Below are 56734 nucleotides of genomic sequence, written 5' to 3' on the forward strand. Positions count from 1 at the left end.
GCAAACACGAAAGTGGACGTATAGGGTGTGACGCCTGCCCGGTGCTGGAAGATTAAATGATGGGGTGCAAGCTCTTGATTGAAGTCCCAGTAAACGGCGGCCGTAACTATAACGGTCCTAAGGTAGCGAAATTCCTTGTCGGGTAAGTTCCGACCTGCACGAATGGCGTAACGATGGCCACACTGTCTCCTCCTGAGACTCAGCGAAGTTGAAATGTTTGTGATGATGCAATCTCCCCGCGGAAAGACGGAAAGACCCCATGAACCTTTACTGTAGCTTTGTATTGGACTTTGAACAGATCTGTGTAGGATAGGTGGGAGGCTTTGAAGTGAGGACGCTAGTTCTCATGGAGCCAACGTTGAAATACCACCCTGGTGTGTTTGAGGTTCTAACCTAGGTCCATTATCTGGATCGGGGACAGTGCATGGTAGGCAGTTTGACTGGGGCGGTCTCCTCCCAAAGCGTAACGGAGGAGTTCGAAGGTACGCTAGGTACGGTCGGACATCGTGCTAATAGTGCAATGGCATAAGCGTGCTTAACTGCGAGACTGACAAGTCGAGCAGATGCGAAAGCAGGACATAGTGATCCGGTGGTTCTGTATGGAAGGGCCATCGCTCAACGGATAAAAGGTACTCTGGGGATAACAGGCTGATACCGCCCAAGAGTTCATATCGACGGCGGTGTTTGGCACCTCGATGTCGGCTCATCTCATCCTGGGGCTGTAGCCGGTCCCAAGGGTATGGCTGTTCGCCATTTAAAGAGGTACGTGAGCTGGGTTTAAAACGTCGTGAGACAGTTTGGTCCCTATCTTCCGTGGGCGCTGCAGATTTGAGGAAGCCTGCTCCTAGTACGAGAGGACCGGAGTGGACACACCTCTGGTGTATCGGTTGTCACGCCAGTGGCATTGCCGAGTAGCTAAGTGTGGAAGAGATAACCGCTGAAAGCATCTAAGCGGGAAACTCGTTTCAAGATGAGATCTGCCGGGGCCTTGAGCCCCCTAAAGAGTCGTTCAAGACCAGGACGTTGATAGGTCAGGTGTGGAAGCGCAGTAATGCGTTAAGCTAACTGATACTAATTGCTCGTGCGGCTTGACCCTATAACTTTGATCACCATTTGATCAAGTTGTTATGCCAAGTGACGCAGTCAAAATACAAGCTGATTCCAAACTCTATGAATTCGCCGCCTTGATCACATCAAGGTAGCTCCAAGTTATGCCTGATGACCATAGCAAGTTGGTACCACTCCTTCCCATCCCGAACAGGACAGTGAAACGACTTTGCGCCGATGATAGTGCGGGTTCCCGTGTGAAAGTAGGTCATCGTCAGGCTCTTACAGCCCAAAGCGCCCCGACATCCAACGATGTCGGGGCGCTTTGCTTTGGAAATTCAGAATATTGATTTAAGCAACACGTTGTAGTGATATGCAGTTACAAGACATTCTTTATTCTCAAGGGTTTGGTACCCGGCGTGTATGCGCAGGACTAATCCAGCGTGGCTTGGTCCAGTTATTTGATTCGGAGACTGGTATTTTTCAAGTCTGCATGAATTCAGTTATGGATTTGAAACCAGAGGGAATAAAGTTTCGGGTGTTAGAGGAAACATGGGTATATCAATCCAGAGCCTATGTGATGCTTCACAAGCCATCCGGCACCGAGTGTTCTCAAAAACCTTCGACCTATCCCAGCGTTTACACGTTGCTCCCCATGCCGCTGCGCCAAAGACCTTGCAAAAGTGCGATACAGGGTGTGCAGGCGGTGGGGCGGTTGGATCAAGATACGACAGGGCTCTTGTTGCTCAGCGATGATGGCCAATTCATCCATCGCATGAGCTCACCCAAGAAGCATGTTCCTAAATTGTATGAAGTGGGAACCAAGCATCCGGTAAGTTCAGTTCAGATCGACCGTTTGCTTGAAGGAGTTGTGCTTGACGATGATCCTATTGCAGTAAAGGCAGCCGCTTGCGTGCAGACTTCCGATCATGGATTGAGCCTTACTTTGACTGAAGGCAAATATCACCAAGTCAAGCGCATGCTCGCTGCGGTGGGTAACCGTGTAGAGACCTTGCACAGGTCTCGTATCGGCAACTTGGCCCTACCAATTGGGTTGGCGCCAGGGCAATGGAAATGGCTGGATGACGACGATCTTGCTGCATTGACCAGCTAGCTGATTAGCTATTGCACGAATGTCTTCGACGCATGCTGTTGCGGATGACGTTGAGTTGTTGCCCGGATAGGCATAGGCCATGCATCTTCACCGGCTACACTGCCGCGTGTTGTGAAAGTACCTACTGTGAAGTTTTCAATTGGCGGATGTTTCCGCGTTGTGTTTTTGGGGTGGGCGTTCTTTGCTACGGCCGCGAGCAGCGCAGCGTTACCCCCCGTTTTTGTGCTGAATTCGCTTGAGGCGGACATCAGCGTGATCGATCCTGCTACTTGGACGGAAACATCTCGGATTCCCACCGGGAAAGAGCCGCACCATATGTATCTGACGCCAGACGAGAAGTCTCTCGTCGTAGCCAATGCGCTGGCCGATACGCTGACCTTCATTGACCCTAAAAGCGCTCAAGTGCAGCGCACGGTTCGGGGCATTGTTGATCCTTACCACTTACGGTTCACGCCTGACATGAAGTGGTTGATCACCGCTGCCAATCGCTTGAACCATGTGGACTTTTATCGCTGGGATGGCAAAGACCTCACTTTGGTACAGCGGGTGGCTACGGCCAAAACCCCCAGTCATCTTTGGGTGGATAGCCAGAGCCGAACGGTCTACTCAACGATGCAGGACAGCGATGAACTGGTCGCGATCGACATTGCAACCCAGAAGATCAAGTGGCGCATCAAGACGGGTGCCATGCCTGCAGACATCTACGGAAGTCCCGACGATAAATTCCTTTTTATTGGTTTGACGGGCAGCGATAGTGTCGAGGTCTTCGACGTGTCTGAAAGTGCTCCCCGCAGTGTCCAGAGAATCAAGACTGGGAGCGGGGCCCATGCTTTCCGGGGCGCAGGTGACAAGCGCCACGTGTTTGTCAGCAATCGGGTGGCCAATACGATCAGCAAGATCGACATGGTCAAACGTCAAGTGGTCGATACCTATCCGGCGCCTGGAGGGCCAGATTGCATGGACGTCTCAGCCGATGGTCGGTGGATCTATGTCAGCGCCCGATGGGCTCGCAAGATGCTGGTCATTGACACGGTAGAACGCAAAGTCGTGCAGAAGATCAATGTGGGCAAATCGCCCCACGGTGTGTGGACGCTTCAGCACGCTCCGCGGTAGGAGTTGATGAAGATGGCATTGCGCACCATGGCGCTCATTGGGCGGCTTGCTATTTTTTTGATAGCTAACGGGGCCTTCAATGCTGCGGTGGCGGCTGAAACAGCCGACTGCCAAAAGCCCGTGTACCTGACCTTCGACACGGGGCACATGGAAATTGCTCCTTTGGTTGCCGAAGTGCTCAAGCGCAAAAAGGTTGTGGTGACCTTTTTCGCAGCAGATGAAAAAACAAAGACTGGCGATGGGAGTTTGGGAGCGCACTGGGCGCCGTGGTGGCATGCGCGGGCATCGGAGGGGCATGCTTTCGCCTCCCATACCATGGACCATACATATTGGCGTGCGGATGCGGGTACGGCGGATACGCCGAAATTCCATGTCCGGTCATCTTCCGGCCCTCAAGCGGGCAAGGATTTGACCCTCAGTGCGGAGCAATACTGCAGTGAGATCCGAAGGGCTTCCGACCGTTTGCGCGAGGTGACGGGCAAGGTGCCTCTTCCCCTTTTTCGTGCGCCTGGCGGAAAGACGTCGCCTCGCCTATTGGCTGCGGCCAAGTCATGCGGCTATGCCCACGTGGGGTGGTCACCGGCGGGCTTCTTGGGCGATGAGTTGCCCAGTGAAAAATTCAGCAACGCCGCATTGTTGAAAAAAGCGCTGGACAATATTCGGAGCGGAGACATTTTGCTGGCCCATCTTGGCATCTGGTCGCGTAAGGATCCCTGGGCTCCTACCGTGTTGGAGCCCTTGATCGACGGGTTGAAGCAGCGCGGATTCTGCTTTAGAACATTGAATGACCATCCGGATTACCGTGATTGGTTGGCTGGTAAGCGTTGAACCGGAACAACCGTCTGTGACAGGAGCATGTGAGCGATGGATTGGCTGACGAACGGGTTCGATAGCGCACAGCAATGGCTGTTTGAGTCACTCATCCAGCCGATCATGTTTGCGACGGGGATGGCTGGCCTGCTGGAGGATGGCTATGCTGCCACAGGCTGGCTGTTGGTCGGCCTGCTGCAATTGGTCGTGATGCTGGTCATCATCGCGCCGCTGCAGCATTGGCGCCCTGTAGAACCAATGCTCGACCGTGCTGCTGTCCGAACGGACATCGTCTACACATTGATTCACCGCCTCGGTCTGTTCCGTTTGGCGCTTTTTTTCAGTGTCGATCCGTTGTGGGACGCTTTTTTCGGGGTGCTGCGCATGGACGGTATCAGCACATTCCATCTGGATGCGCTGTGGCCGGGCGTGACCGATCTGCCGTGGGTCAGCCTGCTGGTCTATTTGGCGGTCTTTGACTTTCTGGATTACTGGATCCACCGCGGGCAGCACCACTTCGAATGGTGGTGGCGGCTGCATTCGTTGCACCATTCGCAGCGGCAGATGACCATGTGGAGCGACAACCGCAACCACCTTCTCGATGATCTTTTGCGCGATGCGATCGTGGTCACCGTGGCGCAGCTGATCGGTGTGGCGCCAGGCCAATTCGTGGCCATCGTGGCTTTGACGCAGTTGAGCGAGAACTTCCATCACGCCAATTTGCGTTTATGGTTTGGCCGCTGGGGCGAGCGTTTGTGGGTCAGCCCCCGGTTTCACCGCCTGCATCATGCCATCGGCATAGGGCATGAATCGGTAACGCTGCGTTCCGTACAGACCCCTTCGAAGTTGCTGTCGGAGAGTTATGTTCAAGCAGAACCCGCTTTGAAGCCAGTCACCGTTCTGGGTGGCTGCAATTTTGGAGTGTTGTTGCCTTGGTGGGACATGCTTTTCAGGACTGCCAATTTCGAACTGCGATACGACCCGACAGGGGTGCGGGACCAGGTTCAGCCGGGGCCTGACGGCCGTGTTCGAAACTATGGACAGGGGTTTTGGGCGCAGCAGTGGCGCGGCGTTTTGCGCCTGTTCGGCAGAGCCTAGATAACGGCTGGACTTCTGCACACGCTATCCTCCCGCCATGGCATTGCTGATCCATTCCTTCTGGCGCGCAGCCGCCCATTGCCTGTATCCCCGCGTCATCGGCCTCTCTCTTTTGCCGTTGCTGCTCATGCTGCTGCTGGCTTGGGCGGGCAGTCATTTTTTCTGGGACGCTGCGGTGCAGGCCGTCCGCACAGCCCTGGAGTCTTCAGACATTCTGGCGATGGTGTGGGGATGGTTTCAGGCTTGGGGCATGGAGCAGGCGCCTGCCACCCTCGCGCCTTTGATCGTGGTGGTTCTCACCACACCGGTGATCATGATCGTTTCGGTGCTGGTGGTCGCTGTGGTCATGACGCCCGCGCTTGTCACGTTCGTGGCCAAGCGCCGTTTCCCGTTGCTGGAGCGCAAGCGTGGCGCATCGTTTGTGGCCAGTCTGGCTTGGTCTCTCGGTGCGACTGTGGCTGCCATGACAGCGTTGCTGGTCTCCATTCCCCTCTGGCTCATTCCTCCGCTGGTATTGGTGCTGCCCCCGCTGATCTGGGGGTGGCTGACCTATCGTGTGATGGTTTTTGATGCCTTGGCGGAGCATGCCAGCCGTCAGGAGCGCGAAGAAATTTTCAAGCGCCACCGCATGCGCCTGCTGGCCATCGGAATCCTGTGCGGTTATCTGGGCGCGGCGCCTGGAATCGTCTGGGCGTCGGGGGTCTTGTTCGCGGCGGCATTCTTCGTGTTGATTCCGTTGGCCGTCTGGATTTACACCCTCGTGTTCGCCTTCTCCTCCTTGTGGTTCACGCATTACGCGCTGGATGCGCTTCAGCGGTTGCGAGCCGAGCAGAGCGGGGCTGCTGGCGACGCCAGCGTACCGCCAAGCCCCATCATTTTGCCCACGGCCCCCGCCGGAAACCCTACACCATGACCCCTTCCTTTGGACTCATCATCATTGGCGACGAAATCCTGTCCGGCAAGCGCGCCGACAAGCACTTGCCCAAGGTGATTGAACTGCTGGGTGCGCGTGGCTTGCAGCTGGCCTATGCCGACTACGTGGGCGACGACCCAGATCGCATCACCGCCACTTTGCAACGTGCCTTTGCGTCCGGAGATGTGGTGTTTTCTTGCGGCGGCATCGGCGCCACCCCCGACGATCACACCCGACAATGCGCCGCGCGCGCATTGGGCGTGCCGCTCCGATTGCACCCCGAGGCCGAGGCGTTGATTCGACAGCGCATGCAGGACGTCGCGATCGAACAGGGCGTGCCCTATGAGCCTGATCGTGCGGACAACGTGCACCGGCTGAACATGGGGGTGTTTCCCGAGGGCGCTCGAATCATTCCCAATCCATACAACAAGATCCCTGGTTTTTCATGCGATGGTGGGGCCGGTGGTGCCGTGCATTTCGTGCCGGGGTTTCCTGTCATGGCTTGGCCGATGGTGGAGTGGGTTCTGGACGACCAATGTGCACAGTGGTTCAACCGCGCGCCCCAGACCGAGCATTCCATCGTTGTCTACGGCGCGATGGAGGCTGCCTTGACCCCGTTGATGGAGCGGATTGAAAGCCAGCATGCACCAGTGCGGGTTTTCAGCCTGCCCAGCGTGGATCATCCAGTGCATGGGCGCCACATCGAACTGGGAGTGAAAGGCCCTGCAGAACGGGTGCCCGCGGCGTGGAATGCTTTGCAGGAAGCGCTGCATGAATTTGGTGCAAACTGCGGCCCTGAAATGGTGCGGAATGTATAAGTTTCACTAGTGTTCATTGTTTTGCACTTGATTGGTGCAAATTTAGCGAGATGGCAGGCGGTGTCGTTCTCATGCTCCGCCTTAGTGCATCACAGCACCTGGCTGGCACGCAACCTGCTTTTATTTCGTGGTGTTTTTTTCAACAAGCGCTTAAATCCTGGAGAACCTGATGGCAAAGACCGTTGCAGACGTGATGAAGATGGTGAAGGAGAATGAGGTCAAGTTTGTTGACTTCCGCTTCACCGATACCCGCGGCAAGGAGCAGCATGTGACTGTGCCTGTGTCCCATTTCGATGAGGACAAGTTCTCTTCGGGTCACGCGTTCGACGGCTCCTCGGTGGCAGGCTGGAAGGGCATCGAAGCCTCGGACATGCAACTCATGCCCGATCCCAACACGGCCAACATCGACCCGTTCTTTGAGGAAACCACGCTGTTCCTGCAATGCGACGTGATCGAGCCGGGCGATGGCAAGGCATACGACCGCGATCCCCGCTCCATCGCCAAGCGCGCTGAAGCCTATCTGAAGGCCTCTGGCCTGGGTGACACCGCCTTCTTCGGCCCTGAACCTGAATTCTTCATCTTCGACGGCGTTCGCTGGTCCAACGAGCCCGGCAAGGTCATGTTCGAGATCGAAGAATACGAAGCGCCCTGGAACTCCGGCGCCAAGCTCGAGGGCGGCAACCGCGGCCACCGTCCCACCGTGAAGGGCGGCTACTTCCCGGTCCCTCCCGTTGACAGCACGCAAGACATGCGCGCCGAGATGTCCCTGATTCTCGAATCCCTGGGCATTCCGGTCGAAGTGTTCCACCACGAAGTGGCAGGCGCTGGCCAGAACGAAATCGGCACCAAGTTCAGCACGCTGGTCGAGCGCGCCGACTGGACGCAGGTCCTGAAGTACGTGGTCTGGAACGTGGCCAATGCCTACGGCAAGACCGCCACCTTCATGCCCAAGCCCTACGCCGGCGACAACGGCTCCGGCATGCACGTGCACCAGTCCATCTGGAAGGACGGCAAGAACCTGTTCGCAGGCGACGGCTATGCCGGCCTGTCCGACTTCGCGCTGTACTACATCGGCGGCATCATCAAGCACGCACGTGCGCTGAATGCCATCACCAACCCTGGCACCAACAGCTACAAGCGCCTGGTGCCCGGCTTCGAAGCCCCCGTGAAGCTGGCCTACTCGGCCCGCAACCGCTCGGCCTCGATCCGCATCCCTTACGTGGCGAACCCCAAGGGCCGCCGCATCGAGGCGCGTTTCCCCGATCCATCGGCCAACCCGTACCTGTGCTTCTCGGCCCTGATGATGGCCGGCCTGGACGGCGTGGAAAACAAGATCCATCCCGGCGAAGCCGCCACGAAGGATCTGTACCATCTGCCACCCGAGGAAGACAAGCTGGTGCCCACCGTGTGCCACAGCCTCGACCAGGCGCTGGAGTATCTGGACAAGGACCGCGGCTTCCTCACCAAGGGCGGCGTGTTCTCCGACTCGATGCTCGATGCTTACATCGACCTGAAGATGGGCGAGGTCACGCGCTTCCGCATGGCACCCCACCCTGTCGAATACGACATGTACTACTCGCTGTAAGCCTTGGGCTTCGGCCAAGGAATACGCACCCAAAAGGCGGCTTCGGCCGCCTTTTTTCATGGCACGATTCGTGGTCCAACGCGGCGCTGTAGCCCAAAGGGTAATAACCGCCCGAGACTGGGGGGCCGATTGGCGGGGCTCTGCGATTGGGAGATACTCCCCTGGCATCTCCCGCATGCCGCCGGCATGCCTTGCGAGGAACCTGAATGAAGAAAACACTCATCGCACTGATGGCCATCGGCGCCGTGGCGCCTGCCGCGTGGTCACAGGATCGCATCTACCGCTGCGGCAATGAATACACCAATAACGCCAGCCAAGCCAAGGAACGCGGCTGCAAGCTGGTCGAAGGCGGCAATGTGACGGTCGTGCAGGGTGCTCGCCCGGGTGGCACGCCAGCGGCCTCCGGTGGCAGCACGCCGAGCGCCAGTACCTCGCCTGCCAATGCCCCACGGGTGGACACCAACGACCAGCGGGCACGGGACTCCGATGCGCGCGCCATCCTGGAAGCCGAGCTGCGCAAGGCCGAGGCGCGGCAGGCCGAGATCGCCAAGGAATACAACAACGGCGAGCCCCAGCGCACCGCCCTCGAATTGCGCAACCCCCAACTGTGGATGGAGCGTACCGCCGAGTTGAAGGCCAGCCTGGCCCGCGCGGACAGCGATGTGGCCGGCATCAAGCGCGAACTCGCCCGTCTGCCCGCGGCCAATCGCTGAGCGTGGTGGCTTCTTCCAAACCCGATACCGCGCGCTACCAGGCGCTGGACCTCGTGTCCACGCTCGTGGCCGTGCTGCAACCTGACGGGGCCGTGCTGTTCGCCAATGCCTCCCTGGAGAACATGCTCGGGCAGTCGCGGCGCACGCTGGAGGGCTCCGATTTCAGCGGCTATTTTTCAGACCCGGCGCTGTTGCAAACGGCCTTGGCCGGAGCGCGTGGGCAAGACTTCGCCGCACTGCGATTCGAGGCCGCACTGCGCCGGGCGCAGCAGCAAGATGCCATGCCCGTGCATGTCCACCTGGCGGTTGCAGAACACTCTGGCGAAATCCTCGTCGAGCTTTGGCCACTGGAGGCTCAGGCTCGGCAGGACCGCGAAGAGCGCCTGCGCGAACAGGCGCTGGCCAACAAGGAGCTGATCCGCAACCTGGCCCACGAGATCAAGAACCCCCTGGGCGGCATCCGCGGCGCGGCGCAGTTGCTGGAGATGGAGCTCGATAACCCCGAGCTCACCGAATACACGCAGGTCATCATCCACGAGGCGGACCGCCTGCAAAGCCTGGTGGACCGCCTGCTGGCGCCGCACCGCCATCCGCATCTCGTGGGGGACGTGAACATCCACGAGGTGTGCGAGCGTGTGCGGTCGCTGGTGCTGGTCGAATACCCGCAGGGGCTGCGGGTTCAGCGCGACTACGACACCTCGATCCCCGAGTTCCGCGGCGACCGCGCGCAGCTCATCCAGGCGCTCCTGAACATCGTGCAGAACGCTGCGCAGGTGTTGACCGAACGCATCGCTGTGGGCGACGCGCTGATCACGTTGAGCACGCGGGTTGCGCGCCAGGTCACGTTCGGCCGGCAGCGTTATCGGCTGGCACTGGAATTGCATGTCATCGACAACGGACCGGGCGTGCCCGAAGCCATCAAGGAGCGGATTTTCTATCCCTTGGTGACAGGGCGTGATGGGGGATCGGGGTTGGGTTTGACGCTGGCACAGACCTTTGTGCAGCGGCACCACGGATTGATCGAATGCGACAGCATGCCGGGTCGCACCGATTTCCGAATCCTCATTCCCTTGCCTTGAGGTCCCGATAAGCAATCCATGGGAACAAGGTAGAACCAACACATGAAGCCGATCTGGATAGTAGATGACGACCCCTCGATCCGCTTCGTCCTAGAGAAGGCGCTGGCACGCGAGAGCTTGCCGACGCGCAGCTTCACTCACCCGCGCGAGGTGCTGGACGCGCTGGCTGAAATCACCCCCGGCGATCCGGAGCGGCAGGGGCCGCAGGTCCTGGTGAGCGACATCCGCATGCCGGGCGGCTCGGGCCTGCAGTTGCTGGAGAAAGTGCGCGAACAGCAGCCGGGTCTGCCCGTCATCATCATGACGGCGTACTCCGACCTGGACAGCGCGGTGTCTGCCTTCCAGCGCGGCGCTTTCGAATACCTGCCCAAGCCCTTCGACCTGCCCAAGGCGGTGGAGTTGATCCGCCGTGCGGTCGAAGAAAGCCAGCGCGAAGAGGTCACCGAAGAGCGGCAGACCGCCACCCCGGAAATGCTGGGCCAGGCCCCGGCCATGCAGGACGTGTTCCGGGCGATCGGGCGGCTGAGCCAGAGCCAGGTCACGGTGCTCATCACCGGCGAATCGGGTTCGGGCAAAGAGCTGGTGGCGCGCGCGCTGCACAAGCATTCGCCCGTGGCGGGCGGGCCCTTCGTGGCCATCAACACCGCCGCCATCCCGAAGGACCTGCTGGAGAGCGAGCTGTTCGGCCACGAGCGTGGCGCCTTCACCGGCGCGCAGACCCAGCGGCGCGGGCGCTTCGAGCAGGCGGAGGGTGGCACGCTGTTCCTCGATGAAATCGGCGACATGCCGTTCGACCTTCAGACGCGTCTGCTGCGCGTGCTGTCCGACGGCCAGTTCTACCGCGTCGGCGGCCATGCCGGCGTCAAGGCCCATGTGCGCGTGATCGCGGCGACCCACCAGGATCTGGAACGCCGGGTGAAGGACGGCGTGTTCCGCGAAGATCTGTTCCACCGCCTCAACGTCATCCGGCTGCGCCTGCCCGCGCTGCGCGAACGCCATGAAGACGTGCCCATGCTCACGCGGCATTTCCTGCAGCAGAGCGCGCGGCAACTGGGTGTGGAGCCCAAGCGCATCTCCGATGTCGCACTCGTGCGGCTGGGCCAATTCGGTTTTCCCGGCAATGTGAGGCAACTGGAGAACATCTGCCACTGGCTGACCGTGATGGCGCCGGCCCAGGTCATTTCGCTCCAGGATCTGCCCCCCGAAGTGCTGGAGGCGCCCGTGCCTGCGGCGGCGCCGGAGGTGTCCGTACAGGAGCCGCGCGGCGAAGCACCGGCGACGCCGCTGGCCGCCTCTGTCCCTTCAAGCGCCGCTCCCACGGCAGTGGCGTTGCCCGGCGAAGAGCGGGTGCTTGCCACCTCGACCCTCGGCGCGGCCTTCCCGGTGCCGGGGGCTTCGCAGGTGATCCTCGCTGATCCTCCCGGCTGGGAGCAGGCGCTGGAAGCCGAGGCACACAAGCTGCTGTCGGGCGGGCAGACCGAGGTCTGGGATGCCCTCTCGCGTCGGTTCGAGTCGCGCCTCATCCGCACGGCGCTGGCCGCTACGCACGGACGGCGAATGGAAGCGGCGCAGCGCCTGGGCATCGGCCGCAACACCATCACCCGCAAGATCCAGGAACTGGGCCTGGACGCGCCGGAAGATGCATGAAGAAAAGGCCTCCACCGCAATAAAGACGGCGGCATGTAGCTATTAAATTAATAGCAATGAAGCGTTGTCGGGCCTGAGTTTTGCCAAGGGCCTGTGCAAGCATGAGTCCTACAGTCGCGCGGTGCACAGGCCGACCTCCGGCGCAATGGATGCCTTGAAGAATGAAGGCACTGTTCAACCAACCGGAGTTACTTTCATGTCCGATTTCAACGATGCAAACCGCGACCCTCTGACCAACGAGCCTGGCGCACACCCCGTGGGCACCGGCGTCGGCGCTGCAGGTGGCGCGATGGCTGGCGCAGCGGCCGGTGCTTTCGGCGGCCCCATCGGTGCCGCTGTCGGCGGTGTGGCGGGTGCGGTGGTCGGTGGCCTGGCTGGCAAGGCCGCCGCAGAGTCGGTCAACCCCACGGTGGAAGACGCCTACTGGCGCGAAAGCTATGAACGCGAGCCCTACCATGTGAAGGGCCGCTCCTATGACGAATACCGTCCTGCCTACGAATTGGGCTGGAACTCTGTGGGCCGCTACGACGGCGACTTCGATGCCGTCGAGCCCAACCTGGCCCGCGACTGGGGCACTGCCCGCTCCACGAGCCGCCTGGAATGGGAAGAAGCTCGCCCGGCGGCCCGCGCTGCATGGGAACGCGCAGGCCGCGGCACCACGGTCTCTTCGAGCCCCACGTATGACAACACCACCGCGCTGGTTGACAACGACGATGTGGTCGATGTGCTGGACGACCTGCTCGAATCGTGCCGCGACGGCGAATACGGCTTCAAGGCCTCGGCCGAGCATGCTGAATCGCCTGAGCTGAAGGGCATTTTCCTGCGCCACGCCAGCGAATGCGCGGCTGCGGCCACCGAACTGGAGCGCGAAATCCGCAACCATGGCGGTGAGCCTTCCAGCGGCGGTTCGATGTCCGGCGCACTGCATCGCGGCTGGGTGTCCGTGAAGGCCGCCATGTCCACGCACGACGACAAGGCCGTGCTGGAAGAGTGCGAGCGTGGTGAAGACGCCGCCGTGGCCCGCTACCGCAAGGCGCTGAAGGCATCGTTGCCAGCCAACGTGCGGGCCATGGTGGAGCGCCAGGCCGAAGGTGCCCAGCGCAACCACGACGAAGTGCGTGCCCTGCGCAACCGCTTCCAGGCTGCGGCATAACGTTTCCGCGGACGGTTCTGCGAAAGCTCAGCCGCCGCGGCTGTAGCCCGAAAGCCCCGGACTCCGGGGCTTTTTTGCGTCTGCCAGCAAACCCGTACAGCCCGTTCGCATCGTGCTGCGGCGCTTCGCTCGAGAGCCCGCAACGGGCCGGGGACGAACCCTAGAGTGAGCGGTTCATCGGTGGCGTGCCCGCCCGGTGGACCATTCCGTTCACAACAAAAGGGGGAGATTTCATGAACGCAATCCAAAGCAGCCCGGCCTCCGCGCGGCGCCCGGTGCCCGAACGAGGGCAGAGCTTTCCCGGTGCCGATCGGCGTGAGGCCAACGCCGATACGGCTGCGCCCCAGCAACGCGCTCGCGCGCACACCACAACGTCTTCCGGCGCGCTGCAGCCGCTTTTCCCGCGCTCTGGCGGACCGCACGGCAGCACCGCCGCGCCGCGGCCGCGGGCCGAACTGCCGCGGCCAGCCGGTGCCGGACATACCGCCTCTTCTGCGCAAATTTCGTCCCTGGAGGCCGCTTCTCTCGTCGAGATCGACCTGTCCGACAGCGTGTCCGACCGGAACTCGGTCTATTTTTCTCCTCGGACGTCTCTGCCTCGGGAAGAGGTGTTGCATGACGCTGCCGAGGCCACCATCGCATCGCTCCTGGGCCCGGGCGCCGCACAGGCACCGGACGTCGTCGCGCGGCTGGAGCGCAACACCGAAGTGCTTTTCGAAAAAGGCATCGACACCCCGAAAAAGCTCCACGATTTCCTGAGCCAGGCTTGGCGCCACGACGCCACTTTGAGTTTCATCGGCATGGGCTTTGCCGACGGGGGCGGGTACATGGCGGGCATGACGGCGGCCAATGAAAAGCTGGTGGCGATGCTGCCTCTGGCGTTGCTCAAGAACCCCTCCCTGCTGGGGCTGGCGGTGGGGGTGGGCGTGGGGGCGGTGGATGTGTTCGCCAGCGTGGTCGGCGGGGCCATCGTCAAGCCCGGCATCTACAACGACTACGGCGGCAACACCCGGCTGCCGGCTTCGCTGCAGCCTGATCCGCATGCGGAAATCCTTAAAAACGCGGGTATTTCAGCAGGTCTCAACGTGGCCAAGAACCTGCCCAGGACGGTGGAGCCCTACATTCAGGCCGCCATCGAAGGCCGGGGAGACCACAGCGTGAACCGTGTCTGGGCCGATCGCATCGACGCCACGTTCATCGACGGATTCGGCGGCATGCTGGCCGCCGGTGCGAAGAACGTGATGAAGCTGTCGCAGACGGTGCCTTACGACGCCAGGATGCTGTTGCGCGAAGACCTGCCCGAGGTCATCGATAAAACACGCAAATCCTGGGGCGATACGATCAAGGCGGTGGGGCCCTCGGCATTGCAGGGCGCCAAAGCGCTGGTGACGTCGCCCGTGCCGGCCGCGGTGGTGGTCACGGTTGGCCTGTTCGCCTCCGAACTCTTCGCTGCGAACTCCAGCATCGACATCACCGGATCGCCCGCGTCGCTGCCCCCCGACCGGGCCGATGCCGGCATGCTGGCGAGCAAGCGCGCGTCGTCGGTGATGCTGTTCGGCCTCATGTCCGGGCTGATCGAAATCGGGGCTCCGTATGTGGCGCAGGGCGGTGGCTACGCGGCCCAGAAAATCAGGGCCGGTTGGCAGCAGGTCCCCAACGTGATGGCCTGGGCGCAGGATCGCCTGGGCCCGGCCGCCCGCAGGCAACCGGATGTGGAAATGGGGCTGGCGGGCGCTGCCCGTCGTTGAGGGGTTTTGATCGGCGTCGATTGCCCGCTGGCGAGCCGCCTCGGCGGCCGCAGGGCCTGTCGGAGCCTTCTGGTCAGTCCAGCGTGGCGACAACCGGCGTGTGGTCGCTGGGCTGCGGATTCTTGCGGGGCGCGCGGTCGATGGTGCAGGCCGTCACGCGTCCCCGCAGCGCCTCGCTCACCAGGATATGGTCGATGCGCAGGCCGCGGTTTTTCTGGAACCCCAGCATGCGGTAGTCCCACCACGAATAGCTTTTTTCGGGCTGCTCGAACAGGCGGTAGGCGTCGGTCAGGCCCAACTGCAGCAGTTGCTGGAAATGTCCCCGCTCCTCCACGGTGTGGTGGATGGTGTCCTTCAGGCCCACCGGATCGAAAGAGTCGCGGTCTTCGGGCGCGACGTTGAAGTCGCCCAGCAGGGCCAGTCGCGGGTGGGCCAGCAGTTCCTCGCGCAGCCAGCGGTGCAGCGCTTCGAGCCACAGCATCTTGTAGGCGAACTTTTCCGAGCCCGGCGCCTGGCCGTTGACGAAATAGCCGTTCACCAGCCGCAGCGGGCCGTCCGGGGTGTCCAGGGTCGCGGCGATCACGCGGGCCTGCGCATCTTCATGGCCGGGGATGTTCCGGACCACGTCGCGCAGCGGGCTGCGGCTCAGGATGGCGACGCCGTTGTAGGTTTTCTGGCCGAAGGCGACCGCGTGGTAGCCGATCTCCTTCAAGGCGTCGTGGGGGAATTTTTCGTCCACCAGCTTCAGTTCTTGCAGGCACAGCGCATCGACGGGGTTGTCGGCCAGCCAGGCGATCACCTGGGGCAGGCGCACGGAAAGGGAGTTGATGTTCCAGGTGGCAAGTTTCATTTTCGACCCATCTTGGTGGCAAGCACGCCATTCGTCTTGAAAGCTCACCCGCCTCGGCCGTGCGGCTTTGCGCGGGATGATCGCGTGATTTTCCCCCTTGCGGGCGCGGCCTGGCGCGAAAGGCGCCGAGGGCTGCGCCTGAGGGGGCAAAAGAGGGGGGACATGCGTCTGGCCGATTGGCCAAGCCGTGCCGAAGCAGATGCGGCCCGTGCTGCGGATAGGCCGGCAGAGATGGCCGCTATCCCTGCGAGTCGCCAACAAGGAATATCGGTCACGGTTCAGCGAGTGCTGAACCGCCGCTCAGCGCAGGGGCGACAAAATCCCGGTGAGGCGCCGCCAATCGACGGGCTTGAGAAAGTGGTGGTCCACCACCGCCAGCAGTTCGGTGACGCGGTCGTTGGTGTCCGTCCATCCGGTCAGGGCGATCAGGACGATGTCGTCCCGGTGCGCTTCGCGCACGCGCCGTGCCAGTTCCAGGCCGTCCATGCCCGGCATGTCGAAATCGAGCAGCACGCAGGCGGGCTGGTGCTGTTCGATGTAGTGCAGCGCATCCGCGCCGCTGTTGGCAATCGCCGCGGTAAAACCATCCAGTTGCAGCGCCATGGCTGCCAGCTCCGCTGTTTCGGGATGATCGTCCACCACCAGTATTTCTGCCGCCCTTTGGGTCATTCAGCTCGTCTTTCTAGTAACTGCGTTTTATACCTTCAAGCGCTGGAAAGGGCTATGTCAAAAGACATGGCGTGTCCCCTCGCTGCCATCGGCAAGCGGCGTTCCTGCCACCGTGCCTGCGAGTGCCATCAGGCCTGCGGGTGCGGCGATGCGTCGGCGCGCACGGCCTCCTGCGGGCCACGCACCTGGGGCAGGCAGTCGGGGTATTCGCGCTGGATGAAGGTGACCAGTGCCTCGCGCACGCGGCAGCGCAGGTCGAACGCCAGGCCGGACGACCGGGCAGAGACCAGCACGCGGATCTGGATGGTGCGCTCGGTCACGTCGGTCAACTGCAGCACGCTCACGCGCCGGTCCCATTCCGGCGCCGTCTCCAGCACGCGGGCCAGCTCGGCGCGCAGCGGGTCCAGCGGCAAACGGTAGTCCGCGAACAGGAACACGGTGCCCAGGATCTGCGAGCTGGTGCGGGTCCAGTTTTGGAAGGGGTTCTCGATGAACCATTGCAGCGGAATGATCAGCCGCCGCTCGTCCCAGATGGCCAGCACCACGTAGGTTCCCGTGATCTCTTCCACGCGGCCCCATTCGCCCTGCACGATCAGCACGTCGTCGATGCGGATGGGCTGCGCCAGCGCGATCTGCAGGCCCGCGATGATGTTGCTGAACACCGGCCGTGCCGCGATACCGGCCACGATGCCGACCACGCCGGCCGAGGCCAGCAGGCTGGCGCCCACTTGCCGCGCGCCGGGAAAGGTCATGAGCATGAGCGACACCGCTGCCATGACCACGCCGGTCATGGCGGTGCGCGACAGCACCCGCGCCTGCGTGGCGACCCGGCGGGCGGTGAGGTTGTCTTCCACATTCGCCGGATAGCGGGCGATGAGCCCGTCCGCCACGCCGCCGATGGCCGCGATCAGCGCCCAGGCCGTCACCGCGATGAGGGCCAGCCCGGTCAAATGGCGCACGGTGGCCAGGTGCGGCAGGCTGTCGGCGGCGGCGACCCAGACCAGTTGCGTGGCGAACAGCGGCAGCAGCACCCGCATGGCCGGCACACAGGCCTGTACGACGGTCTGCAGCACCGGCAGCCCCCGCGTGGCACGCAGCGCAAGCATCGCGGCGATGCGGTGGGCCATGGCGCCGGCGAAGGCAGCGAGGCTGGCGCCGAGCAGGGTGGCAAGCCAGGGGGAGAGAGACAAAAAATCCAGCATCGTCGAGGGGGCTCCTTGGGGTGGGCGGTGGGAAGAAAAAGAACGGCGGCGGGACGGGGGCCGGCAAGGGCCTGCCGCTCACCGGGCGGATGGCGTGGGAAGGATCTCAGCCCCCTTTGGGGCACCGGAATGGCCCTGCCGCGGCAGCGCTAGGCCCGGGTACATCCCGATTGTCCAGATGCCGCTTGGAAGTAAAAGATTCCAAGAACTGTTACGTTTTGACATACTGCGGGGCGAGTGCCTTCGGGCATGTCCTGACCAGTGTGTGTGTCCTGCCGTTGTGGAAGGTTCAAAGCGACTGTGATGGTGTTTCCAGGAATGTATTGCGTGCGCCCTCGGATCGCGGCCGTTTGCGGCCCCTGCGGGCATCCCGCGGCATGGGGCGCCAAGCCATGGCGGTGAGCCCTCGCTCCGGCGGTATCGGCGGCCTGCACGACCACGCCATGGGCGACGCGCGATGGCGGCGCGGTGCGGTGCTGGTCATCGCCATGGCGCTGCTCGGCGCGTGGCTGGTCGTCGAAACGGTGGCGCACCTGCGCGCCGCGGGCCGGGCGGAGGAGCGCAGCCGCCAACTGGCGCACACGGCCGACTCGCTGCTCAATCAAAGCATGGGCAGCCCCATCCTCGGTGCGGTGACCCTGCTGGGGCTCAGCGAGCCGGCGCTGAAACAGGTGGCCAACGGCGAGCTGCCGCCCGATGCGCCCGAGGCGCTGGCCCGGCTGGCCGTGGTGCGCGGCCGGTTCCTGATGAGCGGCGTGTACGTGATGTCGCGCGATGGCACCGTGGTCGCCCACGAGACGCCGGGCACGCCTTCCACCGGCATCAACCTGTCGTACCGGCCCTACTTCCAGCAGGCGATCCGGGGCGGAGTGAACGTGTACCCGGCGCTGGGCGGCAACACGCAGGAGCGCGGCCTGTACTACGCCGCGCCGCTGTACGAGGGCGATTCGCCGGCCAGCGCCATCATCGGCGTGGTGATGGTCAAGGTGGCGTTCGATGCGTTCGACGCGCAGATGGCCCGCTCCGGCTATCCCATGCTGCTGATGTCGCCCAAGGGCGTGGCCTTCTCGTCCACCCGGCCCGAATGGCGCTACGCGATGGCGCCGCCGCTCACCCAGGACCGCATCGATGCCGTTCGCGACCAGCGGCAGTTCGGCAAGCTCTTCGACAACGGCGTGGCGTCGGCGCTGCCGTTCCGGCTCGATGCGCGCGAGGTCGTCGTGGATGGCACGACCTACGCGCTCGACAAGCACCCGCTCGACTGGAAGGACCCCGACGGCACCTGGCAGCTCGTCGCGCTGGACGACGTGAGCGCGCTGCTGCCGCCCTCCCGGCGCTGGCTGATCGGCGGTGGCACGTTCGCCCTGCTGCTGCTCATGGGCGGGATGATGCTGGAGATGCTGCGCCACCGCGCGCGCATGGCCACCGCGATGGAGCGGTTCCAGGTGCTGGGCGCCGCGCTGCAAAGCAGCCCCGTGGCCGTGGTCATCACCGATGCGCAGGGCCGCATCGACTGGGTCAACGCCGAATACGAACGCAACAGCGGCCTCACGCTGCAAGAGGTGCGCGGCCAGAAACCCTCGGTCATCGCCAGCGGACAGACCCCGCCCGAGACCTACCAGCAGCTGTGGGCACGGCTGCTGTCCGGCCAGTCGTGGCGGGGCGAATTCATCAACCGCCGGGCGGACGGCACCCTGTTCCACGAAGAGGCGACGCTCTCGCCCGTGTTCGACCAGCGGGGCCGGCGCATCGCCATCGTCGGGCTGCACGAGGACGTCACGGACCGCATCACCGCCCACCACGAATTGCAGCGGCGCGAGCGCCTGCTCAACGATCTGCTGGCCCAGCAGACCGCCATCTTCGACAACGCGCCGCCCATCCTGCTGGTGTGCGACGGCGTGTTCCGCCAGTTCAACCCGGCGTTCGCCGAGCTGATGAAAGGCACCGTCGCCGAACTGCTGGGCTACCCCGTGTCGCGCATGTTCGGCGGCGCGCAGGGGCACGGCGTGTTCCTGGAGCGCACCGGCGCCCGGCTGGAGGCGGGCGGGGCGGTGCGGGAGGCCTGCACGCTGCATCGCCTGGACGGCACGGTGTTCGAGGCCCGCGTGTCCGGCCGGGGCCTGGAGATGGACGGTTTCAGCGACTCGTGCCTGTGGGTGATCGAAGACGTGAGCGAGGCGCGCGCGGCCGAAGAAGCCATGCGCGAGATCAACGACCGCCTGGCGCTGGCGCAGGAGGCCGGCAAGGTCGGCGTGTTCGACCTGGACCTGGCCTCGGACAAGCTGGTGTGGAGCGACAAGCTCGAATCGCTATACGGCGTGCCGCCGCAGCCCGAAGGGCGCAGCCTGCAGGACTGGCTCGACCGCCTGCACCCCGAGGACCGGGTCCGCGCCCAGGCGCGCATCGACAGCGCCCTGGCCGGCAGCGACAACCAGCTACAGGACTCCTGGCGCGTGGTGCGCTACGACGGCGAGGTGCGCTGGTTCCTGTGTGCGGCACGCATCATCCGCGACGACGAAGGCCGCGCGCGGCGCCTGATCGGCGTGCAGGTGGACGTGAACGACCAGAAGCTGCTGGAAGCGCAGGTGGCCGAGCAGCTGGTGTTCCAGCAGGCGCTCATCGACGCGATTCCCGTGCCGCTGTTCTACAAGGATGCGGATGGGCGCTATGTGGGCTTCAACCGCGCCTACGAGCGCGCCTTCGGCGTGCGGCGCGACGACCTCATTGGCCGCACCGTGCTGGACCTGCATTACCTGTCCGAGGCCGAGCGCGCTGCGTTCGATTCCGATGCGCAGTTCGCGCTGAGCGGCGCGCAGTCGGTGCACAAGGAAGTGGACCTGCCGTATGCGGACGGCGAGATCCACCACACCTTGTTCTGGCTGCACGGGTTCCAGCGGCCCGACGGCACGCCGGGCGGCGTCATCGGCACCTTCGTGGACATCACCGACCGCCAGCGCGCAGAGCGCGAGCTGCGCCGCGCCAAGGAGATGGCGGAGGAGACCACTGCGCTCAAGTCCAACTTCCTGGCCAACATGAGCCATGAGATCCGCACGCCGATGAACGCCATCATCGGCATGTCGCACCTGGCGCTCAAATCGGGGCTCACCCCGCGCCAGAGCGACTACGTCTCCAAGATTCAGCAGGCCGGCCAGCACCTGCTGGGCGTGATCAACGACATCCTGGATTTCTCCAAGATCGAGGCGGGCAAGCTCATCGTCGAAAAGCAGCCCTTCGTGCTCGACCGCATGCTGGAGGGCGTGGCCGACGTGGTGGGCTACAAGGCCGGCGTGAAGGGGCTGGAGCTGGTGCTCGATGCCGCCGCCGACGTGCCGGCGCACCTGGTGGGCGACGCGTTGCGGCTGGGGCAGATCCTTATCAACTTCGCCAACAACGCCATCAAGTTCACCGACCGCGGCGAGATCCACATCCTGGTGCGCGTGCTGGAGCGCGCGGGCCAGCGCGTGCTGCTGCGCTTCGAGGTGCGCGACACCGGCATCGGCATGACGCCCGAGCAGATGGGGCGGCTGTTCCAGAGCTTCCAGCAGGCCGATGCGTCCACCACGCGGCGCTATGGCGGCACCGGCCTGGGCCTGGCCATCTGCAAGAACCTGGCCGAACTCATGGGCGGCGAGGTGGGCGCCGAGAGCGAGCCCGGCAAGAGATCGGCCTTCTGGGTGACGCTGCCGCTGGACTGCGGCATGCCCGTTCCCGCGCTGCTGCCGCCGCCCGGCGTGCGCGGTCGCCGCGTGCTGGTGGTGGACGACAACCAGACCGCCGCCACCGTGCTGTCCGACATGCTGCAGGCCATGGGCTTCGAGACCACCGAGGTGGAGTCCGGCCTTCAGGCGCTGGCTGCGCTGCGCCAAGGCATCGACGAGCAGCGCCCCTATGGCCTGCTGCTGATCGACTGGCACATGCCGGGCATGGACGGCATCGAGCTGGCCCGGCGCATCCGCGAGATCGGCCTGGACCGCGTACCGCAGATGCTCATGGTCACCGCCTACGGGCGCGAGGAGGTCATGCTCGCGGCCCGCGAGCAAGGCATCGAGACGGTGCTGGTCAAGCCGGTGAGCGCCTCGGTGCTGTACGACACGCTCATGCAGCCGCTGGAGCATGGCTGGATGCCCACGCAGGCCCACCTGGCCCAGCCGGGCAGCGACCAGCCGCCCCTGGCCGTGCGCGGCGCCACCGTGCTGCTGGTGGAGGACAACGAGCTGAACCAGCTCGTGGCGCTGGAGCTGCTGCGCGATGCCGGCTTCGTGGTGGATGTGGCCGCGCACGGGCAGGCGGCGCTGGAATGCATCGAGCGCCAGGACTACGACGCGGTGCTGATGGACATGCAGATGCCCGTGATGGACGGCGAGACCGCCACGCGCGCGCTGCGGGCCGACCCGCGCCACTCGAACCTGCCGATCATCGCCATGACCGCCAACGCCATGGAGTCCGACCGCCAGCGCTGCTTTGCCGCCGGCATGAACGACCACGTTCCCAAGCCCATCGAGCCCGCCGTGCTGTGGCGCGCCCTGGCGCGTTGGATTCGGCCGCGTCCGGGGCTGGGCGTGCGCATGGACGAGGCGGGCGGAGCGGCTGGCGCACCGGCCACCCCCAGCGCCTCCCCTCCGCCAGCGCCCAGCGCGGGGCTGGCGCCGCTGCCCTACGGCGTGCCGGGGCTCGACACGGCGCTGGGGCTGCAGCGCGCGCTGGGCCGGCCCGCGCTGTATGCCGACATGCTGCGCCGGTTCGCCGAAGGCCAGCGCCATGTGGCGCGCGGCCTGTCCGGCGCGGTGCAGGCACAGGACTGGGAGCAGGCCGAGCGCCTGGCGCACACGCTGCGTTCGGTGGCCGCCAACATCGGCGCGCAGCCGCTGTCCAACGAGGCCGAGGCCCTGGAGCAGGCGCTTCGCACCGGCCAGCGCAGCGCGTCGCTGCAGCGCCTGTGCGACGGCGTGGACCGGCGCATGGCCGAGTTGCTGTCGGGGCTGGACGCATGGGCCGCCGCAAGCCCGTCCGCCGAGGCCGCCGCATCGGCAGGGACGGCGGATGCCGCCGCATCGCCGGGCCAGCCCGCCGCCATGGCGCTGCGCCCGGCCCTGCAGCGCCTGCAAGTGCTGCTGCAGGCCGATGACCCGGCCGCGGTAGAGCATCTGCAGCAAAATAGGCCGCTGTTGGAAAGTGCGTTGGGCGCGGCCTTCGTCGCGCTGGAAGCGGATACCCGGAGTTTCGAGTTTGAGCGGGCCTTGGACACGCTGCATGCTGCGGCGCAATCGGACCTCGACGGGTCCGAGCCTTCAGGCGGGACCGCATGACAGGACCACCCCATGGACATTCCCCATTTCTATGCCGACGAGTCCCTTTTTGTCGAAAAGCCCATTGCCACCGTGCTGGTGGTGGACGACACGCCCGACAACCTCACGCTCATGGGCACGCTGCTGCGCGACCACTACCACGTCAAGGTCGCCAACCAGGGCGAGAAGGCGCTGCGGATCGCGCAGTCGTCCCCGCCGCCCGACCTGATCCTGCTGGACATCATGATGCCGGGCATCGACGGCTACGAGGTCTGCCGCCAGCTCAAGGCACACCCGCAGTCGCGAGACATTCCCATCATCTTCCTCACCGCGCGCTCCACGTCCGACGATGAGCGCATGGGCCTGGCGGCCGGTGCGGTGGACTACATCACCAAGCCCATCAGCCCGCCCATCCTGCTGGCGCGCGTGCACACCCATCTGGCCCTGAAGGCCACCGCCGACTTCCTGCGCGACAAGAGCGCCTACCTGGAGCGCGAGGTGGCCATGCGCACGCTGGAAGTGCAGGCCATCCAGGACGTGACCATCATGGCCATGACCTCCCTGGCCGAAACGCGCGACAACGAGACGGGCAACCACATCCGCCGCACGCAGCTCTATGTGAAGGCGCTGGCCGAGCAACTGCGCCTGCATCCGCGCTTCGAGCAGACGCTGACCGAACGCATGATCGAGCTGCTGTACAAGTCGGCGCCGTTGCACGACATCGGCAAGATCGGCATTCCCGACCGCATCCTGCTCAAGCCCGGCAAGCTCACGGTGGAAGAGTTCGAGGTCATGAAGACGCACACCACGCTGGGCCGCAACGCCATCGAGGACGCCGAGCGACGCCTGGGCATGCGCGTGGCCTTCCTCAGCGTGTCCAAGGAGATCGCCTACAGCCACCAGGAAAAGTGGGACGGCAGCGGCTACCCGGAGGGCCTGGCGGGCGATGCCATTCCCGTCTCGGCCCGGCTCATGGCCGTGGCCGACGTGTACGACGCGCTCATCAGCAAGCGCGTGTACAAGCCCGCGTATTCCCACGAGCAGGCCTGCGCGACCATCGTGCGGGGCCGGGGCACGCATTTCGACCCCGACATGGTGGATGCCTTCGTTGACCTGGCCGACGACTTTCGCGACATCGCGCGCAAGTACCCCGACCCTGCATAGGCGGGCGCGCGGACCGAAGGCCCGAAAAGACGAAGGGACTGCCGCCCGGCCAAGGCCGGTGCGGCAGTCCCTTTTTTTCTGTCGCTTTGCGCTGGCTGGCGCGGTCGGTCAGCGCGCCGCGCCGCTGGCGGCTTCGTCGTCCTCGGCCGGGGTGGATGGCACCACGTCGTCCAGGCCGTCCGTGGGCAGCGACAGGTTGGCCGCCGCCTGGCGCACGGCCGCCTTGTCGCCGGCGCTGGCGAACTGGCTGTATTTGGTCAGGATCGGCACCAGCTGGCCGTAGATCCGCGGTGCGCCGGCCAGGCATTCGCGCTGCTCCAGGAAGTCCGCCTCGCCCGTGAAGTTGCCCACCAGGCCGCCGGCCTCGGTCACCAGCAGCGAGCCGGCTGCCACGTCCCAGATCGACAGGCCGGTCTCGAAGAACGCTTCGGTGAAGCCTGCGGCCACGTAGGCCAGGTCCAGCGCCGCGGCGCCGGGGCGGCGCAGGCCGGCGGTGCGCTGCATCACGTCGGCCATGATGTTCAGGTAGTTCTTGAAATTGTCGCCCGGGCGGAACGGAAAGCCGGTGGAGATCAGGCATTCCTTGAGCTGCGTGCGCTTGGAGACGCGGATGCGGCGCTCGTTCATGTAGGCGCCGCGGCCCTTGGTGGCGGTGAAGAGGTCGTTGCGGGTCGGGTCGTAGATCACGGCCTGCTCGACCTTGCCGCGCACGGCCAGGGCGATGCTCACGCAATAGACCGGAAAGCCGTGGATGAAGTTGGTGGTGCCGTCCAGCGGGTCGATGATCCAGACGAACTCCGAATCCTTCGCGCCGTATTCGCTGCCCGATTCCTCGGCCAGGATGCCGTGGCCGGGGTACGCGGTGAGCAGCGTCTCGATGATGATCTTCTCGCTCGCGTGATCCACTTCGGTCACGAAATCGTTGATCTGCTTTTGCGAGATCCGCACGGATTCCACGTCCAGGGCCGCGCGGTTGATGATGGCGCCGGCGGCGCGTGCGGCCTTGATGGCCACGTTGAGCATGGGGTGCAGATTGGTCGACATTGGATTGTGGCGTGGGCCGGGCGCAAAGGAGGGCGGCCCAGCGGTTCAGGAACGGGGAATGGCGCCCCGGCGATGCGGACGGCGACAATGAGCGCGCGATTTTACCCGTACTGCCTTTTTCCACCGACCGCGCGCCCATGAAGACCCGTTTCATCCTCATCCACACCAGCCATGCCGGCAACGTCGGCGCCGCCGCCCGCGCCATGAAGACCATGGGCTTCGGCGACCTGGTGCTCGTCGCCCCGCGCTGGGCCAACGTGCTGCGGCGCGAGGAAACCATCCAGCGCGCCAGCGGCGCGCTCGACGTGCTGGAGAACGCGCGCATCGTCGCCACGCTGGACGAGGCCCTGGACGGCATCAGCCACCTGTGCGCCACCGCCATGACGCCGCGCGACTTCGGCCCGCCCACACGCTCGCCGCGCGAGCATTTCGAATTGCTATTAAAAAATGAGCAATACCCCCTAGGGGAATATGCGCTGGAGGCCGATTCGGCTCCCATCCCCATCGCCACCCCTACCGCCACCACCACTGAGGCCGGCGTGGCCTTCCTGTTCGGCAGCGAGCGCTTCGGAATGGCCAACGACGACGTGTACCGCTGCCATGTGGCGCTGTCGATTCCCACCAACCCCACGTTCGGCTCGCTCAACCTGGGCGCAGCCATCCAGGTCGTCGCCTACGAATGGCGCCTGGCGCTCGGCGGGTTCGCCGCCGCCACGCCATCGCAGGAAGGCTCTGCGGCGCCCGCCACCGAGCGCGCCGACGCCGCGCAGGTGGCCGGCATGCTGGCGCACTGGGAGCGCGCGCTGGTGGACATCGGCTTTCTCGACCCCGCCGCGCCCAAGAAGCTCATGCCGCGCCTGAACCAGCTGTTCAACCGCGCGCAGCTCACGCCCGAGGAAATCCACATCCTGCGCGGTGTCGCCAAAGCCATGACCGGCGCCGCGCAGGCAAAGCGATAGACTCGGCGGCTCTTTTCCGCCCCGTCCCCACGCCCGACCACCCCATGTTTGACCGCCTGCGCTCCGACGTCCAGTGCATCCTCGACCGCGACCCCGCCGCGCGCAGCACCTGGGAGGTGGTCACCTGCTACCCCGGCCTGCACGCGATCTGGCTGCACCGCCCGGCGCACTGGTGCTGGCGCCACGGCCTGCCGTGGCTGGGGCGGTTCATCTCGCATTTCGCGCGTTGGATGACCGGCATCGAGATCCACCCCGGCGCCAGGATCGGCGAGCGCGTCTTCTTCGACCATGCCATGGGCGTGGTGGTCGGCGAGACCGCCGAGATCGGCGACGGCTGCACCATCTACCAGGGCGTGACGCTGGGCGGCACCTCGCTCTACAAGGGCGCCAAGCGCCACCCCACGCTGGGCAAGGACGTGGTGGTGAGCGCGGGCGCCAAGGTGCTGGGCGGCTTCGAGGTGGGCGACGGCGCCAAGATCGGCAGCAACGCGGTGGTCATCAAGCCCGTGCCGCCGGGCGCCACGGCCGTGGGCATCCCGGCCCGCATCATCCCCTCCAAGGCCGGCCAGAGCGCCGACGTGACCGAGCCGCAGGCCGCGCGCCCCTTCACCGCCTACGGCATCACGCAGGAAGACGATCCGCTCTCGCAGGCCATGCGCGGCCTGATCGACAACGCCTCGTCGCAGGAGCACCAGATCGCGCTGCTGTGGCAGGCCATCGAAAAGCTCTCGGCCAACCCGCAGGCGCCGGCCAAGGACTGCGTGCCCTGCGATGCGGCGCGCCAGGAGCAGTTCCAGGCGGACAAGCTCAACGAGCTGGTGGGCAAGTAGCCGGCGCCTTGGCCGGTGGAAAGTCGCGCCCCCGGCTTCGGCGTCCAGGGGACTAAAGGCCAAAAAGGCCTCCAGCGCAATAAAGACTAGGGCGTTATGCTATAAAAAATATAGCATCAGCGCCGCACGGCCGATTTCGGCCGGAACGCCTTGCATACCGCCTCGTGGGTCTCCAGGTACGGCCCGCCGATCAGGTCGATGCAGTACGGCACCGCGGCGAAGATGCCCGGCACCTCCTGGCTGCCGTCCTCGCGCCGCAGGCCTTCCAGCGTCTCGGCGATGGCCTTGGGCTGGCCGGGCAGGTTGATGATGAGCGTGCTGCCGCGCACCACCGCCACCTGGCGCGAGAGGATGGCCGTGGGCACGAAGCGCAGGCCGATCTGGCGCATCTGCTCGCCGAAGCCCGGCATTTCCTTGTGGGCCACGGCCAGCGTGGCCTCGGGTGTCACGTCGCGCAGGGCGGGGCCCGTGCCGCCGGTGGTCAGCACCAGGCTGCAGCCTGCGGTGTCGGCCAGCTCGATCAGCGTGGCGCTGATGGTGGCCTGGTCGTCGGGGATCAGCCGGGGCTCGAAGGCGATGGGGTTGCGCAGCGCGCGGGCCAGCCAGTCCTGCAGCGCGGGCAGGCCCTTGTCCTCATAGACGCCGGTGCTGGCCCGGTCGCTGATGGAGACGATGCCGATGCGCACCGGCTCGAAGCCGCCGGTCGCGGCGGGCGCCACGGCGTCAGGCATCGCGGCCGGTTTCTTCATGGCGGGCGTGGGTGGCCGCGTCTTCCATCTGCTCGCGCACGAGCTGGAACAGCTCGCGGTAGGCGCGGCCCTTGCGCGGGGCCAGGCCCTCGGACACCTGCACGTTCGCGGTCTTGCCCTCGGGCTGCGCGTCCTTGCGCGCCTGGCGGATCAGCGCGCGGATCTGCTGCGTGTCGGTGCGCGGAAAGCGCTCCAGCCAGTCGGGCAGCGCGGCGTCGTCGGCGATGAGCCGGTCGCGCCAGCGCTCGGAGGCGTGCAGCGCGAGCTTTTCGGCAGCCGAGCCGTTGTGCTGCTCGTCCAGCGCGGCCTGGGCGGCGGCCACGACGGTGGGGTCGAGCTGGCGCATGATCTTGCCGACGTACTGCATCTGGCGGCGCTTGCCCTCGAAGTTGGTGATGCGCCTGGCCTCGGCCAGCGCATCGCGCAGCTTCTCGGGCAGCTGCACGCGTTCCATCAGGTCGGCGCGCAGGGTGAGCAGGTCTTCGCCGAGTTTCTGCAGCGCATCGCTCTCGCGCTTCAGGTCGGTCCGGCTCGCTTCGTGCGTGCCTTTGAGCTCGGCTTTCAGTTCGATGTCCAACTCGCTGCCTTCGGCAACGAACTGGCCTCGCACGTAGTAGCCTTTTTTGGGTTTGCGTGACATTTTGGGGGCAATGGGAGGGGCACGCGTGTGCCCATACAGGCTTCGGCACCGTGGCGCCGAAGGCGGCAAGTATCATAGCCGCCGATATGAATACACCCAGCCCACGCGCCGCCGGCGCCGCCCCGAAGACACCCGACAGCGGTTTCAGCTACACCCGCCCGTTTTTCGAAGACCTCGTGGACCGCGCTCTGGCGCATGCCAAGAAGCTGGGCGCCACCGACGCCGGTGCCGAGGCGTCCGAGGGCTGCGGCCTGTCGGTCAGCGTGCGCAAGGGCGAGCTGGAGAACGTCGAGCGCAACCGCGACAAGTCGCTGGGCGTGACGGTCTATATCGGCCACCGGCGCGGCAATGCCAGCACGTCGGACTTTTCCAACGCCGCCATCGAGCAGACCGTGCAGGCCGCCTACGACATCGCCCGCTTCACCGCCGAAGACCCGGTGGCCGGCCTGCCGGACGAGGCCGACATCGCCCCCGAGGATTCGCACCGCGAGCTGGAGCTGTTCCACCCCTGGGCCATCACCAGCGAAGAGGCCGCGCGCATCGCCATGGAATGCGAGGCCGCCGCGCTGCAGACCAGCCGCCGCATCACCAACAGCGAAGGAGCGGGCGTGTCGGCCCAGCAGAGCCACTTCTTCAGCGCCCACACGCGCGGCTTTCGCGGCGGCTATGCCAGCTCGCGCCACAGCCTGTCGGTGGCGCCCATCGCCGCGCTGCCCGGCAAGAATGCCGACATGCAGCGCGACGCCTGGTACAGCTCCATGCGCGATGCGCGCGAGCTGGCCGCGCCGGCCCAGGTGGGCCGCTACGCCGCCGAGCGCGCCCTGAGCCGCCTGGGCAGCCGCAAGATCCCCACCACGCAGTGCCCCGTGCTGTTCGAGTCGCCCCTGGCGGCCGGCCTGCTGGGCGGCTTCGTGCAGGCCGTGAGCGGCGGCGCGCTGTACCGCAAGAGCACGTTCCTGCTCGACTCGCTGGGCAAGCAGGTGCTGCCAAAGCACATCGACATCCTGGAAGACCCGTTCGTGCTGCGCGGCAAGGGCAGCTCGCCTTTCGACGACGAGGGCGTGCGCGTGGCGGCCCGCAAGGTGGTCGATGCCGGCCGTGTGGAGGGCTACTTCCTGTCCAGCTACTCGGCGCGCAAGCTGGGCATGAAGACCACCGGCAACTCGGGCGGCTCGCACAACCTCACGCTCACCTCGCGCCGCACCCGTGCGGGCGACGACCTCGACGCCATGCTGAAAAAGCTGGGCACGGGCCTTTTCGTGATCGAGCTGATGGGGCAGGGCGTGAACTACGTGACGGGCGACTACTCGCGCGGCGTCAGCGGCTTCTGGGTGGAGAACGGCCAGATCGCCTACCCGGTGCATGAGATCACCATCGCCGGCAACCTGAAGGACATGCTGAAAGGCATCGAAGCCGTGGGCGCCGATGCCTACAACTACGGCGCCAAGACCGTGGGTTCGATCCTCGTGAACCGCATGAAGGTGGCCGGCAGCTAAGCCGCGGTGCCGCAGGCTGCACGGGGCAGCGAAAGCCCAGCCCAACAAAAAACCCGCCAGCGGCGGGTTTTTTGTTGGGCTGAACGAAAGCCGATCAGCGCTGGCGGCGCAGGCGGGCGATGCCGAACATGCCGAGCAGCGAGGCCATCAGGATCAGGCCCCATTCGGACACGGTGGGAATCGGCGCTGCCGTCGTCACCGCAGCCGCGGCCATCGCGTAGCTCACGGGGGCGTTGTTGGCCGTGCTGCGCGAGGTGTCGACCCCGGTTGACGTCAGGCAGGTATCGGTCACGCCGCTGCTGCCCGTGCCCGTGTTCTGGCAGCCGGAGTTGTGGGTGGAGGTGCTGTTGGCGCCGGCCAGGATGACGGCGGTGAAGCGGTCTGCCGTGGTGTGCGGTGCGGTGCCCGTCACCCACAGCACGGCCTGCATCAGGTTCACGTTCGTGATGTTGCCGGAGGCGTCGGTGGAGATGCGCAGCGTGTTCAGGCGGGCGTTGGTGTCGGTGGATGCCACCGTGTCCAGGCCGCTGGAGAAGCTGTAGGAGGTGACGGTCGAGCCGATCTCCAGGTTGCTGGCGTTGGCCGGCAAGGCCCCTGCGGTCGAGAACGTGCCTGTCACGTTGTGCGTGGGCAGGAAGTTGGCGCACAGGCTTGCGGGCGTCGTGGTGCAGTTCGTGTAGTTCTGCAGGTTGGCGTAGTTGCCGGTGCTGGTGATGTTGACCGTGGCACCGAACGACGTGCCTGCCACCAGGGCGAGCACGCTGCCCAATAGGATTTTTCTCATAACCGCCTCCAAGGGTTAGTAATTGTTACCGCCCGAAAGTTTAATGCGGAACCGGGGGTGATTTCGTAGGTGTTGCGTTGGCGCCAATTTCGAAAACCACGGCCCTGGCGCGGCGCGCCATGGCGTTGGCGCCCATGGCCCCGCGTTTCCCCGGAGGACCGCCGCGCGCCCGGCCCCGCAGCCGCTGGGACCGCTCAATACGCGGCACCCGCCTGGGGCGGCACCGCGGCCACCACCGGCCCGCCGAACTGTGCGCGCAGCTTGCGTGCCGCGCCGACGAACATCAGCACGTCCACCCCCACCGCCACGAAGGTGCAGCCCAGGTCCAGGTAGCGCTGCGCCAGCACCGGGTCGGAGGTGAGCGTGCCGGCGGCCTTGCCGCTGGCGATGATCGTCCGCATGGCGCCTTCGATGGCGGCCTGCACGTCGGGGTGGCCCGGGTTGCCGCGGTGGCCCATGGACGCGGCCAGGTCGGCCGGGCCGATGAAGACGCCGTGCACGCCGTCCACCGCGCAGATGGCCGGCAGGTTCTGCAGCGCAGTCACCGTCTCGGCCTGCACGAGCAGGCAGACCTCGTCGTCGGCCACCTGCAGGTAGTCCGCGCGGCTGTTCCATTGCGACACGCGGGCCACGGCGCTGCCCACGCCGCGCTTGCCGTGCGGCGGGTACTGCGTGGCGGCGGCAATCGCGCGGGCCTGCTCGGCCGTGTCCACCATGGGCACGAGCAGGGTGCGCGCGCCGATGTCCAGCATCTGCTTGATCAGCGATTCGCTGCCTTCCACCACGCGCACCACCGGCTGGGCGGGCTGCGCGGCCACCGCCTGCAGCGTGGCGAGGGTGCTGCGCACGTCGTTGGGCGCGTGCTCGCCGTCGATCAGCAGCCAGTCGTAGCCGGTGGTGGCGGCGGCCTCGGCCAGGTACGGGTCGGCCATCGACAGCCACAGGCCGATCTGGGGCTGGCGGGCAGCGAGGGCGGATTTGAAAGGGTTGTGTGCGGGCATGGTGTGTGGCGTGAAGCGAAGGGGATTGGAGAGTAGCCGGACGGGCTCAGCCGCCGGCCAGCAGGTGGCCCGGCTTCAACGGCCGGCCGTGCAGATGGTCCACGATGTTGCGCGCCGTGGCGGTGGCCACGCGCAGCGCGGCATCGCGCGTCACGCCGGCGACGTGGGGCGTCAGCAGCACCTGGGGCAGGGCGTTGAGCGGGTGCTGCATGGTCAGGGGCTCGGTGTCGAAGGTGTCGAGCCCCGCGCCGGCCAGGTGGCCGCTGCGCAGCGCCGACAGCAGGGCCGCTTCCTGCACCACCGGGCCGCGCGCGGTGTTGATGAGCAGGCCGCCGGGCCGCAGGCAGTCCAGCTCGCGCGCGCCGATCAGGCCGCGCGTGCGGTCGGTCAAGGGGCAGTGCAGGCTCAGGATGTCCACGCGCGCCAGGAAGGCGTGCAGGTCGGGTTCGGCGGCAAAGCCGTCGGCCTGGCCCGCCAGGCGCAGCACCAGCACCTGCGCGCCCAGCGCGGCGGCCAGCCGCGCGGTGGCGCGGCCGATGCTGCCGTAGCCCACGATGCCCACCGTGCTGCCCCGGAAATCCCGGCCCTGCCACTGGCTGTCGGCCCAGCCGCCCGCGCGCACGCGCCGGTCCAGCTCGGGCAACTGTCGGGTGAGCGCGAGCATCAGCGCCAGCGCGTGTTCGGCCACCGCATCGGCATTGGCGCCCAGGGCCACGGCCACCGCCACGCCGCGGCGGTGCGCTGCCGCCCGGTCCACGCTGTCCACCCCGGCGCCGTTCTTGGCCACGATGCGCAGCGCGGGCGCGGCGGCCATCACGCGCTCGGTGATGGGTGGGGAGCCGCGCAGCACGATGGCCTGTGCGCCCGTGGCGGCCAGCCGTTCGGCCAGCGTGTCCTCGGTGATGGGCTCCGCCATGCAATGCACGCGCCCGCCGCTGCGGCGCACCAGGTCCTGCGCGGCCTCGGGCCAATGAGCGGCGGTGACCAGCACATCGAACGGGGCCGCGGAAGGGGTGGGTTTGGCAGGGGCAGGGGCGGGATCGGGCATCGTGGAGGCGTTCATGGTGCGTGCGGGCAATGGCAGGCAGTGGGGTGAAATGGCGTGCAATGGGAAAAGGGGTGCAGGGGGGCAAGAGGGGACAGGGACAGGCCCTGCCCCGTGCGGTCAGTCGATGCGGATGCCGTTGGCCTGGATCACCTTGCCGTAGCGGCCCAGCTCGTCCTGCGTGAAGCGGGCCAGGGCCTGCGGCGTGCCCGGCTGCGGGCGCACGCCCAGCGCGGCCATGCGCTCCAGCACCTCGGGTTGGCGCAGCACGGCGTTGAGCGCGGTGTTCAGGGTGGCCACCACGTCCTTGCTCGTCTTGGCGGGGGCGTACAGGGCATACCACGCGTTGACCTCGAAGCCGGGGTAGCCCGCCTCGGCGAAGGTGGGCACGTCCGGCAGCTCGGGCAGGCGCGCGGGCGCGGCCACGGCGAGCGCCCGCACCTTGCCGCCCTTGATGAGCGGCGAGGCGCTGGTGAGCGTGTCCAGGATCATGTCCAGCCGCCCGCCCATCAGGTCCATGGTGTGGGCGTTGCCGCCCTTGTAGGGCACGTGGTTGATCTGCACCTGCGCGGCCTGCTTGAAGAGTTCCGCCGCCAGGTGCAGCGGCGAGCCGTTGCCCGACGAGCCGTAGTTGAGCGCCCCCGGCTGCTTGCGCGCGGCTTCCACCAGCGCGCGCACGCTGGTGTACGGCGAATCCTGCGCCACCACCAGCACCATCGGCACCACGCCGATCAGCCCGATGGGCGTGAAGTCGGCCACCGCGTCGTAGCCGGGCTTGGCGTACAGGTGCGGGCTCACCGCGTGGCTGGCCAGGGACCCCAGCACCAGCGTGTAGCCGTCCGGCGCGGCCTTGGCCGCCACCGTGGTGCCGATGGTCGTGCCGGCCCCGGGGCGGTTGTCGATCACCATGGGCTGCTTGAGCGCATCACCCAGCTTCTGGCCCACGAGCCGCGCCACGGCATCGTTGGCGCCGCCGGCCGGGTAGGGCACCAGCAGCGTGACGGGCTTGGCCGGATAGGCATCGGCCGCGTGGACGGCGGCCAGCGGCGCGGCCAGGCCGCACAGGGCGAGCGCGGCCGATACGACGAGCGCTCGGCGGCCGGTGGTGGTTGTGGTGCAGGTGCGTGCGCCGGGGTGTGCGTGTGTACGGGAAGCGATGGGAACCATGGTGTTGTCTCCTGGTGTGTGGTTTTTACTTGGGCGAACAAACCGGCACCGCGCCCATGTCGCGCCGTGCCGGTGGGGAAATCGATCAGTGCATGCGGGGCTTCCGAGGTGTGGCCGTGCGTGGCGGTGATGGGGCGTTTTGGTGGTGAAGGCTCGTGCGGTCGGTGTGCTGGCGTGGGCCGTGCCTCCCTCAGCCCAGCCCCCCCTGGCACACGTACTTGGTGTGCAGGTAATCCTCCAGCCCGTGCGTCGATCCCTCGCGCCCGTAGCCCGACTCCTTCACCCCCCCGAACGGCGCCGCCTCCGCCGCCAGCGCCCCTTCGTTGATGCCCACGATCCCCGTCTCCAGCGCATCCGCCACGCGCCAGATGCGCCGCACGTCCTGGCTGTAGAAGTACGCGGCCAGCCCGAACGGCGTGTCGTTGGCGGCCGCGATCACTTCTTCTTCACTCTCGAAGCGCGTGAGCGGCGCCACCGGGCCGAACGTCTCCTCGCACGCGCAGGCCATGGTCGCGTCGGCGTTCTCCAGCACCGTGGGGGCGTAGTAGGTGGCGCCCAGGTCGGTGAGGCGCTGGCCGCCCGTGAGCACCTTGGCGCCCTTGGCCACCGCATCCTGCACGTGCCGCTCGATCTTCTCCACCGCCCGGGCGTTGATCATCGGCCCGATCTGCGAGGCGGGGTCGCTCGCCGGCCCGACTTTGAGGGCCGCCACGCGGGCGGTGAGCTTTTGCGCGAACTCGGCGTGGACCTTCGCGTGCACGAACACCCGGTTGGGGCACACGCAGGTCTGGCCGCCGTTTCTGAACTTGGCGGCCATGAAGCCGTCCACGGCGGCGTCCACATCGGCATCCTCGAACACGATGAAGGGGGCGTTGCCGCCCAGCTCCAGCGAGAGCTTCTTGAGCGTGTCCGCACTGCGGCGCGCCAGGTGCTTGCCCACGGGCGTGGAGCCGGTGAAGGTGATCTTGCGCACGCGCGGATCATCGAGCCACACGTCCACCACCTCGGGCGTCTTCTCGCGCGAGGCGGTGACGATGTTCAGCACGCCCGCAGGCACCCCTGCCTCGTGCGCGAGCAGCACCAGGGCGAGCGACGTGAGGGGCGTGTCCTCGGCCGGCTTGCAGACCACGGTGCAGCCGGCGGCCAGGGCCGGGGCGATCTTGCGGGCGATCATCGCGGCGGGGAAGTTCCAGGGCGTGATGGCGGCCACCACCCCCACGGGTTCCTTCAGGGCGAACATGCGCCGGCCGGGCACGGGGGCGGGGATGACCTCGCCGTTCATGCGCGTGGCCTGTTCGCCGAACCATTCGATGTAGCTGGCGGCGTAGGCCACCTCGCCCTTGCCCTCGGCCAGGGGCTTGCCCTGCTCCAGGGAGATCAAGGCGCCCAGGTCGTCCTGGTGGGCCAGCACCCGATCGTTCCAGCGCTTGATGATGGCCGCGCGCTGCTTGGCCGGCACCTGGCGCCAGGAAGGAAAGGCGGCATGGGCGGCGTCCAGCGCGGCCCGGGCCTCGGGGGCGCCGGAGTCGGGCACTTCGGCAATGACAGTGCCGGTGGCCGGGTCGGTCACGGGCAGCCGTGCGCCGGGGCCGGGGTGCCAGTGCCCGGCGATGAAGTTGGCGCTGCGGATCAGGTCGGGGCGGTGGAGATTCAGGGGCAGGGTCAGGGGCATGGGAGGGGCCGGGAAGGAGGCAGAAGGGAGGCGGAAGGGAGGCAAAAAGGGGTTTGAATGAAATCGGGCTCCAGCGCAATCAACACTAGGGCGTATAGCTATCAATTTAATAGTGAACGGATCAGCCCAAGGATCAGCCCAAGGATCAAGCCATGGATCAGCTCACGATGCCCAGGTGCCACGGCACGAACTCGTGGTCGCCCAGGCCCAGCAGCTCGCTCTTGGTGGCGCCGCCGCTCGCGTGCCGCAGGATCTGCTCGAAGATGCGCTGGCCCATCTCGGGCACCGTCAGTTCGCCGTCCAGGATCACGCCGCAATTGATGTCCATGTCTTCCTCCAGCCGCTGGTACATGGCCGTGTTGCTGGCCAGCTTGATCGTCGGCGCCGGTTTGCTGCCGAACATCGAGCCGCGCCCGGTGGTAAAGCAAATCAGCTGCGCGCCGCTGGCGATCTGCCCCGTGGCCGCCACCGGGTCGTAGCCCGGCGAGTCCATGAAGACGAAGCCGCTCTCGTCGATGCGCTCGGCATATTCGTACACCGCGCGCAGCGGCGTGGTGCCGCCCTTCATCGCCGAGCCGAGCGATTTTTCGAAGATGTTCGCCAGCCCCCCGGCCTGGTTGCCGTGGCCCACCACGCCGTTGAACTGCGCGTTCTGCCCGGCCGCGTAGCGCTCCCACCAGGCCAGGCGGTCCAGCAATTTTTGCCCCACCGCGGGCGTGATCGCCCGGCGCGTGAGCATGAACTCCACGCCGTGGATCTCCGGCGTTTCCGACAGGATGGCCGTGCCGCCGTGGCGCACCAGCACGTCCATCGCCGCGCCCAGCGCCGGGTTGGCCGTGATGCCGGAGAACCCGTCCGAGCCGCCGCACTCCAGCCCGATCTTGAGGTGGCTGGCGCTCACCGTGCTGCGCCGCGCGGCGTTGGCGGCGGGCAGCATCGCCTCGATCGCCGCCACGCCCGCGGCGATGGTGGCGCGCGTGCCGCCCACCTCCTGCATCACCAGCGTGCGCATCAGCCGCCCGCGCTGCAATCCTTGCGAATCCACCAGCCCATCGACCTGATTGCGCTCGCAGCCCAGGCCCACGATCAGCACGCCCGCCAGATTGGGGTGGCGCGCATAGCCCGCGATCGTGCGGCGCAGCACGTCGAAATGCTCGCTGGGCGACGACATGCCGCAGCCGCTCGTCTGCGCGAACGCCACCACGCCATCGATGTGCGGAAACGCCTTCATCCGCTCGGGCGTGAAGTGCGCGGCGATCTGCTTGATGACCGTGGCGGAGCAGTTCACCGACGACAAAATGCCGATGAAATTGCGCGTGCCCACGCTGCCGTCCTCCCGCACGAAGCCCTCGAACGTGGCGCGCTCGCCTTCGGGCACGTAATCGACCGGCCGCACGTCCGCGCCGAAGGCCGGGTCGCGGTAGTAATCGACCAGCTCGATGTTGTGGCTGTGCACGTAGTCGCCCGGCTCCAGGTCGCGCGTGGCCACGCCGATCACCGTGTCGTACTTCTTCACCGCCTCGCCCTGCGCGATGCGCCGCGCGGCGATCTTGTGGCCCGCCGGCACCTGGGCGCGCGTGCGCACGCCCAGTTCGGCAATGGCCTGCCCGATCGCCAGCGCCGACTTGGCCACCAGCACGTTGTCGTTGGGGTGCAGGTGCAGCAGCGGGCTGTCGGCAAGGCTCTGGGGCGGCGCAATGGCGTTCATCGGTGGGGCTTTCGGGTGGGGCGCGCTTCGGGGGGCGCTTCGACAGGGGCGCTCTCTCGCGGGGTGGGGCGGCGCGGCGGCTGCGATGCGGCCGCCCGTCCGCTTGGCATCAGCTCTTCATCAGCTCGCGCAGCTTGAGCTTGTCGATCAGCACGGTCTCCTTGGCATACACCGTGTTCACGTATTTTTCGTAATCGGGGCCGTCCAGGTACAGCAGCGGCGCATCGAGCCGGTCGGCCACTGCCTTGAACTCGGGGCTCGCCACGGCCTGGCGGAAGGCATCGCGCAGCCTGGCCGCAATGGCCGGGTCCAGTCCCTTGGGCGCACCGATGCCGTTGGGCGCATCCACCACCACGTCGTAGCCCAGCTCGCGCAGCGTGGGCGTGTCCTTGAAGCGCGCGGTGCGCTGCTCGCCCCAGGTGGCCAGCAGGCGCAGCTTGCCCGCCTCGACATGCGGTGCCCATGAGCTGGAATCGGCCAGCGCATCCACATGGCCGCCCAGCACGCCCTGCAGCGCCTCGGCGCCGCCCTTGAACGGCACGTGGTTCAGGCGAATGCCCGCCACGCTGGCGAATTCTTCCATCCCCACATGCGTGGCGCCGCCGATGCCCGCGTGTGCATACGTCACCTGGCCGGGGTTGGCCTTGGCGTGCTGCACGAAATCCTGCAGCGTCTTGAACCGCGAATCGGCCGGCACCGCAATGCCGAAGGTCTGGCCCGAGGTGCGCGCCAGGTAGGTGAAGTCCTTGCGCGGATCGGCCTGCAGCGTGCCCAGCTGCGAAAACCGCGTGACCGAGATCGGAATCTGCCCGATCGTGTAGCCGTCCGGTTTGGCCGCAGCCAGCGCCTTCGAGCCGATCATTCCAGAGGCGCCCGCGCGGTTTTCCACCGCCACCGCCTGGCCCAGAATGCGGCCGGCCACCGTGCACAGCGTGCGCATCGACTGGTCGGCCGTGCCGCCTGCCGGCCAGGGGCAGATGAAGGTGATCGGGCGCTCGGGGTAGGCCGTCGCGCGGGCGAGGGCGGGCAGGGTGGACGCGGCGGCCAGGGCGGCTGCGCCCAGCACGAATCGGCGCCGCGGCATGGCGCGGGAAAAATCATTCATCGTTGTCTCCGGTCTGTTTTTTATCGGGAAAGCACACACCGGATTCTTGGGCAGACAATCATTGCTTTCCAATGAATTCGCGGACTCACTTCATAGCCAGCAGGTTATGAAGCCCATCCACCCCTTCTTTCGCCGAAAGACGCACCGATGACCACCGAACCGACCGAGGCTTTGCAGCAAGTGCTGCACCACGACATTCCGCTCACCCGCGACATGGGCCTGACCGTGCTGCGCTGGCACGGCCACGCGCTGCACCTGCGGTTGCCACTGGAGCCCAACGTCAATCACAAAAGCACCATGTTCGGCGGCAGCCTGTATTGCGGCGCCGTGCTGGCCGGCTGGGGCTGGCTGCACCTGCGCCTGCGGGAGGCGGGCATCGAGGGCGGCCACATCGTCATCCAGGAGAGCCACATCCGCTACCCGCTGCCCGTGCGCGGGGCGGCGGTGGCGATCTGCGAGGCGCCCGATGCGGCAATGTGGAACACCTTCATCACCACCTACCAGCGCCGGGGCCGCGCGCGGCTGTCGCTGCATACCCGCGTTCGCGCCGAAGGCAGCGGGGACGATGCGGTGCAGTTCACGGGCCAGTTCGTGCTGCACCGCTGAGCGGGCCCGCGGCCGACCGCTGCGCGCACGCTCCATCGGCCAGTCCCGGTCCGTTCATTCATTCATTCATTCATTCATTGATTCACTCACCCACCTTCCACGGCCACGCCACTCAACACCACGCACCACACCCCATGAGCCAGATCGACCGCGTTTTACGCTCCAACCTCAAGCTGCGGCACCTGCAGATGCTCGTGGCGCTGGACCAGTTTCGCCACGTGGGCCGCGCGGCGGATTTCCTCTCCGTCACCCAGCCCGCCGTCTCCAAAACCCTCGCCGAGATCGAGCGCATGTTCGGCCTGCCCCTGTTCGACCGATCCACCCGCGGCACCGAGCCCACCGCGGCTGGGGCCAGCGTGGTGCGCTTCGCGCGGTCGGTGCTGGCCGGCTACGACCGCACCCGCGACGAAATCGCGGCCGAGGCCAGCGGCGCCCGCGGCCGCACCAGCGTGGGCGCCATGGTCGCCGCCACGCCCGTGCTGCTCGCGCAGGCGGTCGAGAAGCTGAAGGCCCGGTCCAGCCACACCACCGTGCTGATCGAAGAGGGCGACTTGACGCGCCTGTTGCCGAAGCTGCGCCTGGGCGAACTGGACTTGTTCGTCGGCCGCCTGGAGCCGGGCTACGCCTCGCCCGACCTGGAAACCGAAGCCCTCTACGACGACCCCATGGTCGCCGTCGTGCGCCCCGGCCATCCCTTGGCCACGAAGCGCAAACCCCGCTGGGCCGACATCGCCAACCAACCCTGCGTGCTGCCGCCCCCATGGGCCTCGCTGCGCGTGAAGCTGGAGCAGCAGTTCTTCGCGCACGACCTGCACCCGCCGGCCGACATCGTGGAGTCGGCATCGTTTCTGTCGCAGATCACGTTCTTGCACCAGCGCGGCGCCGTGGCCTTCATGGCGCGCACGGTGGCGCGGCATTTTGCGGGGCAGGGGATGCTGGCGGTGGTGAAGGTGCCGGTGGAGATTGAATTGCCGCCGGTGGGGTTGATTCGGATGCGAGGGGTGGAGGGGACGCCGGTGACGCAGGCGTTGGTGGGGTGTTTGAGGGAGGTGGGGGTATTTGAAAGAATTTCTGCGTAGTAGTAAGCTGGTTTGTGCAGTAAAACCATTTGAAATATGATATTGGATATTTGGCTGTAAGAGAAGATGGATTGATTTGCAAGGAAATGCTCGAAGCGTTTTTTCAGGCAATAGTTGGTTGCAAAAGGGGAGGAAAATGACTTGGTATGTTATTCCGGGACCTTCGGGTTCTCATCAGCACGAACGAGGTGATGTTGAAAAAGATTCCTATTTTTATAATAAAAGGGATTTTGTTGGCCATGGGTTGTCCCCTGGTCCTTTGGGCACTTGCACCAGAGAGGGTTATTTTGCCTCTCAACCCATTGATCTTTTTCAAGATAGACAATCTTTAGAGGAAAAAGCACAAGCATTTCTTACCAAGACATTTGTTCCAGGTGAGAAAATAAAAGGGACCGTATTCATGGGTGGAGCCGGAATGGATGGGGCTTACATCGATGACATGACAAGGGCCTTTGCGCGAAAGGGAATTGCTCTGATAAGAGCCAATCCTCAAAAATGGTCTGGAGGTACGTTAATGGATGCTGCCGTAGGCGTAGAGGTTTTTAGAACGGGAAAGGCTCCCATTCAGGTGCTTCTGGATAGATTTTCGCCACGCGGTTCTCAGTTCAATCTCATCGGTTATTCTTATGGCTCCTTGGTCGCAGCCCAGGTAGCAATTAACTATGCACAGAGCGGTTCGGTTGTCGATCACTTGGTACTCATAGGATCACCGATCAGCAGCGGATTCCTGCAGCAATTGAGAGGTGCCTCTGCCATAAAGAAATTAATCATCATCGACTTGACCAAGCAGGGTGATCCGTTACATGCGGGGATGTCCAGGGTTGATCTTCTTACGTCGACGCCTCGGCTTGGACCGCAAATGCTGGATTCGTCGGGGCATTTTTATTATGCGCAGAATTCAGATGAGGGCAAAAAGAGAAGGGATGATTTGGTTGATCATCTTTATAGAAGCGGGCTGAGATGAGGCAGCGGCAGAAAATCAGCATTGGAAGCTATTGCTTCGCAATCATCATTTTTTTCGCAGCAATGGCTTGGGTGATGAAAATTCATTGGCCTTTTTGGATGGCTGGGAATTATTTCCTCAGTGCTTTTTCCTTGAGTGGAATGCTGCTGCCTCTGTTTGCATGCCTGGTATTTTGGTGCATCGGATGCTTTGCTCAGCAAAGGCCCACGCTGGATCTTGCATTGTTATTTCTGTTTGCATTGATGGGAATAGTTTTTTGGATTATTCCATCTCGATTTTCGATGACATAATCGGAAATCGTGCGACCTTAGCAGGCTGAAGAAATACTCCCCAGATTCCAAGCCAGTCCTGGCCTGCGGTCGTCGGCGGGCTCGCTGGCTTTCACATCCCGGGATCCGAGCGGCCAATCAGGCGTTCTTGCGCATGTTGGGGCCACCTTTGCACCCGTTTTCCCTCAATGCACTGCCTGCGCACGCACCTGTCCCCATTGCCCCAGCGTGCGCATGCGCACCAGGTTGTAGCCCGCCATCGTCAGCACGAACATCTGGTCCACGCGCTTGATTCCTCGCACCATCACCTGCCTCATGCCGCCCACGGTCTTGGCCCAGCCAAAGCCTTGCTCGATGAGCTTTCTCTTTTGTTGCGATACCGCGTAGCCTTCGCTTTGCGCAATGGCTTCGGGCACGGCCGAGTTTCTGCCTGACTTGTTCTGGGCCACGTGGGGCGTGACGTTCATGGCCTGGCACGCTTCAATGAATTCGCATGCGTCATAGCCTTTGTCTGCCCCCAGCGTGATGGTTCGCATGGGATCGGCCTGCGCCTGCCTGGCGTCGTTGATCATGGCCTTGGCTGCTTCCCGTTCTGCGTAGCCATCGGCCAGCGTGACTACCGCATTGGCCACCAGCCCGTGGCGGTTGTCGCTCAGGGTGTGCCCCATGTAGCGCAGTTCGCTGGCGGTATTGCCTTTGCGGTACAGCCGGGCATCGGCATCGGTTGTGGATTCGTGGGTGTCGTTGCTGCGCCGCTGGCCCTTGAAGTTGCCGCCATCGCTGTTGGCTTTGGCATCTGCACCATGGCCATCATCTGTGTTGTCACTATTGCCATCACGACCATCACCGCTCGCGTCATCGTCGCCTTTGCGCGCGAAGCTCTTGTGGCCCGCCCAGGCCTGGATGAGCGTGCCGTCCACACTGAAGTGCTCGCCCGAGAGCCAGTGCTTCTTGTCGGCGATCTTGAGCACTTCGTTGAAGAACTCGATCACGGCGTCGTGCTCGATCAGGCGCTCACGATTCTTGGTGAACACGCTGGGTACCCAGACCTCGTCGTCCATGGACAGGCCTATGAACCAGCGAAACAAGAGGTTGTACTGCACCTGCTCCATCAACTGGCGCTCCGAGCGCACGCTGTACAGCACTTGCAGCAGCATGGCGCGCAGCAGCTTCTCGGGGGCGATGCTGGGGCGCCCGCCTTTGATGTCTGCTTCGTACATGCGCGAGAACAGGGCATCCATCTTGGCCAAGGCTGCGTTGACCATCTTGCGGATGGGACGCAGGGGATGCGAGGCTGGGACAAAGTCGTCGAGCTTGCGAACGGAAAACAGGCTCTCGGTGAAGGTGTCGGCGCCGCGCATGGGGTCAGGCAATGGAGATGGGAGGGACTGGTGAGCTTACCGGGGTTGGGTTGCCGGGCTGGCTGAGCGGGGGTATTTCTTCAGCCTGTTAGGGAACCTCTCAAAACCTCCGAATTCGCAAGTTTTAGCGTCGTAACTCGTTGATTTATAAGGGCGTCGATTGGTAGAAATCGGGGTTTTGAGAGGTTCCCTGGCGTCTACTCGTGCTTATTCGGATCCGTCGATCATGGGGTTGTGAGAGGTTCCCATCAAGGTGATCCATAGAGAACATCGCTTTTAGATATTTTGATCTTTCCAATCTGTTCAAAGGCATCGCCGTTTTGAAGGAGATGATGCAAATTCAACGGTGTCGTTCGACTCGCATTTACATTGAATTCAGTATGTTGGCTTAGCTTGGATTCAATAGAACTTGATTCTTTGCTTCCACCTTCTTCGAGCTGTTCCAAATTAAGAAAGGCTGCCTGATATGCCGCAATGACCAAATGCGAGCAGAAAGATCCTTCTTTCTTCCAAGATGGATTTGCATCAAACGCCTCATTCATATACATTTCCGCGCGAGCATTGGCGACACTATTGAAATTTGATCCTTTTTCAGTAAGGCTTTTTAAGCCGGCCTTAACAACTTTCCCAAGACTATATGGCACATTGCGTTTGCTACTCCAAACCATAGCTATCTGAGAAGCCCAGTCGCCTAAGTTTTCGTTCTTGGGTCTGTATACAAAATACTCTCCTTTGGCGATGGCGGTTCCAATAACAGCGTGCGTTTTTTTTGAATTGCCTACATGTGCTTCAACGACTTCCGGCTCACCTTCACCGCACGCCTGCGTATTCCCTGCATGCTTAGGATTTTTTGTCCACAAAGCCGCATGAATGATGTTGTGTTCACCCCGGTTTTTTTGAGGTTGCAACTTTTTCCCAAGATAATGGCCAAAAGCGATGCCCACATCTATAGGAAGTAGATTATCTGGCTCTTTAATGTAAAGTAGAATGTCTCCAGGCCTTAAATCAGATTTTTTTAGTAATTTATCCACTATGCGAATCGATGCAATCTCCATCGCTTCAATTGGGTTTCTATCGGTTATAGGTGCTGACAAATCGAATTGATTTGCAGCGAGATTTCCTATTGGCGCGCGAGGTGCTCGGGACGATTGCATAGCGAGTGACAACCCCCGAGCTTTTAAATGATCTGGCTCGGCAGTATTTGGGAATTCCCCGCTAAAATTCCGAGTTGTAGAAGAGCAATCATTGCTGATTGATTTTTTATTCACTATATTAGTGCTTCCGGCGATTCGAACCATAAATATTTATCTCTAAAGTTGCGGCTTCTTGAGAATAAGGATATTAATTACAATTTGGCGTAAGACTCCGAATTTTTCTTCTCGAAAGCGAAGCTGATTTTCGTTGGCGGTTTCAAACCTGAAGTGCGACACCTGAGGGAACCTCTCCTTAACCTCCTGGAGTCCCCATCTCACGTAGACAAGGCAGGAGACGATTCGAACGGTGCCATCTGGTGTGGCGATGCATCAAGCGTGCAATGGTGCTGAGTCGGCTCGGATGCAAAGATCGCCGCGCAAGCACCCGCCAGAGTGGTCAGAGCACCGGACCTGCGTTGATCAAGCTCTGGCGATTTGTGCCGCAATCGCCTGCCCAACCTGAGTGGTGCTGGCCGTACCCCCCAAATCCGGCGTCTTCGGCCCGGTCTTGATGACCTCTTCGATCGCCGCCACGATGGCATCGTGCGCCTGCCGGCCCGCGCCCTGGCCTTGCGTCAAAAAGTCCAGCATCAGCGCGCCCGACCAGATCATGGCGATGGGGTTGGCGATGTTTTGGCCGTAGATGTCCGGCGCCGAGCCGTGCACGGGCTCGAACAGGCTGGGGAAGGTGCGTTCGGGGTTGAGGTTGGCCGAAGGCGCCAGGCCGATGGTGCCGGTGGTGGCGGGCCCCAGGTCGCTCAAGATGTCGCCGAACAGGTTGGTGGCGGCCACGACGTCGAAGCGCCCGGGCTGCAGCACGAATCTTGCGGTGAGGATGTCGATGTGCTGCTTGTCCAGCGTGACTTTCGGGTAGCCCTTGGCGATGTCGTCGGCGCGGGAATCCCACCAGGGCATGCTGATGGCGATGCCGTTGCTCTTGGTGGCGAGGGTGACGTGCTTTTTGGCACGGCTTTGCGCGAGGTCGAAGGCGAACTTCAAGAGGCGGTTGGCGCCGTGGCGCGAGTAGACCGACTCCTGGATGACGATCTCGCGGTCGGTGCCCTCGTACATGATGCCGCCCAGCGACGTGTATTCGCCCTCGGTGTTCTCGCGCACGACGAAGTAGTCGATGTCGCCGGGCTTTCTGCCGGCCAGGGGGCACGGCACGCCTTCGAAGAGGCGCACGGGGCGCAGGTTGATGTATTGGTCGAACTCGCGGCGGAACTTGAGCAGCGAGCCCCACAGGGACACGTGGTCGGGCACGGTGGCGGGCCAGCCGACGGCGCCGAAGAAGATGGCGTCCACGCCGGCGAGCTGGGCCTTCCAGTCGTCGGGCATCATTTTTCCGTGGGCGGCGTAGTAGTCGCAGCTGGCCCAGTCGATGGTGCGGCATTCCAGTTCGAAGCCGAAGCGCTCGGCGGCGGTCTGGATGGCCCGCAGGCCTTCGGGCATGACTTCCTTGCCGATGCCGTCGCCGGGAATGACGGCGATTTGGTAGGTGGTTTTGCTCATGGTGTCCTTCATTGAAATGGGGGCGGCAGGTGCCGGGTGAGGGCATTGTTCGGCAGTGCCACGCAAAATACAATCCGCCGCCTGTGGTCTCATTCTTCACACTTCGTGCACAAAATTCCTTCCAACGATGACCTGCGCGTGTTCACCGTGGTCGTGCGCAAATCGAGCTTTGGCGAGGCCGCGACCGAGCTGGGTACATCGCCCGCCTATGTGAGCAAACGCATCCGCCTGCTGGAAGAGGATTTGGCGGTGAAGCTGCTGCACCGCACCACCCGCCGCGTGGTGGTGACGGAGGAGGGCGAGCGCGTCTTCCACTGGGCGCAGCGCATCCTGGACGATGTGGACCAGCTGCTGCAGGAGGTGGCGGTCACGCGCCGCGAGCCGCGCGGCCTGCTGCGGGTGAGCTGCAGCTTCGGCTTCGGGCGCCGCGTGGTGGCGCCGGCGCTGTCGAGGCTGGTAGAGCGCCACCCGGGCCTGCAGGTGCGGCTGGAAGTGTTCGACCGGCTGGTGGATGTGGCGGGCGAGGGGTTCGATCTGGACGTGCGCGTGGGCGACGAGATCGCGCCGCACCTGATCGCGCGGCGGCTGGCGGACAACCACCGGGTGCTGTGCGCCGCGCCGGCCTACCTGGCGCGCCACGGCATGCCGCGCACGCTGGCGGAGCTGTCCAGCCACGATTGCCTGGTGATCAAGGAGCGCGACCACCCGTTCGGCGTGTGGCGCCTGCGCAGCGGCGGCGTGGAGGAATCGGTGAAGGTGCGCGGCCCGCTGTCGGCCAACAATGGGGAGATGGTGGTGCAGTGGGCGGTGGACGGCCGGGGCATCACGCTGCGCTCGCTGTGGGACGTGGGGCCGCAACTGCGCGCGGGGCACCTGGTGCCGGTGCTGCCCGAGTGGCGGCAGGAGGCGAACGTGTGGGCGGTCTATCCCACGCGGCTCAACCTGTCGGCCAAGGTGCGCGTGTGCGTGGAGTTTTTGCAGGAGCACTTCCGCGAGGAATGGGCGGCTGGCGGCGGCAGTGGCGGCAATGGCGGCCTGGGCGGCGCTGACATTGGCGCCGCGGGCAGTGCCGGGGATTGAGTAGAGGGTGACCGGGGGCGGTGCGCCGCCATGGCTTTTTGAAGCGCTGAGAGCGCTGCACGGCAGGACCGCAAAAACGGGAAAAAAGGGGCGCGCATGGCACGCGCCCCCGGGGCTGGATCAGCCGGCCAGCGCGGCCTTCACGGCGGCGGAGACCTGGCCCATGTCGGCCTTGCCGGCCAGGCGGGTCTTGACCACGCCCATGACCTTGCCCATGTCGCCGGGGCCTGCGGCGCCCAGTTCGGCCACGATGGCTTTCACTGTGGCCAGGGTTTCCTCGGCGGACATGCGCTCGGGCAGGTAGGCCTGCAGCACGGCCATCTCGGACTTTTCCTTGTCGGCCAGGTCCTGGCGGCCGGCGCCTTCGAAGGCGGTGATGGAGTCTTTGCGCTGCTTGATGAGCTTGTCCACGATGGCGATGACGGCGGCATCGTCCAGGGTGATGCGCTCATCGACTTCCTTTTGCTTCATCGCGGCCTGCAGCAGGCGGATGGTGCCCAGGCGCTCGCTGTCCTTGGCGCGCATGGCGGTCTTCATGTCTTCGGTGATCTGTTCTTTGAGGCTCATGTTTTTCTCCGGTCAACAAGGGGTGGACGGGTGGGGTGGGCTTTGCCCCAAACGAAAAAACCCGCGCTTGGCGTCCCTAGCGCGGGTTTTGCGGCGGTGAGGCCGGCTCTGTCAGAGCTTAGTACAGCTTCTTGGGCAGCTGCATGCTGCGAACGCGCTTGTAGTGGCGCTTGACGGCGGCGGCCTTCTTGCGCTTGCGCTCGGCGGTGGGCTTCTCGTAGAACTCACGGGCGCGCAGGTCGGTCAGCAGGCCGAGCTTTTCGATGGTGCGCTTGAAGCGGCGCAGGGCGACGTCAAAGGGTTCGTTTTCTTTTACGCGGATGGTGGTCATTAGCTAATGGTTTCCAAAATTGTGCCCACAGAGGGTATCCGGGAGATCGGGCCTGGATGCCGTGTGTAGCGGGTTCCCCGTCTGTAACTAGTATTGGCCGACGGGGTATTGCCAGCAAAGCCGAAGATTATAGCCTTGCAATCCGGCCTGTCCATGGCTGCGTTTGGAGCGTGTGGCAACCCAACGTGTGGCTTGGAATTTGCATGGGGACCGGTGGCGCTGATTCGATTCATTCCCGTTCCCGCAACCGCCCCGCGCCTTCCTCCCGTGCGCGGGGCCCACGCACGACACCATGGCAATCATGCACCGCGTATCGGGCTGGCTGGGCCGGCTCAGTGTGGGCCGCAAGCTCATGCTCATCTACCTGCTGGACCTGACGGCCGTCATCTACGTGTCGGGCATCCTGATCCACGAGAAATTCCTGGCCATCGATTTCGCGCGCAAGGAGATCGTGGGCACCGCCTATGCCTCGGTGGTGCGCGACGGTCTGATGGGCGCGTTCATGGAGGGCGACGGCATTGCCGGCATTTTGCTGATGGACCGGCTGGCGACGGTGCGCGCCGCGCACGATGCGGCGCTCAAGACCGGCGAGCCGGCCGCGCGCTTCGAGGCGCTGCTGCAGCAGTCCGCCCAGGGCGACCCCGCGGGCGCTGGCGTGGCGGGCGGGCCCGTGCGCGGGCCTTTGCTGCGGCAGGGGCGCGAGCTGCTCACCACCGTGGGCAACCAGTCCAACCTGATCCTCGATCCCGATCTGGACAGCTACTACGTGATGTCGCTGATCCTGCTGCGCTTTCCGGAACTGCTGCAGGTCACGCACGACACGGCGGCTTTTTTGAATGCCCCCGGTGGGCGCCAGGGCGACCACCACGCGGCCGAGCTGCTCACGCTGGCGGGCCGGCTCGATGCGGTGATGCTGGGCATCGATGCGGACTACGACCAGGCCTTCATCGCCGGCTCCCCCGCGCTGCGGGCGGCGCTGGATGCGCAGCGCGCGGCCTTGCGCACGGCCGGCAACGATCTGCAGGCGATGCTGCAGCGCATTGCCCAGGGCGAGGGGCGCACGGCGGTGGCCGAGCTGCCCGCGCGCCAGCTGGCGCTGCTGGGCGCGCTGCAGACGGCGTGGGTGCAGGGAACGGCGCAGCTGGACCGGCTGCTCTACGCCCGGGTGGACGATCTCTTTGCGCGCATGTGGCTGCACCTGGGCACGGCCATGCTGCTGCTGGGATGCATCCTGAGCCTGGTCACGCTGGTGGCGCGGCAGATCGCCAAGCCCCTGCAGCAGCTGGCGCGCGTGGCCGACGAGGTGCGCCGAAGCGGCGACCACACGCTGCGCGCGCACTGGACCAGCCGCGACGAGATCGGCCGGCTGGTGACGGCCTTCAACGGCATGCTGGCGCAGCTGGACCGCGAGCGCGTGCTGCAGCAGGAGCTGGCCGCCAGCGCGCGCGCCGCCGAGGCGCAGCGCGAGCTGGTGGAGGCGCTGCCCATTCCGATGGTGGTCACCTCGGTGCCCGAGCACGAGGTGCTGCACGCCAATGCGCCGGCCGGCCTGTGGCTGAACGGGACCACGCTCGACCCCTGGCGCACGGGCATGGAGCCGGGCGTGCGCGCGCGCTTTTTCCAGCGGCTGGCGGACCAGGGCGTGGTGGACGAGTTCGAGGTGCGCTGGAAGGGCAGCGCCGAGCCGCTGTGGGCCGTGCTGTCGGCGCGGCGCCTGCGCTACCAGGGGCGCGACGCCATGCTGACCGCGTTCACGCCCATCAACGTGCTCAAGGTGATGGAGCAGCGGCTGGAGCTGTGGGCCAAGGTGTTCGAGGCCTCCTCCGAGGGCATCATCATCATGAGCGCGGGGCAGAAGATCCTGAGCGTGAACAAGGCGTTCTGCCGCAGCACGCACTACGACTTCTACGAGGTGATCGGCGAGGACCTGGGCTTTTTGCTGGAAGACCCGGGCGAGCCGCCGCTGGGCGAGCGCATCGCCCGCACGCTGCAGGACAAGGAGTCCTGGCAGGGCGAGGTGCGGTTTCGGCGCCGCTCGGGCGAGACCTATCCGGCCTGGCTGATGGTGTCGGCCGTGCGCGAGGGCGGCAAGGGCGGGGCGGTGGCCAACCACATCGGCATCGCCATCGACATCACCGACCGCAAGCGCAACGAGGAGCGCATCCAGTTCCTCGCGCACCACGACGTGCTGACCGAGCTGCCCAACCGCTCGCTGTGCGTGCAGCGGCTGCAGTCGGCCATCGCGCACGCGGCCCTGGCGGGCGAGCGCGTGGCGGTGCTGTTCATCGACCTGGACCGCTTCAAGTCGATCAACGACACGCTGGGCCACCACATCGGCGACGGGCTGCTGCGCTCGGTGGCGGCGCGGCTGCTGCAGGCGGTGCGCGCGCACGACACCGTGAGCCGCCTGGGCGGCGACGAGTTCGTGATCGTGATGCGCGGCGTGGACGGGCCGCACGACGTGCTGCAGACCGTGGAGCGCCGGCTGATCCCGCTCATCCGCCAGAGCCACCCGGTGCAGGGGCACGAGCTGAATGTGTCGTGCAGCGTGGGCATCGCCGTGTACCCCGAGGACGGCGTGGGGCTCGATGAGCTGATGCGCCGTGCCGACGCCGCCATGTACGAGGCCAAGACCACGGGCCGCGACATGGCGCGCCTGTATTCGCTGGAGACCGACCGGCGCGTGCAGGCCCGCCAGGCCATGGAGCAGCTGCTGCGCCGCGCGCTGGAGCGCCACGAGCTGGAGCTGCACTACCAGCCCCGCGTGGACACGCGATCGGGCCGCCTCACGGGCGTGGAGGCGCTGGTGCGCTGGAACCACCCGGTGCTGGGCCAGGTGCTGCCGGGCGAGTTCATCCCCATCGCGGAAGAGGCCGGCTTGATCCGCGCGATCGGCGCCTGGGTGCTGGAGCAGGCCTGCCTGCAGTGGGCACGCTGGCAGCCGGCGCCTGGCGGGCGGCTGCGCACCGCTGCCGTGGGCGTGGGCGTGGCGGGTCCGGGCGATGTCGATGTCGATATGCCAGGCGGCAATGCCGGCCATGCGATGCCGCCCGCAGCGCTGGCGGGCCTGCCGGTGTCGGTCAATCTCTCGGCCGCGCAGCTGGCCGACCCGGCGCTCGTGCCCGACATCCGCACGCTGCTGGCCCGCTGCGGCATGCCCGCGCAGTGGCTGGAGCTGGAGCTGACCGAATCGCAGCTGATGGAGAACGCAGGCGCGGCGCAGCAGCAACTGGCCGCGCTCAAGGGGCTGGGCGTGCAGTTGTCCATCGACGATTTCGGCACGGGCTATTCGAGCCTGGCCTACCTCAAGCGCTTCGACATCGACAAGCTCAAGGTGGACAAATCGTTCATCCGCGACATGCTCGCCGACGGCGCGGACCTGGCCATCACCCGGGCCGTCATCGCGCTGGGCCACACGCTGGGCCTCAAGGTGGTGGCCGAAGGCGTGGAAGACCTGGCCACGGCGCAGGCGCTGGACTCGCTCGACTGCGACGAGCTGCAGGGCTACCACTTCAGCCAGGCGCTGCCCGTGCCGGCGCTGGAGGCCTGGGTGCAGGGCTACGCGGGCGAGCGGCCGCCGTCGCCCCTGCTGCCGTGAACCGTGCGCGAATCGGCCGGGGCCTGCGCGCGATCGTTCAGGCCGTAGTCGCGCAGAACCGCCGCCACGCGCAGGCGGTAGTCGTCGAACACGCCCGCGCGGCCGGCGGCCTGGGCGTGGCGGTGGTTCTCGCGCTGGCGCCATTGCGCCACGGCGGCTTCGTCGCACCAGAAAGACAGCGACAGCAGCTTGCCCGGCTGGCTGAGGCTTTCGAAGCGCTCGATGGAGACGAAGCCGTCCATGCGCTCCAGTTCGCCGCGCAGCGCGGCGGCAGTGTCCAGGTAGGGCTGGCGGCCCGCGGCGCTGGGTACGACTTCGAAGATGACGGCGATCATGGGGCGGCTCCGGGGGCGGGCTGCGATGGCGACTGTGATGGCGATGGGGCCGATGCCAGCAGCGACAGCGGCGGATGCGGCGGCAGGGCGGGGCGCTGGAACGTGCCTTCCACCACTTCGGTGAAGGTGCGCTCCTCGCGCCGGATGAAGCGCTGGCGCTGCGCCCGCTCGAAGTTGGCGCGGCCTTCCGGGTCGGCCCGCAGCCGCGCGCGGTAGGCCTCGTAGGCGGCCAGGCTGTCGAACGCGATCAGGCCCCAGGCCTCGTCGTTGGTGCCTTCGCTGGGCACGAAATAGCCCAGCAGGTGGCCGCCGCAGCGCGGAATGATGCGGCCCCAGTGCGCGGCGTAGTCGCGAAAGGCGTCGATCTGGAAGGGGTCGAGTTCGTAGCGGATGAAGCAGGTGAGGGCCATGGTTTTTTTTCCTGGGACGGGATGGAAGGCAGGGGTGGGGAATGAACGCTGTCAGGCCGCCATTGGGCCGTGCCGCGCCGCCGCGATGCTTCGCCGTGGAACGAAGCGTCGCGGCCAGCGCCTGCGGCACACTGGCCGGCATGAACACCAACCAGATCGCGCACATCGCCGCGCTCGTCGGCGAGCCGGCGCGCACCGGCATGCTGCTGGCGCTGATGGACGGGCGCGCCCTCACGGCGCGCGAGCTGGCCGATGCCGCGCACATCACCCCGGCCACCGCCAGCCGTCACCTCGCGCTGCTGGTGCAGGCGCGCCTGCTGTCCGTGCAAAGCCAGGGCCGCCACCGCTACCACCGCCTGGCCTCGGTCGAGGTGGCGCGGCTGCTCGAGGGCCTGATGCAGCTCGCCGTGGGCCAGGCGCAGCCCGCGCGCCCGGTGGCGGTGGGCCCGCGCGATGCCGCGCTGCGCATGGCGCGCACCTGCTACGACCACATCGCCGGGCGGCTGGGCGTGGCGGTGGCCGAGCACCTGCTGGAAGAAGGCGCGATCGTGTTCGACAGCGAGGCTGGCGGGCAGGTCACCGACCGGGCGGCGCCCGTGCTCGGCCGGCTGGGCCTCGACCTGGGATGGGGCCCGGCGTGCGGCGCCCCGGGGGATGCGGCGGAGGCGGGCAGGGGCACGCACTGCGCCGCCGACGCCACCGGCAGCGGCACGCGGCCAAGCCGCAGCGGACGCCCGTTGTGCCGGCCGTGCCTGGACTGGAGCGAGCGGCGCCCGCACCTGGCCGGGCGCCTGGGGGCGCTGGTCTGCACGCACTGCCTGGACCAGGGCTGGCTGCTGCGCCGCGAAGGGGTGCGCGCGCTGGCCATCGCCCCGCCCGGCGTCGCAGCCCTGCGCGACTGGCTGGGCACCGCGCGGTGGAACGTGGTGGTGGGCGAGGCGGCGGCACCCGCCCATCGGTGAGCCGTGCCCGCAGGCCGCGGGCTTGGCGGGCTTGGCGGGCTCGCCGGCCCTGCGCGGCGTGTCAGCCGGCCGGCAGCGCCTGCGCACAGGCGTGCGCGCTGGCCCAGGCCCACTGGAAGTTGTAGCCCCCCAGCCAGCCGGTCACATCGACCACCTCGCCGATGAAGTACAGCCCCGGCTGGGCCTTGGCCTCCATGGTCTGCTGCGACAGCGCGCGCGTATCCACGCCGCCCAGCGTGACCTCGGCCTTCTTGTAGCCCTCGGTGCCCGTGGGCACCAGCTCCCAGCGCGACAGCCGCTCGGCCAGCCGCGCCAGCGCCTTGTCGGAGGCCTCGTTGACGGGCCGCTGCCAGTCCGCGTCCTGCTGCACCCAGGTGTCGGCCAGGCGGCTGGGCACCAGCGCGGCCAGCTCGTTGGCGATGAGCTTGCGCGAGCGGGCCTTGGCCTGCGCGAGCAGCGCCGGCAGATCGGTGCCGGGCGCGAGGTGGATGGACAGCGGCAGGCCCTCCTGCCAGTAGCTGGAGATCTGCAGCACCGCCGGGCCCGACAGCCCCCGGTGGGTGAACAGCAGGTCTTCGTGGAAGGCCATGCGCGCCTTCCTGGCGCCCGTGGAAATCTCCACCGGCAGGGCCAGCCCGGCCAGCTGGGCGTAGGGCGCCCAGGCATCGCCGTCGAAGGTCAGCGGCACGAGGCCCGGGTGGCGCTCCACCAGCGGGATGGCGAACTGCTGCGCGATCCGGTAGCCGAAGTCGGTGGCGCCGATCTTCGGAATCGACAGGCCCCCGGTGGCCACGACGACGCTGCGGGCCAGCACGGGACCGCGATCGGTATCAATTTGATAGCAGAATGCCCTAGTGGAATCTGCGCTGGAGGCCGAAAACGCCACATGTCTGACCCGGCACGGCTGCCAGCGCTCCACGCCGCCTGCGGCGCATTCGGCCAGCAGCATCTGGATGATGTCCTCCGCCGAGCGGTCGGCGAAGAGCTGGCCCTTGTGCTTTTCGTGGTGGGCGATGCCGTGCCTGTCCATCAGCGCAATGAAGTCGGCCGGCGTGTAGCGCGACAGCGCCGAGCGGCAGAACTGCGGGTTCTGCCCCACGAAGTGCTTGTGCGGCGCGGCCGGGTCCAGATCGCGGTTGGTGAAGTTGCAGCGCCCGCCGCCCGAGATGCGGATCTTCTCGGCCACCTTCTCGGCGTGGTCGATCAGCAGCACCGAGAGGCCGCGCTGGCCCGCCTGCGCGGCGCAGAACAGGCCCGCCGCGCCGGCGCCGATGACGACCGCGTCGAACCGCTGCGCGCTGTCCGCCGTGTTCACGGAAGCCACTAGCCCTTCCACGTGAACGGAAACTTGAGCTGCTTCATGAACCCGTTGGGCACGTAGTCGCCCAGCACGCCGTAGTGCTCGGGCCACAGCTTGGTGCTCTTGACCGCCGTGCCGAAGGCGTAGTCGATGAAGGCGAAGTGCGCCGCGTAGTTCTTGTCCAGCGCCTCCTGGTCCTGGCTGTGGTGCCAGTGGTGGAAGTTGGGCGTGACGATCAGGTAGCGCAGCGGCCCCAGGCGCACGCTCACGTTGGCATGGTTGAACACCGCCTGGAAGCCCACGATCACGATGTACGCGTCGATCACCTCCTTGGAAAAGCCCAGCACGTAGATCGGCGCCAGCACCAGCGTGCGCGTGATCAGCAGCTCCAGGATGTGCTGGCGCGAGCCCGCCATCCAGTCCATGCTTTTCACGCTGTGGTGCACCGCGTGCAGGCGCCACAGCACCGGCACCTCGTGGTAGGCGCGGTGCGTCCAGTACTGCACCAGGTCGGCCACCAGCACGATCAGGAACAGCGCCACCCAGAAGTTCAGCCCCTGCACCCAGCCGCGGATGCCGTCGCTCGCGGCCCAGCCGAAGAACTTGTGCACCAGCAGGTTGGTGGCCAGCAGCACGAAGCCCACCACCATGTGGTTCACGATGAAGTGGTGGAAGTCGGTCTGCCACTCGGCGCGGAAAATCGGCTGGTTGCGCCGCAGCGCGAAGAGCTTTTCGATGAAGATGAAGATCAGCGCGCTGCCGAGCAGGTCGAGGATGAACCAGTCCAGGCCGATGTACGGCGTGTTGTCCGCGAAGTCGTGCACCGGCACCTTGTGCCCGCCCAGCAGCGCGGTGGACACCACCAGCAAAAAGGCCGCCGCCGACAGCCAGCGCGAGCGGTTGAACAGCATGTTCACCAGCGAGATGCCGCCCGCCGCCACCAGCGCGGCCAGCATGATCATGCGGATCACGTCCACGTTGTAGCTCTTGCGCAGCTCCGGCGTGGTGAGGTACTGCGGAAAGTGGAAGGCCAGCACGCCCAGCATGCACAGGATGGCCAGCGACAGGGCGATGACGCCCGATACCAGGCCGCGGCCGGTGCGCAGTTCGCCATGGCTGGCGGTGAGTTCATTGAGTTTGTCGAGCATTTTTTTTCCGGGCGAGAACGCCGGGCGCGAGTGTAGCGAAGCCGCATCACCGCCCTGTAACCGCCCACGCAAGCCGCGTGCCGCGGTGCCGTGCGCTCCTAGAATCGCGGGCCATGACCATCAACCTCCCGGCCAACCAGCTCAGCATGACCGTGCTGATGTCCCCCGACATGGCCAACTTCTCGGGCAACGTGCACGGTGGCGCGGTGCTGCGGCTCCTGGACCAGGTGGCCTACGCCTGCGCCACGCGCTACTCGGGCTGCTACGCCGTCACGCTCAGCGTGGACCAGGTCACCTTCCTGCAGCCCATCCACGTGGGCGAGCTCGTCACCTTCCTGGCCTGCGTGAACTACACCGGCAACTCGTCGATGGAAGTGGGCATCAAGGTGGTGGCCGAGAACATCCGCACCCAGGTGGTGCGCCACGTGAACAGCTGCTTTTTCACCATGGTGGCCGTGGACGAGGACCGCAAGCCCGTCGCCGTGCCGCCCCTGTCGCCCTCCACCGCCGACGAGCGCCGCCGCTGGGAGGCCGCGCTGCTGCGCAAGGCCCTGCGCAGGGAGCAGGCCGAGCGCTTCGAGCAGGTGCGGCTGGCGGCGGCGGGGCAAGCCGCCATGTGACGCGAGGCAGGCCACCGGCGCGGCGGCCGTGCGCCAGGAGGCACAGGGCTTCGCACCGCGGCCCCGCGCTGCCTGGCCGGCTTCCCATCATGCTCCCCCACCGCCCGCCAGGGGCGGTTCAAAAAAAGGGAGTGAGCCATGAAAACGATCGATCGCATCGGGTCCGGCGCAAGCAGCGCTGCGCGCCCGGCAAAGCCCGCGGAGCCCACGGCGGCCCCGCAACCCCCACGCCGTGCGCGCAGCGCGGAGCCGCCCTCCGGCATGCCGACGGACGCACGCGCCCGCACCGCAGGCGCCGGGACAAGCGCCTCGGGTGCGAAGCGGCGCAGGATCGATGCCACGGATTTATCGCGGGTGGGGCCGCAGCGGAACAACGTGGCGGCGCCGCGCCGGGCGCGCTCGGCGTCGCCGGACAGCCGCACATCGCACGCGGACGGCCCCATGCCCTTCGCGCAACTGGTGGGCGAGGAAACCGCTCAGTGGCTGGATCGCGACTGGGGAACCCTGCAATCGGCACGCATCAAGAACGGCCACCCGCAGATCCATGCCTGGGAAGAGGCGCTGAACCCCCAGCGGGTCTCCATTCCACTCGGCAATTCCCGCGGCGTGCAGCTGCAAGAGGTGCTGGATCTGGAAGCCATCAAAGGCGGAACGCCCGTCCTCTGGTCGGTCGGCATGGGCGCCACGCTGCACCTGGGGCCGCACACGCAGGTCGAGACGCCGGCCTCCGAGCCCGCCGGCAAGGAGCGCCGGCTGGGGCACCCCTCGCTCGTCGCGGGAACCAGGGACGAAACGACGGGCGACTGGTGGGGCAAGCAGACCCGCATCTCGGGCGAGCTGCTGTGGGACGCCACCAGCCAGAAATTCTTCATCACCAACCAGTCGGGGCGCTACTCCAGACACCCGGACCGCGGGGCCGAACAGATGGCCCGGGTGGCCCGGCACTTCAAGGACGCCGGGATGGAAGTGGAGGTGCGGCTCATCGGGGGCCGGTGAGGGCGGGCGCGGCGACAATGCCGCTGAGCATCGCGGTCGCCGCTGCCGCGTGCCAGCAGCCCGCCGCGCGCGTCAGCCCCCCCGCCGCGTTGCGCTGTGCGGAGGGCAGGGGGGCCGCGCAGCGGGCCGTGCCCTTGGACGTCGCCACGCCGCTCACCACGTCGCCCACCACGATGACCGAGGGGCTGGCGAGCT

General features: G+C 65.7%; 49 protein-coding genes and 2 rRNA genes (2 of these 51 only partly in view). 28 read left to right on the forward strand and 23 right to left on the reverse strand.

Translation table 11 applies throughout. The features are described 5' to 3' along the window. From M5C98_RS07180 to M5C98_RS07245, 14 genes are all read left to right on the forward strand, one after another. A 23S ribosomal RNA gene (locus M5C98_RS07180) occupies positions 1-1096 on the forward strand (it extends 1782 nt beyond the left edge of the window). Between the two features lie 118 nt (positions 1097-1214). Then, positions 1215-1327 (forward strand): 5S ribosomal RNA (rrf, locus tag M5C98_RS07185). Positions 1328-1420: 93 nt separating this feature from the next. Beyond that, positions 1421-2161 (forward strand): 16S rRNA pseudouridine(516) synthase, encoded by a 741-nt coding sequence (locus tag M5C98_RS07190; protein WP_272551874.1) that lies wholly within the window; start codon positions 1421-1423, stop codon positions 2159-2161. Positions 2162-2320: 159 nt separating this feature from the next. Further along, positions 2321-3274, forward strand: coding sequence for a YncE family protein (locus tag M5C98_RS07195; RefSeq protein WP_272553191.1), 954 nt, complete (start codon positions 2321-2323; stop codon positions 3272-3274). 6 nt (positions 3275-3280) lie between these two features. Continuing rightward, complete coding sequence (locus tag M5C98_RS07200; protein ID WP_272551875.1) at positions 3281-4102, forward strand: polysaccharide deacetylase family protein; 822 nt, start codon at positions 3281-3283, stop codon at positions 4100-4102. A gap of 36 nt (positions 4103-4138) precedes the next feature. Continuing rightward, positions 4139-5182 carry a sterol desaturase family protein gene (locus M5C98_RS07205; RefSeq protein ID WP_272551876.1) on the forward strand — a complete coding sequence of 348 codons (1044 nt, stop codon included), beginning with the start codon at positions 4139-4141 and terminating at the stop codon, positions 5180-5182. A 37-nt stretch (positions 5183-5219) separates the two neighbouring features. After that, positions 5220-6095: an EI24 domain-containing protein gene (locus M5C98_RS07210; protein ID WP_272551877.1), complete on the forward strand. Its 876-nt coding sequence runs from the start codon at positions 5220-5222 to the stop codon at positions 6093-6095. Next, complete coding sequence (locus tag M5C98_RS07215) at positions 6092-6913, forward strand: competence/damage-inducible protein A (protein ID WP_272551878.1); 822 nt, start codon at positions 6092-6094, stop codon at positions 6911-6913. Before M5C98_RS07210 ends, M5C98_RS07215 begins: the two co-directional genes overlap by 4 nt. Positions 6914-7082: 169 nt before the next feature. Beyond that, on the forward strand, positions 7083-8498 hold the full coding sequence (glnA, locus tag M5C98_RS07220; RefSeq protein ID WP_272551879.1) for a type I glutamate--ammonia ligase: 1416 nt from the start codon (positions 7083-7085) through the stop codon (positions 8496-8498). A 206-nt stretch (positions 8499-8704) separates the two neighbouring features. Continuing rightward, positions 8705-9211 (forward strand): hypothetical protein, encoded by a 507-nt coding sequence (locus tag M5C98_RS07225; protein ID WP_272551880.1) that lies wholly within the window; start codon positions 8705-8707, stop codon positions 9209-9211. Positions 9212-9264: 53 nt separating this feature from the next. After that, a complete protein-coding gene (glnL, locus tag M5C98_RS07230) occupies positions 9265-10290 on the forward strand; it encodes a nitrogen regulation protein NR(II) (protein WP_272553193.1) in 1026 nt (341 codons plus the stop codon). A gap of 42 nt (positions 10291-10332) precedes the next feature. Next, complete coding sequence (gene ntrC, locus M5C98_RS07235) at positions 10333-11937, forward strand: nitrogen regulation protein NR(I) (RefSeq protein WP_272551882.1); 1605 nt, start codon at positions 10333-10335, stop codon at positions 11935-11937. A gap of 196 nt (positions 11938-12133) precedes the next feature. Then, a complete protein-coding gene (locus M5C98_RS07240) occupies positions 12134-13090 on the forward strand; it encodes a ferritin-like domain-containing protein (RefSeq protein WP_272551883.1) in 957 nt (318 codons plus the stop codon). A 233-nt stretch (positions 13091-13323) separates the two neighbouring features. Further along, positions 13324-14838, forward strand: a complete 1515-nt coding sequence (locus M5C98_RS07245; protein WP_272551884.1) for a hypothetical protein — start codon at positions 13324-13326, stop codon at positions 14836-14838. Between the two features lie 73 nt (positions 14839-14911). Here M5C98_RS07245 and xth read toward each other — a convergent pair whose 3' ends face one another. The 3 genes from xth to M5C98_RS07260 all read right to left on the reverse strand — a co-directional run bounded on the left by xth (position 14912) and on the right by M5C98_RS07260 (position 17559). Then, positions 14912-15688, reverse strand: coding sequence for an exodeoxyribonuclease III (gene xth, locus M5C98_RS07250; protein ID WP_272551885.1), 777 nt, complete (start codon positions 15686-15688; stop codon positions 14912-14914). Between the two features lie 300 nt (positions 15689-15988). Further along, on the reverse strand, positions 15989-16357 hold the full coding sequence (locus M5C98_RS07255) for a response regulator (protein WP_272551886.1): 369 nt from the start codon (positions 16355-16357) through the stop codon (positions 15989-15991). 128 nt (positions 16358-16485) lie between these two features. Then, the gene (locus tag M5C98_RS07260) at positions 16486-17559 is read right to left on the reverse strand and encodes a mechanosensitive ion channel family protein (RefSeq protein WP_442867243.1); all 1074 of its coding nucleotides are present in this window, start codon (positions 17557-17559) and stop codon (positions 16486-16488) included. Between the two features lie 392 nt (positions 17560-17951). Here M5C98_RS07260 and M5C98_RS07265 point away from each other — a divergent pair, with 392 nt between their 5' ends. Beyond that, positions 17952-22865 carry a PAS domain S-box protein gene (locus M5C98_RS07265; RefSeq protein ID WP_272551888.1) on the forward strand — a complete coding sequence of 1638 codons (4914 nt, stop codon included), beginning with the start codon at positions 17952-17954 and terminating at the stop codon, positions 22863-22865. Between the two features lie 12 nt (positions 22866-22877). Beyond that, positions 22878-24008, forward strand: coding sequence for a response regulator (locus M5C98_RS07270; protein WP_272551889.1), 1131 nt, complete (start codon positions 22878-22880; stop codon positions 24006-24008). A 108-nt stretch (positions 24009-24116) separates the two neighbouring features. On the opposite strand, the gene M5C98_RS07275 is transcribed toward M5C98_RS07270, so the two are convergent. Beyond that, positions 24117-25052, reverse strand: coding sequence for an inositol monophosphatase family protein (locus M5C98_RS07275; RefSeq protein ID WP_272551890.1), 936 nt, complete (start codon positions 25050-25052; stop codon positions 24117-24119). Between the two features lie 137 nt (positions 25053-25189). Between M5C98_RS07275 and M5C98_RS07280 the strand changes: the two genes are divergently transcribed. Both M5C98_RS07280 and cysE read left to right on the forward strand, forming a co-directional pair. Continuing rightward, positions 25190-26011: an RNA methyltransferase gene (locus tag M5C98_RS07280; RefSeq protein ID WP_272551891.1), complete on the forward strand. Its 822-nt coding sequence runs from the start codon at positions 25190-25192 to the stop codon at positions 26009-26011. A 44-nt stretch (positions 26012-26055) separates the two neighbouring features. Beyond that, a complete protein-coding gene (cysE, locus tag M5C98_RS07285; protein WP_272551893.1) occupies positions 26056-26841 on the forward strand; it encodes a serine O-acetyltransferase in 786 nt (261 codons plus the stop codon). A gap of 116 nt (positions 26842-26957) precedes the next feature. Here the strand turns inward: cysE and mog are convergent, their stop codons facing one another. Together mog and yjgA are read right to left on the reverse strand one after the other, a co-directional pair. Beyond that, positions 26958-27572: a molybdopterin adenylyltransferase gene (mog, locus tag M5C98_RS07290; RefSeq protein ID WP_272553196.1), complete on the reverse strand. Its 615-nt coding sequence runs from the start codon at positions 27570-27572 to the stop codon at positions 26958-26960. Then, the gene (gene yjgA / locus M5C98_RS07295; RefSeq protein WP_272551894.1) at positions 27565-28230 is read right to left on the reverse strand and encodes a ribosome biogenesis factor YjgA; all 666 of its coding nucleotides are present in this window, start codon (positions 28228-28230) and stop codon (positions 27565-27567) included. The genes mog and yjgA overlap by 8 nt, the downstream gene beginning before the upstream one ends. 86 nt (positions 28231-28316) lie before the next feature. Between yjgA and pmbA the strand changes: the two genes are divergently transcribed. Continuing rightward, positions 28317-29726 carry a metalloprotease PmbA gene (gene pmbA, locus M5C98_RS07300; RefSeq protein WP_272551895.1) on the forward strand — a complete coding sequence of 470 codons (1410 nt, stop codon included), beginning with the start codon at positions 28317-28319 and terminating at the stop codon, positions 29724-29726. A 94-nt stretch (positions 29727-29820) separates the two neighbouring features. Here the strand turns inward: pmbA and M5C98_RS07305 are convergent, their stop codons facing one another. From M5C98_RS07305 to M5C98_RS07335, 7 genes are all read right to left on the reverse strand, one after another. Continuing rightward, on the reverse strand, positions 29821-30510 hold the full coding sequence (locus M5C98_RS07305) for an IPTL-CTERM sorting domain-containing protein (protein WP_272551896.1): 690 nt from the start codon (positions 30508-30510) through the stop codon (positions 29821-29823). A gap of 194 nt (positions 30511-30704) precedes the next feature. Next, on the reverse strand, positions 30705-31511 hold the full coding sequence (gene hpaI / locus M5C98_RS07310; RefSeq protein ID WP_272551897.1) for a 4-hydroxy-2-oxoheptanedioate aldolase: 807 nt from the start codon (positions 31509-31511) through the stop codon (positions 30705-30707). 46 nt (positions 31512-31557) lie between these two features. Then, positions 31558-32574 carry an NAD(P)-dependent oxidoreductase gene (locus tag M5C98_RS07315; RefSeq protein ID WP_272551898.1) on the reverse strand — a complete coding sequence of 339 codons (1017 nt, stop codon included), beginning with the start codon at positions 32572-32574 and terminating at the stop codon, positions 31558-31560. A 102-nt stretch (positions 32575-32676) separates the two neighbouring features. Then, on the reverse strand, positions 32677-33723 hold the full coding sequence (locus M5C98_RS07320) for a Bug family tripartite tricarboxylate transporter substrate binding protein (protein ID WP_272551899.1): 1047 nt from the start codon (positions 33721-33723) through the stop codon (positions 32677-32679). A gap of 190 nt (positions 33724-33913) precedes the next feature. Further along, the gene (locus tag M5C98_RS07325) at positions 33914-35383 is read right to left on the reverse strand and encodes an NAD-dependent succinate-semialdehyde dehydrogenase (RefSeq protein WP_442867275.1); all 1470 of its coding nucleotides are present in this window, start codon (positions 35381-35383) and stop codon (positions 33914-33916) included. Positions 35384-35552: 169 nt separating this feature from the next. Next, complete coding sequence (locus M5C98_RS07330; RefSeq protein ID WP_272551901.1) at positions 35553-37103, reverse strand: UxaA family hydrolase; 1551 nt, start codon at positions 37101-37103, stop codon at positions 35553-35555. 109 nt (positions 37104-37212) lie between these two features. Further along, positions 37213-38208, reverse strand: coding sequence for a tripartite tricarboxylate transporter substrate binding protein (locus M5C98_RS07335; RefSeq protein WP_272551902.1), 996 nt, complete (start codon positions 38206-38208; stop codon positions 37213-37215). A 147-nt stretch (positions 38209-38355) separates the two neighbouring features. Between M5C98_RS07335 and M5C98_RS07340 the strand changes: the two genes are divergently transcribed. From M5C98_RS07340 to M5C98_RS07355, 4 genes are all read left to right on the forward strand, one after another. After that, positions 38356-38814 carry a YiiD C-terminal domain-containing protein gene (locus M5C98_RS07340; RefSeq protein ID WP_272551903.1) on the forward strand — a complete coding sequence of 153 codons (459 nt, stop codon included), beginning with the start codon at positions 38356-38358 and terminating at the stop codon, positions 38812-38814. Between the two features lie 134 nt (positions 38815-38948). Continuing rightward, positions 38949-39893 carry a LysR substrate-binding domain-containing protein gene (locus tag M5C98_RS07345; RefSeq protein ID WP_272551905.1) on the forward strand — a complete coding sequence of 315 codons (945 nt, stop codon included), beginning with the start codon at positions 38949-38951 and terminating at the stop codon, positions 39891-39893. Between the two features lie 136 nt (positions 39894-40029). Beyond that, complete coding sequence (locus M5C98_RS07350) at positions 40030-40857, forward strand: thioesterase domain-containing protein (RefSeq protein WP_272551906.1); 828 nt, start codon at positions 40030-40032, stop codon at positions 40855-40857. A 31-nt stretch (positions 40858-40888) separates the two neighbouring features. Then, positions 40889-41176 (forward strand): hypothetical protein, encoded by a 288-nt coding sequence (locus tag M5C98_RS07355; RefSeq protein ID WP_272551908.1) that lies wholly within the window; start codon positions 40889-40891, stop codon positions 41174-41176. A gap of 135 nt (positions 41177-41311) precedes the next feature. Here the strand turns inward: M5C98_RS07355 and M5C98_RS07360 are convergent, their stop codons facing one another. From M5C98_RS07360 to M5C98_RS07370, 3 genes are all read right to left on the reverse strand, one after another. Continuing rightward, on the reverse strand, positions 41312-42487 hold the full coding sequence (locus tag M5C98_RS07360; RefSeq protein ID WP_272548362.1) for an IS5 family transposase: 1176 nt from the start codon (positions 42485-42487) through the stop codon (positions 41312-41314). A gap of 248 nt (positions 42488-42735) precedes the next feature. Next, positions 42736-43785: a hypothetical protein gene (locus tag M5C98_RS07365; protein WP_272551909.1), complete on the reverse strand. Its 1050-nt coding sequence runs from the start codon at positions 43783-43785 to the stop codon at positions 42736-42738. A gap of 315 nt (positions 43786-44100) precedes the next feature. Further along, entirely contained in the window at positions 44101-45192 is a 1092-nt protein-coding gene (locus M5C98_RS07370; RefSeq protein ID WP_272551911.1) for a tartrate dehydrogenase, read from the reverse strand. A 105-nt stretch (positions 45193-45297) separates the two neighbouring features. Between M5C98_RS07370 and M5C98_RS07375 the strand changes: the two genes are divergently transcribed. Next, positions 45298-46272 (forward strand): LysR substrate-binding domain-containing protein, encoded by a 975-nt coding sequence (locus M5C98_RS07375; RefSeq protein ID WP_272551912.1) that lies wholly within the window; start codon positions 45298-45300, stop codon positions 46270-46272. Between the two features lie 120 nt (positions 46273-46392). Here the strand turns inward: M5C98_RS07375 and M5C98_RS07380 are convergent, their stop codons facing one another. Next, positions 46393-46839: a GatB/YqeY domain-containing protein gene (locus tag M5C98_RS07380; RefSeq protein ID WP_272551913.1), complete on the reverse strand. Its 447-nt coding sequence runs from the start codon at positions 46837-46839 to the stop codon at positions 46393-46395. A 118-nt stretch (positions 46840-46957) separates the two neighbouring features. After that, complete coding sequence (gene rpsU, locus M5C98_RS07385) at positions 46958-47170, reverse strand: 30S ribosomal protein S21 (RefSeq protein ID WP_007833691.1); 213 nt, start codon at positions 47168-47170, stop codon at positions 46958-46960. A 292-nt stretch (positions 47171-47462) separates the two neighbouring features. On the opposite strand from rpsU, the gene M5C98_RS07390 reads away from it, so the two are divergent. Continuing rightward, the gene (locus tag M5C98_RS07390; protein ID WP_272551921.1) at positions 47463-50768 is read left to right on the forward strand and encodes an EAL domain-containing protein; all 3306 of its coding nucleotides are present in this window, start codon (positions 47463-47465) and stop codon (positions 50766-50768) included. On the opposite strand, the gene M5C98_RS07395 is transcribed toward M5C98_RS07390, so the two are convergent. Both M5C98_RS07395 and M5C98_RS07400 read right to left on the reverse strand, forming a co-directional pair. Further along, the gene (locus M5C98_RS07395; protein WP_272551923.1) at positions 50729-51103 is read right to left on the reverse strand and encodes an antibiotic biosynthesis monooxygenase family protein; all 375 of its coding nucleotides are present in this window, start codon (positions 51101-51103) and stop codon (positions 50729-50731) included. The genes M5C98_RS07390 and M5C98_RS07395 overlap by 40 nt on opposite strands. Continuing rightward, positions 51100-51513: an NIPSNAP family protein gene (locus M5C98_RS07400; protein ID WP_272551924.1), complete on the reverse strand. Its 414-nt coding sequence runs from the start codon at positions 51511-51513 to the stop codon at positions 51100-51102. The genes M5C98_RS07395 and M5C98_RS07400 overlap by 4 nt, the downstream gene beginning before the upstream one ends. Positions 51514-51653: 140 nt before the next feature. Between M5C98_RS07400 and M5C98_RS07405 the strand changes: the two genes are divergently transcribed. Beyond that, positions 51654-52475 (forward strand): ArsR/SmtB family transcription factor, encoded by an 822-nt coding sequence (locus tag M5C98_RS07405; protein ID WP_272551925.1) that lies wholly within the window; start codon positions 51654-51656, stop codon positions 52473-52475. A gap of 61 nt (positions 52476-52536) precedes the next feature. On the opposite strand, the gene M5C98_RS07410 is transcribed toward M5C98_RS07405, so the two are convergent. Both M5C98_RS07410 and M5C98_RS07415 read right to left on the reverse strand, forming a co-directional pair. Then, positions 52537-53799, reverse strand: coding sequence for an NAD(P)/FAD-dependent oxidoreductase (locus tag M5C98_RS07410; protein WP_272551926.1), 1263 nt, complete (start codon positions 53797-53799; stop codon positions 52537-52539). Then, a complete protein-coding gene (locus M5C98_RS07415) occupies positions 53799-54923 on the reverse strand; it encodes a sterol desaturase family protein (RefSeq protein ID WP_272551927.1) in 1125 nt (374 codons plus the stop codon). The genes M5C98_RS07410 and M5C98_RS07415 overlap by 1 nt, the downstream gene beginning before the upstream one ends. Before the next feature lie 119 nt (positions 54924-55042). Between M5C98_RS07415 and M5C98_RS07420 the strand changes: the two genes are divergently transcribed. Further along, complete coding sequence (locus tag M5C98_RS07420; protein WP_272553197.1) at positions 55043-55543, forward strand: acyl-CoA thioesterase; 501 nt, start codon at positions 55043-55045, stop codon at positions 55541-55543. Positions 55544-55681: 138 nt separating this feature from the next. Beyond that, on the forward strand, positions 55682-56539 hold the full coding sequence (locus M5C98_RS07425; protein WP_272551928.1) for a hypothetical protein: 858 nt from the start codon (positions 55682-55684) through the stop codon (positions 56537-56539). Here the strand turns inward: M5C98_RS07425 and M5C98_RS07430 are convergent. After that, positions 56523-56734 carry the 3' portion of a hypothetical protein gene (locus M5C98_RS07430; protein WP_272551929.1) on the reverse strand. Its footprint extends 139 nt past the window's final position, so the window shows 212 of its 351 coding nt (coding positions 140-351); its start codon lies beyond the right edge, outside the window — the gene reads right to left on this strand; its stop codon occupies positions 56523-56525. The genes M5C98_RS07425 and M5C98_RS07430 overlap by 17 nt on opposite strands.

The organism is Acidovorax sp. NCPPB 3576, assembly GCF_028473605.1.
In the GTDB taxonomy this organism is placed as follows: domain Bacteria; phylum Pseudomonadota; class Gammaproteobacteria; order Burkholderiales; family Burkholderiaceae_C; genus Paracidovorax.

What these genes read in the sequence shown, in the direction of transcription:
- M5C98_RS07190 (WP_272551874.1), top strand. Translation starts at nt 1,421, where the DNA reads ATGCAGTTACAAGACATTCTTTATTCTCAAGGGTTTGGTACCCGGCGT.
- M5C98_RS07200 (WP_272551875.1), top strand. Translation starts at nt 3,281, where the DNA reads ATGAAGATGGCATTGCGCACCATGGCGCTCATTGGGCGGCTTGCTATT.
- M5C98_RS07205 (WP_272551876.1), top strand. Translation starts at nt 4,139, where the DNA reads ATGGATTGGCTGACGAACGGGTTCGATAGCGCACAGCAATGGCTGTTT.
- M5C98_RS07210 (WP_272551877.1), top strand. Translation starts at nt 5,220, where the DNA reads ATGGCATTGCTGATCCATTCCTTCTGGCGCGCAGCCGCCCATTGCCTG.
- M5C98_RS07215 (WP_272551878.1), top strand. Translation starts at nt 6,092, where the DNA reads ATGACCCCTTCCTTTGGACTCATCATCATTGGCGACGAAATCCTGTCC.
- glnA (WP_272551879.1), top strand. Translation starts at nt 7,083, where the DNA reads ATGGCAAAGACCGTTGCAGACGTGATGAAGATGGTGAAGGAGAATGAG.
- M5C98_RS07225 (WP_272551880.1), top strand. Translation starts at nt 8,705, where the DNA reads ATGAAGAAAACACTCATCGCACTGATGGCCATCGGCGCCGTGGCGCCT.
- ntrC (WP_272551882.1), top strand. Translation starts at nt 10,333, where the DNA reads ATGAAGCCGATCTGGATAGTAGATGACGACCCCTCGATCCGCTTCGTC.
- M5C98_RS07240 (WP_272551883.1), top strand. Translation starts at nt 12,134, where the DNA reads ATGTCCGATTTCAACGATGCAAACCGCGACCCTCTGACCAACGAGCCT.
- M5C98_RS07245 (WP_272551884.1), top strand. Translation starts at nt 13,324, where the DNA reads ATGAACGCAATCCAAAGCAGCCCGGCCTCCGCGCGGCGCCCGGTGCCC.
- xth (WP_272551885.1), bottom strand. Translation starts at nt 15,688, where the DNA reads ATGAAACTTGCCACCTGGAACATCAACTCCCTTTCCGTGCGCCTGCCC.
- M5C98_RS07255 (WP_272551886.1), bottom strand. Translation starts at nt 16,357, where the DNA reads ATGACCCAAAGGGCGGCAGAAATACTGGTGGTGGACGATCATCCCGAA.
- M5C98_RS07260 (WP_442867243.1), bottom strand. Translation starts at nt 17,559, where the DNA reads ATGCTGGATTTTTTGTCTCTCTCCCCCTGGCTTGCCACCCTGCTCGGC.
- M5C98_RS07265 (WP_272551888.1), top strand. Translation starts at nt 17,952, where the DNA reads ATGGCGGTGAGCCCTCGCTCCGGCGGTATCGGCGGCCTGCACGACCAC.
- M5C98_RS07270 (WP_272551889.1), top strand. Translation starts at nt 22,878, where the DNA reads ATGGACATTCCCCATTTCTATGCCGACGAGTCCCTTTTTGTCGAAAAG.
- M5C98_RS07275 (WP_272551890.1), bottom strand. Translation starts at nt 25,052, where the DNA reads ATGTCGACCAATCTGCACCCCATGCTCAACGTGGCCATCAAGGCCGCA.
- M5C98_RS07280 (WP_272551891.1), top strand. Translation starts at nt 25,190, where the DNA reads ATGAAGACCCGTTTCATCCTCATCCACACCAGCCATGCCGGCAACGTC.
- cysE (WP_272551893.1), top strand. Translation starts at nt 26,056, where the DNA reads ATGTTTGACCGCCTGCGCTCCGACGTCCAGTGCATCCTCGACCGCGAC.
- mog (WP_272553196.1), bottom strand. Translation starts at nt 27,572, where the DNA reads ATGCCTGACGCCGTGGCGCCCGCCGCGACCGGCGGCTTCGAGCCGGTG.
- yjgA (WP_272551894.1), bottom strand. Translation starts at nt 28,230, where the DNA reads ATGTCACGCAAACCCAAAAAAGGCTACTACGTGCGAGGCCAGTTCGTT.
- pmbA (WP_272551895.1), top strand. Translation starts at nt 28,317, where the DNA reads ATGAATACACCCAGCCCACGCGCCGCCGGCGCCGCCCCGAAGACACCC.
- M5C98_RS07305 (WP_272551896.1), bottom strand. Translation starts at nt 30,510, where the DNA reads ATGAGAAAAATCCTATTGGGCAGCGTGCTCGCCCTGGTGGCAGGCACG.
- hpaI (WP_272551897.1), bottom strand. Translation starts at nt 31,511, where the DNA reads ATGCCCGCACACAACCCTTTCAAATCCGCCCTCGCTGCCCGCCAGCCC.
- M5C98_RS07315 (WP_272551898.1), bottom strand. Translation starts at nt 32,574, where the DNA reads ATGAACGCCTCCACGATGCCCGATCCCGCCCCTGCCCCTGCCAAACCC.
- M5C98_RS07320 (WP_272551899.1), bottom strand. Translation starts at nt 33,723, where the DNA reads ATGGTTCCCATCGCTTCCCGTACACACGCACACCCCGGCGCACGCACC.
- M5C98_RS07330 (WP_272551901.1), bottom strand. Translation starts at nt 37,103, where the DNA reads ATGAACGCCATTGCGCCGCCCCAGAGCCTTGCCGACAGCCCGCTGCTG.
- M5C98_RS07335 (WP_272551902.1), bottom strand. Translation starts at nt 38,208, where the DNA reads ATGAATGATTTTTCCCGCGCCATGCCGCGGCGCCGATTCGTGCTGGGC.
- M5C98_RS07340 (WP_272551903.1), top strand. Translation starts at nt 38,356, where the DNA reads ATGACCACCGAACCGACCGAGGCTTTGCAGCAAGTGCTGCACCACGAC.
- M5C98_RS07345 (WP_272551905.1), top strand. Translation starts at nt 38,949, where the DNA reads ATGAGCCAGATCGACCGCGTTTTACGCTCCAACCTCAAGCTGCGGCAC.
- M5C98_RS07350 (WP_272551906.1), top strand. Translation starts at nt 40,030, where the DNA reads ATGACTTGGTATGTTATTCCGGGACCTTCGGGTTCTCATCAGCACGAA.
- M5C98_RS07360 (WP_272548362.1), bottom strand. Translation starts at nt 42,487, where the DNA reads ATGCGCGGCGCCGACACCTTCACCGAGAGCCTGTTTTCCGTTCGCAAG.
- M5C98_RS07365 (WP_272551909.1), bottom strand. Translation starts at nt 43,785, where the DNA reads ATGGTTCGAATCGCCGGAAGCACTAATATAGTGAATAAAAAATCAATC.
- M5C98_RS07370 (WP_272551911.1), bottom strand. Translation starts at nt 45,192, where the DNA reads ATGAGCAAAACCACCTACCAAATCGCCGTCATTCCCGGCGACGGCATC.
- M5C98_RS07380 (WP_272551913.1), bottom strand. Translation starts at nt 46,839, where the DNA reads ATGAGCCTCAAAGAACAGATCACCGAAGACATGAAGACCGCCATGCGC.
- rpsU (WP_007833691.1), bottom strand. Translation starts at nt 47,170, where the DNA reads ATGACCACCATCCGCGTAAAAGAAAACGAACCCTTTGACGTCGCCCTG.
- M5C98_RS07390 (WP_272551921.1), top strand. Translation starts at nt 47,463, where the DNA reads ATGGCAATCATGCACCGCGTATCGGGCTGGCTGGGCCGGCTCAGTGTG.
- M5C98_RS07395 (WP_272551923.1), bottom strand. Translation starts at nt 51,103, where the DNA reads ATGATCGCCGTCATCTTCGAAGTCGTACCCAGCGCCGCGGGCCGCCAG.
- M5C98_RS07400 (WP_272551924.1), bottom strand. Translation starts at nt 51,513, where the DNA reads ATGGCCCTCACCTGCTTCATCCGCTACGAACTCGACCCCTTCCAGATC.
- M5C98_RS07405 (WP_272551925.1), top strand. Translation starts at nt 51,654, where the DNA reads ATGAACACCAACCAGATCGCGCACATCGCCGCGCTCGTCGGCGAGCCG.
- M5C98_RS07415 (WP_272551927.1), bottom strand. Translation starts at nt 54,923, where the DNA reads ATGCTCGACAAACTCAATGAACTCACCGCCAGCCATGGCGAACTGCGC.
- M5C98_RS07425 (WP_272551928.1), top strand. Translation starts at nt 55,682, where the DNA reads ATGAAAACGATCGATCGCATCGGGTCCGGCGCAAGCAGCGCTGCGCGC.